We start from the raw sequence: 56,866 nt of genomic DNA on the forward strand, positions 1-56,866 counted from the left end.
CCCTCCGCCACACCGGCCGCGACTACCACCGGCCCCTACGAGCCCTCGGCCTCACCTGACGAACCCAGACAGATCCCGATCATGCAATGACCCTGGGTGCAGGCCTTGCTCCCGGCACTTCGTAAGGCGGGCACCGCCGATGATCCCGCGCGGATCATCAACATCGGCAGCATCGCCGCCATCCACGTCGCCGAGTCGCCCAACTACTCGTACGCCAGCAGCAAAGCGGCACTCCATCAGCTCACCAGGGTTCTTGCCAGGGAGTTGGGCCCACAGCACATCACGGTGAACGCGGTGGCACCGGGAGTGTTCCCGTCGCAGATGATGGCGACCACTCTCGATGCCGTCGGCGACACGATCGCGGCGGCGGCCCCTCTGCGCCGGCTCGGCCGCGACGACGACATGGCGGGTGCCGCCGTGTTTCTCGCCAGCCGGGCCGGGTCCTACCTCACGGGCGCCATCATCCCGGTGGACGGCGGCACCGCAACGACCGCGACGGGTATCCATTAGGCCCCGGGACGGGCTTACGGTGAGGAGATGACCGTGATGGATCTACGCACCGAGATCCGGGAGTTTCTCAGCTCACGTCGCGCCCGCATCGCACCCGAGCAGGCGGGCCTGCCCGCTTACGGCGGCAACCGCCGGGTCAAGGGTCTGCGCCGCGAGGAGGTAGCGCTCCTCGCGGGGGTGTCCGTCGACTACTACGTGCGCATGGAGCGCGGCAGCCTCGCCGGTGCCTCCGACGGCGTGCTCGACGCGTTGGTCTCTGCCTTGCAACTCGACGAAGCCGAGCGCGACCACCTGTTCCACCTCGCGCGCCAGTCCAGGGGGCCCCGCAGCCCACGCCGGCGCAGGCCCGCCGTGACGGTGCGCTCGACACTGCAGCAGGTCCTCGACGCCATCTCCGATGCGCCGGCCTGGATCGGTAACGGCCGTTATGACGTGCTCGCCATGAATCAACTCGCTCGCGCGCTGTATTCACCGGTGCTGGACGACCCGCGACGGCCCGCGAACACAGCGCGGTTCGTCTATCTGAACCCCGAGGCGGCCAGAGAACTCTTTGTCGACTACGACCAGGTTGCCCGTGACGCGGCCGCGAAGCTGCGCATGGCAGCCGGCCGCAATCCGCACGACGAGGAACTGATCGCCCTGGTCGGCGAACTGTCAACGTGCAGTGAACTGTTCCGGCAGCGGTGGGCATCTCAGGACGTGCGGCTGCACCGGTCCGGCCGCAAGCGGGTGCACCACCCGATCGTGGGCCGGCTCGACTTGGACGTCGAGTCCATGGAACTGCCCGCCGAACCCGGCCTGCACCTCAACGTCTACACCGCACCCGCGGGCACACCGACCGCCGACAACTTGGCGCTCCTGGCGTCGTGGGCGGCCACCCAACAGGCACTGGCGACCGAGCTCGAACCACACAACGGATAGTCCAACCCCTTCAGCCGTACCAGGGTCCGTCTCCCCGACCGGCGCGGATGAGACCGCCGCCGCGGCATGGGAAGACCGCATCTCGGAAGTGCCTTGTCGATCGCGCCTGATGTGGTCCTGGAAAAACCCCGTCATCGCAGGTCGCAAGGCACTTCTTCGTTTCTGGGTGAACCATCCACCAACAACAAGGACTGGAAGGCGCCGTGGGCCCTCTACGGCCTGGTTCGACCGAGCGAAGTGACGAAGGCCGTCCAGGCGGGCGCGGAGAAGGTGACGGCGGGGCCGGCCGGGTCCTTGCTGTCACGGACGGGGATGCGGGCGGGGAGGGCGGAGTCGTTCACTTCGAGGCAGGAACCGCCGCTGCCGCCGCTGTACGTGGACTTACGCCACGCCGCGTACGAGGCGGGGTCGGTGACTTCCAGGCAGGAGTCGCTGCTGCCGCCGCTGTAGCTGGACTTGTGCCAGGCGGGCAGCACCGAGGCGTCAGGGATGATGTTCGCGCTGCGCTTCATGCTCGTAATCCTCCGCGACGGACTGGACTAGGTCCAGGGACATACGGTGCGACAACGCGTCGCCCAAAGCATGATCGTAGATCTCCTGGCACTCACGCACCACGGATGGAAACTCCAGGAGCCGCCCACTGTTCACGCCTTCCGCGTACGCGATTGGCGGCAGGTCCTCGAACCACATGAGTGAGAGAAAGCCTGCCAGCAGGGCGTGGGCGCCTGCCGTGAAGGGGAGTACATGCAACCGGATACGGCGGTCCTTCCCCAACCCCACGATGTGCCGGAGCTGTTCGCACATCACTGCCGGGCCGCCGATGTAGCGGCGCAGTACGGCCTCGTCCAGGAGCGCGCAGACCTCCGGAGAGCGGAAGTTGTCGAGGATGCTGGCCCGCGCGAGGCGTGTGACGAGGAGCTTGTCACGTTGTTCGTCGCTCTTCGGCGGGTAGCCGGAGCTGAGAATCTCGCGAGCGTACGCCTCCGTTTGCAGGATTCCTGGCACCAACTTGGGGGCGTACTCCTTGATCACCGTCGCCTTGCCCTCGAACTCCAGCGCTTCCTTGAAGTGTTCCGCCACCTTCCTGCCATCCAGCGTCGGCAGGAACCGTACGAAGAACCCGCCCGTCTCCAGCACCTGATCCAGCCGACGCGCGTCATCCACGTCCGGCCGTCTGCGTCCCGCCTCGATGTGGGCGATGTGCGTGCGTGACATCACCGCCCGCTGGCTCAGCTCTTCCTGGGTGAGGCCCGCCGCCTCGCGGAGCCGCCGCAGCTCCTCGCCGTACTTCACCCGAGACTGCGGATTGTCCTCGATCGCCATCCGTGCAACTCCCGTACGTGCAGGTTTGCTTGTCACGCTCCGCTATCTGTCGAGCGTACCCACGGTGACGCCACTCTGTGTCCTGATCAACACAGACAGTGAAAGGCGGCAGCAGTGGCAGCGACGGACGAGAAAGTCCCCGGCCCGTACATCACCCTCCGGGTCTCGCGGGACAGCGGACGGACCTGGGGCCCGCGAGTGACGTACGAGCCCGCCCGTGAGGCCCCGCCGATCGAGTCGCCGACGCGCTACCCGCTGTGCCAGTGCCCCAAGTGCGGCCCGCTTGCTTGAGTTGGACCAGCGACACCGACGGCGGCACCTCGTCGCCGTCGAGGGTCGCCGGCAGCGTTGCCGTGGGCCTCAGTCCCCGGGGTTCTTGAGTACCGGGAAGCGCCTCGGCGCCACGAACAGCAGGACCAGGAAGGCGAGTCCGGCCGCGCAGGCCGCGCCGAAGTAGACGGCGTGGACGGCCTCCGCGACCGCTCGGCGCACGTGTTCGCCGGAGGCGCCCGAGTCGAGCGCCTTGGTCACCGAGTCCAGGTCGCCCGCGCCGCCGAGCCGGGCGGCCAGTACCCCGTTGGCGACCGCGCCGAAGAGGGCGGCGCCGATCGTCTGGCCGGTCTGGCGGCAGAAGAGTACGGACGCGGTGGCCGTGCCGCGCTCGGACCAGCCGACGGTCGACTGGACGCCGACGAGCAGCGGGAGTTGGAAGAGACCGAGCGCGCCGCCGAGCAGGAACATCAGGAGCGTGGGCTGCCAGGCCTCGCCGGGGTACGGGAGGAAGGGGAAGGCGAACAGGATCAGCGTGGCCGTGCCGATGCCGAGCATCGCCGTGTGGCGGAAGCCGATGCGGCGGTAGACGTGCTGGCTGAGGGCCGCCGAGACCGGCCAGCTCAACGTCCATACGGAGAGCACGAATCCGGCGGTGATCGGGGCGAGGCCGAGCACCGACTGCGCGTACGTCGGGAGGAAGACCGTCGGGGCGACCATCAGGAGGCCCAGCGCGCCGAGTGCCAGGTTCACGGCGGCGATGGTGCGGCGGCGCCAGACCCAGCCGGGGATGATCGGTTCGGCGGCCCGGCGTTCGATGAGGACGAGTGCGGCGATCAGGGCAAGTCCCGTACCGAACAAGGCCATTGAGGGCGGCGAGAGCCACGGCCAGGCCACCCCGCCCTGCACCAGGGCCGTCAGGAGTACGCCGCCGCAGGCGAAGACCGTGAGTGCGCCGGCCCAGTCGATGCGGGGGCGCTCGGCGGTCTTCCGTTCGCGCTGGGGCTCGTGGAGGTGGCGGATCAGCAGCCAGAGGGCGACCGCGCCGAGCGGCAGGTTGATGAGGAAGATCCAGCGCCAGTCGGCGTAGGCGGCGAGCACTCCGCCGAGTGCCGGGCCCGCGACCGCCGAGGTGGCCCAGACCGTGGACAGCTTGGCCTGGATCTTGGGGCGTTGTTCGAGCGGGTAGAGGTCGGCGGCGAGGGTCTGGACCGTGCCCTGGAGGGCGCCGCCGCCGAGGCCCTGGACGATCCGGAACGCGATCAGCGCGGCCATGTTCCAGGCCAGCGCGCAGAGCAGGGAGCCGAGGAGGAAGAGGATCGAGCCGGCGATCAGCACCGGCTTGCGGCCGAAGGTGTCGGAGAGCTTGCCGTAGACGGGCAGGGTGACCGTCACGGCGAGCAGATAGCCGGAGAACAGCCACGAGAAGACGGAGAAGCCGCCCAGGTCGCCGACGATCTGCGGGACGGCCGTCGACACGATCGTGGAGTCGAGCGCGGCCAGGCCCATGCAGAGCATGAGGGAGGCGACGACGGCCCGTCGGCCGCGGGCCCCGGCCCGCGCCGAGGCGGGCTCGTCCTCCTTCACGGCGGGTATCTCGGTGTCTTCCCCCTGGCCCACTGGATTCCTTCCCCCTGCATCTATCTGCCGGAGGCCACTCTCCCACTTGACCCTCACGCCGCGGGAGGGTGCAAGCTGACCGGGCTGGTGGGTGGAGGTGTCCCTGAGAGGGGCTCCACCGAGAGGTGGAGATCCCCTAGGGGGCTCTCCGTACTACGGCCCGGGGAGGGTTCGTACTGCCGGAGGAGGAGAGCGGCCGAATCGCTCCTTAACCTGGCTTTATGCCGCTGGGGGGCGGTGTACCGCACCTGCCGGGGTGGGGTTTTCCCCAGCAGAAGACTGCGCTGGGCACCAGCGCGGTGGACCACCCGCCGCCGCCAGACTTGTCGCTGTAACCGCACGGCGTGAACGAACACCGCAACCGTGCGACGAACGACCTTCACAAGAACCGCAGATCTCGTCGTCCTCAAGGGCGTCCGACTTAGGAGACATACCGTGACATCGGCTGTAACCATTCCCAGGCACGACAGCACTGGAGGACGTACGGCCGTCGCGGCACGGGCGCGGCAGGTCGTGAAGGCGTACGGGTCCGGTGAGACCCGCGTCGTCGCCCTTGACCAGGTCGACGTGGACATTTCGCGGGGCCAGTTCACCGCGATCATGGGCCCCTCGGGCTCCGGCAAGTCCACGCTGATGCACTGCCTCGCCGGGCTCGACACCGTCTCCTCCGGGCAGATCTACCTGGACGAGACCGAGATCACCGGCCTCAAGGACAAGAAGCTCACACAGCTCCGCCGGGACCGTATCGGCTTCATCTTCCAGGCGTACAACCTGCTGCCGACGCTGAGCGCGCTGGAGAACATCACGCTGCCGATGGACATCGCCGGCCGCAAGCCGGACAAGGGCTGGCTCGCCCAGGTCGTGGAGACCGTCGGGCTCAAGGACCGGCTCAAGCACCGGCCCAACCAGCTCTCCGGTGGCCAGCAGCAGCGCGTCGCCGTGGCCCGCGCCCTGGCCGCCCGGCCCGAGATCATCTTCGGTGACGAGCCGACCGGAAACCTCGACTCCCGCGCGGGCGCCGAGGTACTGGGCTTCCTGCGCCGCTCGGTCGACGAGCTGGGCCAGACCATCGTGATGGTCACGCACGACCCGGTGGCCGCCTCGTACGCGGACCGTGTGCTGTATCTCGCCGACGGCCGGATCGTCGACGAGATGTTCAAGCCCACCGCGGACGCCGTCCTGGACCGCATGAAGGACTTCGACGCCCGGGGGCGCACGTCATGACCGTCTTCAAGACCTCGATGCGCAACTTCTTCGCGCACAAGGGACGGATGGCCCTTTCGGCCGTCGCCGTCCTCCTGTCGGTGGCCTTCGTGTGCGGCACGCTCGTCTTCACCGACACGATGAACACGACCTTCGACAAGCTCTTCGCGACGACCTCGGCCGACGTCACGGTCACCCCCAAGGCGGCCAAGGCCGACGACACCCCGCAGAACGGCAAGCCGGAGTCGCTGCCCGCGTCCGCGGTTGCCCGTGCGGAGAAGGCGCAGGGCGCCAAGTCGGCCGAGGGCGCGGTCAGTTCGATGAACGTGACCGTCGTCAACAGCAAGAACAAGAACATGGGGTCCAGCACCGGCGCCCCGACGATCGCGGGCAACTGGACGAAGAACGACCTGCGTTCGATGGAGATCACCTCCGGACACGCCCCGCGCGGGCCCACCGAGGTGATGGTCGACGCCGACACCGCCGACAAGCACCACCTCAAGATGGGTGACGAGCTGCGCACCATCGCCGTCACCGGTGACTTCAAGGCGAAGATCGTCGGCATAGCCACCTTCAAGGTGACCAACCCCGGTGCCGCCGTCGTCTACTTCGACACCGCCACCGCCCAGCGCGAACTGCTCGGCGCCACCGGCCGGTTCACACAGATCAACGTCTCGGCGGCGCAGGGCGTCACCGACGCGCAGCTGAAGCAGAACGTCTCCACCACGCTCGCCGGGGCCGAGGCGGCCACCGGGGCGTACAAGGTCCAGACGCAGAAGGAGTTCTCGGACGAGAGCCGCGAGGGCGTCGGCGAGTTCATGAACGTCATCAAGTACGCCATGCTCGGCTTCGCCGGGATCGCCTTCCTGGTCGGCATCTTCCTGATCATCAACACCTTCTCGATGCTGGTCGCCCAGCGCACCCGTGAGATCGGCCTGATGCGGGCGATCGGCTCGTCCCGCAAGCAGGTCAACCGGTCCGTGCTGGTCGAGGCGCTGCTGCTCGGTGTCATCGGCTCGATCCTGGGTGTCGCCGCGGGTGTCGGTATCGCGGTCGGCCTGATGAAGCTCATGTCGATGGCGGGCATGAACCTCTCCACCGCCGACCTGACGGTGAAGGCGACGACCCCGGTCATCGGCCTGGTCCTCGGCGTCGTCGTCACGGTCCTCGCCGCCTATCTGCCCGCCCGCCGCGCGGGCAAGGTCTCCCCGATGGCCGCGCTGCGCGACGCCGGTACGCCGGCCGACGGCAAGGCCGGCTGGATCCGGGGGATCATCGGCCTCGTCCTCACGGGGTCCGGCGCCGCCGCGCTCTTCACGGCGGCCGGCGCGGACAAGGCGAGCGACGGCTCGATGATGCTCGGCGCCGGTGTGGTGCTCTCGCTGATCGGGTTCGTCATCATCGGCCCGCTGCTCGCCGGCGTCGTGGTCCGGGCCATCAGCGCGGTCCTGCTGCGCGGCTTCGGCCCCGTGGGACGGCTGGCCGAGCGGAACGCGCTGCGCAACCCGCGCCGCACCGGCGCCACCGGCGCGGCCCTGATGATCGGCCTCGCGCTGGTCGCCTGCCTCTCCGTGGTCGGCTCCTCGATGGTGGCCTCCGCGACCGACGAGCTCGACAAGTCGGTCGGCACGGACTTCATCATCCAGGGCAACCAGCGGATCGTGCCGCAGGCCGAGAAGGCCATCGAGTCGACGCCGGGCATGGCGCACGTCACCAGCTACAAGGAGGTCGACGCCAAGCTGACCTCGCCCGACGGCAAGACCGAGGACAGCGAGATGACGGCCGCGGACCCGACGTACGCGAGCGACCTGCGCCGCGAGACGACCGCCGGTGAGCTGTCGGCGGCCTACGGCAACAACGCGATGTCGCTCGGCTCCGAATACGCCAAGAAGCACGGCGTGAAGGTCGGCGACACGATGACCGTCGCCTTCAAGGGCGGCAGGACCGCCGAGCTGAAGGTCGCGGCGATCACGAACGACGACGTGGCCATCGACAAGGGCGCGCGGTACATGAGCATCGCCACGATGGAGAAGTACGTCCCGGCCGACAAGATCCCGCCGAACGACATCATGTTCGCCACGGCCAAGGAGGGCCAGGAGAAGACGGCGTACACGGCCCTGAAGAAGGCCATGGACCCGTACCCGCAGTACCAGGTCCGTGACCAGACCGACTACAAGCAGGAGCTCAAGGACCAGATCGGCCAGCTCCTGAACATGGTCTACGGCCTGCTGGCCCTCGCGATCATCGTGGCGGTCCTGGGCGTCGTGAACACCCTGGCGCTGTCGGTGGTGGAGCGGACCCGCGAGATCGGCCTGATGCGTGCCATCGGCCTCTCCCGCCGCCAGCTCCGCCGCATGATCCGGCTGGAGTCGGTCGTCATCGCCCTCTTCGGAGCGCTGCTCGGCCTCGGACTGGGCATGGGCTGGGGCGCCACCGCCCAGAAGCTCCTCGCCCTGGAGGGCCTGAAGGTCCTTGAGATCCCCTGGCCGACGATCATCGGCGTCTTCATCGGGTCGGCCTTCGTGGGACTGTTCGCCGCGCTTGTGCCCGCGTTCCGGGCGGGCCGGATGAACGTGCTGAACGCGATCGCTACGGAGTAGCCGCGGCAGTGGTGGCCGCCGTCACTGCGGCCACCACCACCGCCTCAGAGCCACCGTGGACGGGGGTCACGGGGGAAGAGAGCCCGGCACCGGCAAGTCTCCGGACTTGCGGGTGCCGGGTTGTGGCGTTTCCTCGCCCCCGCCGCCCCTACCCGTCCCGTCCCGTTCCTGGGGGCTGCCGCCCCCAGACCCCCGCTGATCGGCCTGAACGGCCTCGTCCTCAAACGCCGGACGGGCTGAATACATTGCGGCCCGGGCCGCAATGTATTCAGCCCCTCCGGCGTTTGAGGAGCGGGGGTTCGGGGGCTGGCCCCCGAGTAGTGACGGGAATGGGTAGGGGCGGCGGGGGCGGAGAAACCCCGTTATCCACAGGCGCGGGCACGGGTCACCCCAGCGTCGTACCCTGGACACCCCCGGCCCGTCAGACGTGTCGGGCGGTTCGCGTTGCTCCCTCGGATCCTCGGATGGAAACCTCTTCATGAGCCTGCACGGTCTGCTCGACGCCGTCGTCAAGGACGCCGCACTCACCGAAGCGGTGAAGGCCGCCGGCGACGGCAACCGTATGCACGTCGACCTGGTGGGCCCACCCGCGGCCCGCCCGTTCGCCGTGGCCGCGCTGGCCCGCGAGGCGGGCCGCACGGTGCTGGCCGTCACGGCCACGGGCCGGGAGGCCGAGGACCTGGCGGCGGCGCTGCGGACACTGCTCCCGGCCGACGGGGTCGCGGAGTACCCGTCCTGGGAGACGCTGCCGCACGAGCGGCTCTCCCCGCGCAGCGACACCGTGGGACGCAGGCTCGCGGTCCTCCGCAGGCTCGCGCACCCGCGCCCGGACGACCCGGAGACCGGCCCGGTCTCCGTCGTGGTCGCTCCCGTCAGATCGGTCCTCCAGCCGCAGGTCAAGGGCCTGGGCGACCTGGAGCCGGTGGCCCTGCGGACCGGCGAGAGCGCCGACCTCGGTGACGTCGTGGCGGCCCTGTCGGCAGCGGCGTACGCACGGGTCGAGCTGGTCGAGAAGCGCGGTGAGTTCGCCGTACGCGGCGGGATCCTGGACGTCTTCCCGCCCACCGAGGAGCACCCGCTGCGCGTGGAGTTCTGGGGCGACGACGTCGAGGAGATCCGTTACTTCAAGGTCGCCGACCAGCGGTCCCTGGAGGTCGCCGCGCACGGGCTGTGGGCGCCGCCCTGCCGCGAGCTGCTGCTCACGGACGACGTACGGGAGAGGGCGGCCCGCCTCGCCGAGGCCCACCCCGAGCTGGGCGAACTGCTCGGCAAGATCGCCGAGGGCATCGCGGTCGAGGGCATGGAGTCCCTCGCGCCCGTCCTCGTCGACGACATGGAACTGCTCATCGACGTCCTGCCCAAGGGCTCCATGGCCGTCGTCTGCGACCCGGAGCGGGTGCGCACGCGAGCCTCGGACCTCGTGGCGACCTCGCAGGAGTTCCTCCAGGCGTCCTGGGCGGCGACCGCGGGCGGCGGCGAGGCCCCGATCGACGTGGACGCGGCGTCCCTGTGGGGCATCGCGGACGTACGGGACCGGGCCCGCGAGCTGGACATGATGTGGTGGTCGGTGTCGCCGTTCGCGGCCGACGAGACGTTCACGTCCGCCGACGACGCGGCGGGGGACGCGGACACGCTGAAGCTCGGCATGCACGCCCCGGAGACGTACCGCGGCGACACCGCGAAGGCGCTGGCCGACACCAAGGGCTGGCTCGCGGACGGCTGGCGCACGGTGTTCGTCACCGAGGCCCACGGCCCGGCGGCCCGTACGGCCGAGGTGCTCGGCGGCGAGGGCATCGCGGCCCGCCTGGAGTCGGACCTCGCCGGGCTCGTCCCCTCCATCGTCCAGGTGGCCTGCGGTTCGATCGACTACGGATTCGTCGACCCGGCGCTGAAGCTCGCCGTGCTCACGGAGACCGACATCTCCGGCCAGAAGGCCGCCGGCAAGGACGGCGCCCGGATGCCGGCCCGCCGCCGCAAGACGATCGACCCGCTCACCCTCGAAACCGGCGACTACATCGTCCACGAGCAGCACGGCGTCGGCCGCTACATCGAGATGGTCCAGCGGACGGTCCAGGGCGCGACCCGCGAGTACCTGGTCGTCGAGTACGCGCCCGCCAAGCGCGGCCAGCCCGGCGACCGCCTCTACATCCCCACCGACCAGCTGGAACAGATCACCAAGTACGTGGGCGGCGAGGCCCCGACCCTCCACCGCCTCGGCGGCGCCGACTGGACGAAGACCAAGGCGCGCGCGAAGAAGGCGGTCAAGGAGATCGCCGCCGACCTCATCAAGCTGTACTCCGCCCGGATGGCGGCCCCCGGGCACGCCTTCGGCGGCGACACACCGTGGCAGCGCGAGCTGGAGGACGCCTTCCCGTACGTCGAGACGCCCGACCAGCTCACCACCATCGCCGAGGTCAAGGAGGACATGGAGAAGACGGTCCCGATGGACCGCCTGGTCTGTGGCGACGTGGGCTACGGCAAGACGGAGATCGCGGTCCGCGCGGCCTTCAAGGCGGTCCAGGACGGCAAGCAGGTCGCCGTCCTCGTACCGACGACGTTGCTGGTGCAGCAGCACTTCGGGACGTTCGGCGAGCGCTACTCGCAATTCCCGGTGAACGTACGGGCGTTGAGCCGCTTCCAGACGGACGCGGAGGCGAAGGCGACCCTTGAGGGCCTGCGCGAGGGTTCGGTCGACGTCGTCATCGGCACGCACCGGCTCTTCTCCGCGGAGACCAAGTTCAAGGACCTGGGGCTCGTCATCGTCGACGAGGAGCAGCGGTTCGGCGTCGAGCACAAGGAGCAGCTGAAGAAGCTGCGCGCGAACGTGGACGTACTGACGATGTCCGCGACCCCGATCCCGCGCACCCTGGAGATGGCGGTGACGGGCATCAGGGAGATGTCGACGATCACCACACCCCCGGAGGAGCGTCACCCGGTCCTGACCTTCGTCGGCCCGTACGAGGAGAAGCAGATCGGCGCGGCCGTCCGTCGCGAACTGCTCCGCGAGGGCCAGGTCTTCTACATCCACAACCGCGTCGAGTCCATCGACCGGGCGGCGTCGCGACTGCGCGAGATCATCCCGGAGGCGCGCATCGCGACGGCCCACGGCCAGATGTCGGAGACCGCCCTGGAGCAGGTCGTCGTCGACTTCTGGGAGAAGAAGTTCGACGTCCTCGTCTCCACGACGATCGTCGAGTCGGGCATCGACATCTCGAACGCGAACACGCTGATCGTGGAGCGCGGCGACAACTTCGGCCTCTCCCAACTGCACCAGCTCCGCGGCCGGGTGGGCCGTGGCCGCGAGCGCGGTTACGCGTACTTCCTCTACCCGCCGGAGAAGCCCCTCACGGAGACCGCCCACGAGCGCCTCGCCACCATCGCCCAGCACACCGAGATGGGCGCGGGCATGTACGTGGCGATGAAGGACCTGGAGATCCGCGGAGCCGGAAACCTGCTGGGCGGCGAGCAGTCGGGCCACATCGCGGGCGTCGGCTTCGACCTGTACGTACGCATGGTCGGCGAGGCCGTCGCGGACTACCGCGCCTCTCTGGAGGGCGGCGTCGTGGAGGAACCGGCGCTGGAGGTCAAGATCGAGCTCCCGGTCGACGCGCACGTCCCGCACGACTACGCCCCCGGCGAGCGGCTGCGCCTCCAGGCGTACCGCGCGATCGCCTCGGTCAACTCCGAGGAGGACGTCAAGGCCGTACGCGACGAACTCGTCGACCGCTACGGCAAGTTGCCCGAGCCGGTGGAGAACCTGCTGCTGGTGGCCGGTCTGCGGATGCTCGCGCGCGCGTGCGGTGTCGGCGAGATCGTCCTCCAGGGCAACAACATCCGCTTCGCCCCGGCGGAGTTGAGGGAGTCCCAGGAACTGCGCCTCAAGCGCCTCTATCCGGGGACCGTGATCAAGCCTGCCGCACACCAGCTGCTGGTACCCCGCCCGAAGACGGCGAAGGTCGGCGGCAAGCCGCTGGTCGGGCGGGAGTTGCTGGGGTGGACCGGGGAGTTCCTGGCTTCGATTCTGGGGTCGTGACACCCAAGTCGCTCTCCTGAAAGGCGGATCAGGAAAAGGCGGATCAGGAACTGCCCTGGAACAGCAGGCCGCTCAGGAGGCGGAAGACCTCCTCCGGGTCCTGGTCGCCCACCGGGCCGTCCAGGTTGTGGCTGAGCAGCAGTGTGGCGAAGCCGTGGGCCAGGGACCAGGCGGCCACACCGGCGAGGCGGGCGTCGGCGCCGCGGCCATCGGGCGGGACGGCCGAGACAGCGTCGCGCAGGCGCTCGCCCGCCAGGGCACGGGCCGTCGTCAGCTCCAGGTCGTTCCCGCGCAGCAGCTCCGGCGTGAACATCACCTGGAAGTGGGCCGGGTGTTCGCGGGCGAAGCGCACGTAGCGCACGCCCGCGTCCTTCAGGTTCGCGGCCTCCGTGAGCGTGGCCGCCAGCAGTCCGTAGCCCTCCGCCGCGACCGCCGTCAGCAGGCCCGTACGGTCTTTGAAGTGGTGGGCCGGCGCCGCGTGCGAGACACCCGCGCGGCGGGCCAGGTCCCGCAGGCTCAGCGCGGAGGGGCCCTCGGCGGAGATGACGTCGAGCGCGGCTGTCACGATCGCGCGGCGCAGGTCCCCGTGGTGGTAGGCGCGGCGTCCGCCGGACTTGGTGGCTGACGGTTCGGACGGTCCGGAGTGGCTGGTGGGCCCGGTGGACGGCGTGCGGGGGCTCTTCGTCATGGTCAGCAGCGTACGCCGAATCTAGGCATTGACAAGTTTGGTGTGGTCGGGCAATCTAGACAGTGTCAAGTTGTCGGACGGTCGGGGGCGACCGAAAAAGGCGAAGGGGGATACGTCATGCCTGTGGACGCGGGTGAGGCGGTGCTGGGCGGCGATGGGGTCGAGCTCGGCAGGGTGCGGCAGCTGTGGCATCTGATCGAGCCTCTGCACGCCGTGCTCTATTACGCGCCGGAGGTCTTCGAGGAGGCGGCCGCGCTCGGCTTCGACGTCGGGGAGCGCTGGCCGAGCTACTTCCCGTTGCGCGCGGCCCCGTTGGGCGCCGTCGGGAGCGAGCGTGTCGCCTCCGCCTTCTACAGCTTCAGCCCCCGCATGGTCGCCGAACACATGGATCACGCGTGGAGGAACGCCAGTCCTGGGAAGGTGCTGGCGGCGAGGGCGCGGGGCATCGACCGGGCGTACCGCGCGATATTCGGCGACCGCGTCGACAGTCCCGAGCTTGCCGAAGCCGCCGCGCTCGCCCGCCGCGCGGCCGAGTCGGTCAACACCGCCGGCCGCCCCTTGGCCGCCGCCAACGCCGAGTTGCCCTGGCCAAAAGCCCCGCATCAGCAGTTGTGGCATGCCGCGACGATCCTGCGTGAGCACCGCGGTGACGGACACCTGGCCGCGCTGCTCGTCGCGGGGCTGGACCCCGTCGAGTCGCTCGTGTCGTTCGCGGCGATAGGCGCCGCGTCCGTGGAGCGCTTCGAGAGCCGGGGGTGGAGTCCGGGGGAGTGGGCCGCGGCACGTGAACGGCTCGTGGCGCGGGGGCTGTTGAGCGAGGACGGCACCGCGCCGGACGCCGGCCGCGCCCTCCGGCAGAGGGTGGAGCGGCACACCGACGAGCTGGCCGCCGCACCCTGGCGGGCGCTGGGTCCGGACGACACCGGTCGACTCGCCGATCTGCTGGGGGAGTTCTGGGTCGCGGTCCTCGGGTCGGGGCTGCTTCCGTCGGAGACGACGTTGGGGATCGGGAAGGTGTGAGGCATCGAGGAGGTGGGGGATTCCCAACTGCCGGTCACCACCGGTGTCGCGCCGGTCGTGCACCACTTGCCCGTTGAAGTCAGACGAAGTCCGTTCGCTGCCTGTTATTGCGCCACCCTTTCGCCAGTACGGTGAGGCCCAGGGAAACCGCCCGCTCGGGGCGGACAGGGGCAAGCAAGGGGAGGGAGCGCCGTGACGCTCTGGACCAGGGTCGCCGGAGCCGCGGTACTGCTGTTCGCCGCGACCGGCTGCACCATCGCGGAGACATCGGGTTCGGCCGGCCCCGAGGACTCGGCGGGCGCGAGCGCCGGCGGAGCCGCCCTCACCGCCGTCGACGGACTGACCGTCAAGGGGCGGGCACCCATGACGGGATACGACCGCGACAAGTTCGGCAGCCCCTGGGCCGACACCGACTCGAACGGCTGCGACACCCGCGACGACGTACTCAAACGAGACCTGAAGGAGGTGAAGTACAGCGACGGCGACTGCCAGGTGAGCTCCGGGAAACTCGACCCCGACCCGTACACCGACAAGGACGTCACCTTTGTACGAGGGGGCCGCAGCGAGGTCGACATAGACCATCTCGTCGCGCTGTCGGACGCCTGGCAGAAGGGCGCCCAGAAGTGGGACGCGAGCAAGCGGATAGCGCTGGCCAACGACCCGCTGAACCTCCTCGCCGTCGACGCCGGCCGCAACCGCAGCAAGGGCGACGGGGACACGGCGACCTGGCTCCCGCCCCACAAGGCCTACCGCTGCACGTATGTGGCCCGGCAGGTGGCCGTGAAGAAGAAGTACGAGCTGTGGGTCACCGCCGCCGAGAGGGACGCCATGAAGCGGGTGCTGTCCGGCTGCCCCGGGCAGAAACTCCCCTCCGGGGGGACCTCGACGCAGGCGCCGAATAGGTTCCACGCGGGTTGAGCGGGTTGAGCGGGTTGAGCGGGTTGAGCGGGTTGAGCGGGTTGAGCGGGTTGAGCGGGGTGGCGCGAGGGGTGGGGCCGGATCCGCGCAGGCGCGGGTAAATCCGTTCCGCACCGGCCGAGTCGACGCCTACCGTGTCCCGCATGGAGCTGAAGGTGTCGAGCCTCGCCGAGCGGCCCGAGATGCACGACCAGGTGACGGGAATGGCGGACACGTGGCCCGAGTTCCTGCGCAACGACCCCGTCGGCAACGCGCACTACGGCCGCATCGCCACCGAGCTGCCGGAGTACGTGCTGTTCGCCGAGGACGAGCGCGGAGAGGTGGTCGCCCACGCCTACAGCGTGCCGTTCGCCCTCGCGGACCAGGACCGCGGCGAGCTGCCGGCGCGGGGCTGGGACGAGGTTCTGGTGTGGGCGTTCTCCGACCGGCGCCACGGCATCGCACCGGACACGGTGAGCGCGATCTCGATCGTCGTCGCCCCGCACGCCCAGGGCACGGGCCTGTCGGCCCGCATGCTCTCCGCGATGCGTGACAACGCCCGGGCCCAGGGCTTCGACGAGGTCGTCGCCCCGGTACGCCCGAGCGCGAAGCATCTGGAACCGCGTACGGAGATGGCGGAGTACGCCTTCCGGACGCGCGGCGACGGGCTGCCGCACGACCCGTGGCTGCGGGTCCACGTCCGGGCGGGCGCGCGCATCGAGGCGGTGGCGCCCGCGTCGATGACCGTGGCGGCGTCGCTCGACGAGTGGCGGGCGTGGACGGGGCTGCCCTTCGACGAGGAGGGCCAGGTCGAGGTGCCCGGCGCGCTGGTGCCGGTCCACTGCGAGCCGGGCCGCGGGTACGCGGTGTACGTCGAGCCCAACGTGTGGGTGCGGCACGCTCTTTGAGGGGCGTCCGGTGTGTCCGGTGGTCCGGTGCGTCTGGTTGGGGCGCGTCTGGCGCGTCCGGTTGGGGCGCAACCGGTGGGCCGGCGCGGCCGGGGGTGTCCTGCGGGTCCGTCGAGACGCGCGCCTGTGTCGTGTGCCTGCACGGGCGTGCCTTGAGGGCGCGCCCCTGAAGGCACGCCCCCTCGGCTTCCGTCCGCTCCGTCGGCCCCCTCGGCGTCCGACGGCCCGGGCGGTGTTCCGTCAGCCGCCCATCTCGGCCAGGTCGATGACCTTGCCCGCGGGCTTCTCGGCCGGGACCGGGGTGTCGAAGTCGCCGAAGGTGACGGTGCCCGGGTCCTCGGCGGACTTGCTGACGACCTTCAGCAGGTAGGGCTTGCCCTCGGTGGCGACGTACAGCGTGTAGGTGTCCTTGCCGTCCTTCTCGTGCAGGACGATCGCCGGGGTGCCGTCGACCGTGGTCGTCCTGCCGCGGGTGGCGTCGGAGCCGACGTCCTTGAAGTCCGCGAGCACGGTGTCGAGGTCGCAGAAGCTCGCGATGTCCTTGGCGTCCGAACCGGTCGCGGACATCTTGGTCCACTTGCCGGCCAGCATGGCCACCACTCCGTCGGTCTCCTCCTCGGACGCGCCGTCGCTCTGGGCGCGCAGGAACTTCTCGTCGTACTTCATGTAGAGGGTGTCGTCGGTCTTGACGAGGCCGGCCTTGCCCTGGCCGTTCGCGCTCATCGTGCCCGCGCACTCGCCCTTCCTGTCGAGGGCCATGTCCAGGCCGACGCGGCTGCCGTCGTCGTCCTTGATGTCGCCCTTCATGCGCAGCGACGAGGCGTTCGAGGTGGCCTTCACGGCCTGGTCGGCGATCTCGCCGCCGGTCTGCCCGGCGAACGGGCCCTTCGGCTTGCTGTCCGCCTTCTCCTCCCCGGGCAGACAGCCGGTGAGCGAGGCGGCGGCCGCGGCGGCGAGGCAGAGAGCGGCAAGTGCGGTGCGACGCATGACAGTTCCTTGACGTGTCGAGGTGAAGAGAAGAGGAGAGGCGCGCGAAGGCGCGAAGGCGCAAGGGCGCGAAGAGCGGTGGAGGACAAGGCACGCGGGCGCACCTTCGGCGGACGCGGGCGCGGGCCGGGCAGCGGGGACGGCGGCGAGTGGCGTCAGCGCTTGACGTCAGCCGGTCTTCTTCCAGTCCTTGCAGCCCGTGGTCTTGAAGTACGCGTCGCCGGCGGCGACGGTCACGACGGCCGTGCCGGACACGTTGTTGTTCGCGAGGATCGACTCCATGCCGTGCGAGGCGTCCTTGGACCGCTCCCAGTAGCAGAGGTCGTCGGTGTTGCCGGTGGACCTGTACGTGCCGGGAGCGATGTCGGCGCCGACTCTGTACATCCCGCCGTTGCCCTTGACCAGCGCGGCCGGTGTGCCGGTGGCCTTCGCGTCGACGGCCTCCCAGTCCTTGCAGCCGCTGGACTTGAAGAGCTTGTCGCCCGCCGGGATCGTCACGTAGCTGGTGCCGCTGACGTTGTCGTTGGCGAGGATCGAGTCCATCTCGCCCGAGGCGTCCTTGGAGCGTTCCCAGTAGCAGAGGTCGTCCGTGTTGCCCGTGGTCCGGTAGGTGCCGGGCTTGACGTCGGTGCCGACCTCGAAGTCGCCGTCGCCCTGGAACGCCACCTTCTTCTCGGCCTTGTCCGCCTTGGCGTCCTTCTTCGTGCCCCCGTCCCCCTCGGCGTCGGACTTCGTGCCGGACTCCCGGTCCGCGGTGGCCGCGGAGTCCTTGCCGTTGCCGCCGGAACCGCTGTCCCCGTCGTCACCCGCGTTCGCCGACACCGCGCCGATGACGACGACACCCACGACAACCCCCAGCGCGATCTTGCCCTTGGCGCCCATGACAGTCCCCTCCCCAGAGGTGACGGCCGCCGCTTTCGGCGGCCGTTCATCCGATGGGTCAATCACAGCAGAGCCTGTGAACCGAGTCAACACGATTCACAAGGATGAGTGAGTACACGGCCGTGAATCGGTGATTGCCTCGTACGTCGGTATGCTCGACGCCACACACCAGGACGAGGGGAGCCGGGCGGGTGCAGGACAACGCGACAGAGGTCACCGCTGCCGGAATCGCCAGGCTCGCCGGAGTCGGCCGGGCCGCCGTCAGCAACTGGCGCCGCCGCCACGCCGACTTCCCCAAACCCGTCGGCGGCACCGAGACCAGCCCCTCCTTCGCGCTCACCGAGGTCGAGACCTGGCTGCGCACCCAGGGCAAGCTCGCCGAAGTGCCCCTGCGTGAGCGCGTATGGCAGCAGCTCGCCGGTCATCCGGAGGGCCCGGTCACCGCCCTAGTCCACGTCGGCTGCGCGCTCCTGCTCGTCAACGACCGCCCCACGGTCTGGCTGGAGCTGAGCGCCGGCTCCGACGCGCGCCTCGCCGAACTGCTGCCCGCGACTCTCGACCAGGTCCTCACCCCGCGCTTCGGCCTGGTCCGCAAACGGGCCGTGGACACGCCGACCGCGGCCCAACTGCGCCCGTCCGCACCCCTGTTGCGCGGCGCCGCCGACCTCGCGGCCGAGCTGGGCACCCGGAAGGCGTACGAGTTCCTGCTCGGGAGGCACCTCGACGCCAACCCGCGCCAGTACACGCTCACACCGACCGGCCTGGCCGCCCTGATGACCGACCTCGCGGGCCCCGCCGGGACCGTCCTCGACCCGGCGTGCGGCACCGGCGCCCTGCTGCGCGCGGTGGCCGCCGCGCAGGGCGCGTTGGGCATCGAGGACCAGCACCTGTACGGCCAGGACAGCGCCCCCGAACTGGCCGCCCTCACCGCACTGCGCCTCGCCCTCCACGCGGAGGCCACCGTGACGACCGTGCGCACCGCCGTCGCCGACAGCCTCCGCGGCGACGCGTACGGCACCCTCAGGGCCGACGCCGTCCTCTGCCATCCGCCGTTCAACGAGCGCAACTGGGGCCACGACGAACTCGCCTACGACCCCCGCTGGGAGTACGGCTTCCCGGCCCGCACCGAGTCCGAACTGGCCTGGGTCCAGCACGCGTTGGCCCGCCTCAGGGAAGGCGGCATCGCCGTTCTCCTGATGCCCCCGGCCGCCGCGTCCCGCCGCTCCGGCCGCCGCATCCGTGCCGACCTGCTGCGCCGCGGCGCCCTGCGCGCGGTGATCGCCCTGCCGCCGGGCGCGGCACCCCCGTACAACCTCCCGCTGCACCTGTGGGTGCTGCGCAGGCCCGCCCTCACGGCGCAGCCCGCGCAGCCCGAGGTGCTGCTCGCCGACACCGGTGTGTTCACGGCCGACGGCCGCGGCGGCCTCGACTGGCAGTCCGTGCGCACCGCGGTCCTCGACGCCTGGCGCCCCTTCGACCGCACCGGTACCGCGCCCGAACAGCCGGGCCTCAGCCGTTCGGTGCCGGTCATCGAACTTCTCGACGACGACGTGGACCTCGCCCCGGCCCGCCATCTGCCGCCCCCCGCGGCCGGTGGCGGCGCCGAGCAACTGGCCGACGTACGCGACCGCCTGGGCGAGACCCTCCGCCTCACCGGCGACCTCACCCCGCCCGCGGCCGACCCGCGCCCGCCCACCCGCTGGCCGCTCACCACGATCGGCGAACTCGCGCGCGGGGGCGCACTCCAGCTGCGTACGGGCGGAAACGGCGGCCACGCGCGCGTGCCCGTTCTCACCGACCACGACGTCCTCGCCGGAACAGCGCCCTCCGGAACGTTGCCCGAGAGCGACGAGGAACCCGTCCTCACCGAGCCGGGAGACGTCGTCGTCCCCGTGCTCGGCGGCGGCGCCATCGCGCGCGTGGTCGACGCGGCGACCGCGGGCGCCGCCCTCGGCCGCAACCTCGCGCTGCTGCGGCCCGACCCGGCCGCCATCGACCCGTGGTTCCTCGCCGGCTTCCTGCGCGGCACCGCCAACAACCGCCAGGCCAGCAGCTACGCGTCCACCGCGACCCGGCTCGACGTACGCCGCCTCCAGGTGCCCCGGCTGCCACTGGACCAGCAGCGCACGTACGGCGAACGGTTCCGGGCGCTCGCCGAGTTCGAGGAGGCGCTACGGCTGGCCGGCCGCCTCGGCGAACAACTGGTGCGCGGCATGTACGACGGCCTGACGGACGGCACGGTCGAGCCCGGCTGAGACGGCTGGGACGTACGGAGCGATCAGCACGACAACGGTTCGGTACAACCCGGGACCAGTTGTCCTTGTCGGCCTATACGCTCGGACTTCCAACTCGTAGGTTCGTCCTCCGTACGACCTCCGTCCGTTGTCCGTCCGACCTTCGTCCGTCCCCATCAGGTCTCCAGGAGCAACCATGCAAGGCCACGGCCAGGCGCAGCCGGTGAAGCCGCCACCCTCGACCGGGTTGCTGGTCTTCCTGCGCGTGTTCTTCGTGGTGATCTCGGTGTGCAGCTTCGGCCTGCTCGGCTGGACGATGATGCTGCGCCTGGCACTCGTGACCCGGAAGTCGCTGGACTGGGGTCTGTTCGTGGCCACGCTCGCGGCCGAGATCCTCGGCTTCGTCCTGATCGGCACCGAGCCCGGCAAGGAGATCCACACCGTCGGCGGCTGGCTGGGCCTCGCCCTGCTCTTCGGTTCGCTCGTGGTCGTGATCTCGTACTACCTCGCGGCGGACATCAAGCACTTCCACCAGCTGAGCTACGCGCCGACGGGCTACGCACAGCACCAGCAGCCCCCGGCGCCCGTGTACGGCTACCCGCAGCAGCAGTCGCCGTACACCGCCTCGACGGGCCCGCACACCCCGGTGCCCCCGACGACGCCGACACCCCAGCCCGGCACACCGGTCCCGACCCCGCCGCCCCAGCCGCAGCGTCCCGCGCCCGCCCGGATCGACCAGGTGCGCGCCGAGCTCGACGAGCTGAGTGACTATCTCCGCAAGCACGAGGACGGCAGGTGACCGTGGCGTCGGGACGTGTGATCACCGGCCGCTACGAACTGTCCACGCTCATCGGACAGGGCGGCATGGGCCAGGTGTGGACGGCGTACGACCAGCGCCTGGACCGGCGCGTCGCCGTCAAACTGCTGCGCCCCGACAAGGTCGCGGGCGCCGAGGCCGACGAACTGCGCCGCCGCTTCGTGCGCGAGTGCCGCGTCACCGCCCAGGTCGACCACCCCGGCCTGGTCACCGTCCACGACGCGGGCAGCGAGGGCGAGGAGCTGTTCCTCGTCATGCAGTACGTCGACGGCGCCGACCTCTCCGACCACCTCGCCGAACACGACCCCTACCCCTGGCAGTGGGCCGTCTCGGTCGCCGCCCAGCTGTGCGCCGTGCTGTCCGCGGTGCACGCCGTGCCGATCGTCCACCGCGACCTCAAACCGCGGAACGTGATGGTCAAGCAGGACGGCACGGTCACCGTCCTCGACCTCGGCGTCGCGTCCGTCATGGACACGGACACCACCCGCCTCACCCACACCGGCTCACCCATCGGCTCGCCCGCCTACATGGCCCCCGAGCAGGCGATGGGCGGCGCCGTCGGGCCGTACACAGACCTGTACGCGCTCGGGGTGCTGATGCACGAACTCCTCAGCGGGGACGTGCCGTTCTCGGGCTCCACCGCCCTCGGCGTGCTCCACCGCCACCTCTACGAACCGCCCCTGCCGGTCCGCCGCCTGCGCCCCGAGGTCCCGGAGGCGCTCGAAGCCCTCGTCCTGCGGCTGCTCTCCAAGGACCCGCAGCACCGCCCGGACTCCGCCCAGGAGACGTACGAGCAACTGCTGCCGCTGCTTCCCGCGCGCGGGATCCCGTCCGGCGGCCCGCTCGACCCCACGCGCCCCTTCCTGCGCCCGCACGCCCCCTGGCCGGACCGCGCCCGGACCCCCGCGGCCCAGCCACAGGCCACCCCGGCCGCCGAGAAGCCCGACGTCGCGGGAGCCGTCGACGAGGTCAAGCGCCTCCTCGGCGAGGGCCGCATCACGCAGGCCGTCGACATCCTCGGCGGCATCCTCCCGGCCGCCGCCGCCCAGCACGGCGAGCACTCACCCGTCGTCCGCACCCTGCGCAAGCAGTACGCGGCCACGCTGCTGGACGACGGCCAGTACCGCCGCGCCCTGCCCGAACTGCGCCTCCTCGCCGACGAACGCGCCGCCGAGGCGGGCCAGGCCGACCCGCAGTCCCTGCGCTTTCGCTACGAGGCCGCCCAGTGCCTGGAACAGCTCGGCGAACCGGCCGCCGCGCTCGCCGAGTACCGCGCGCTGCTCCCGTACTACGAGAACCAGTACGTCGCCCAGGACGCCGAGCTCTCCTTCGAGGTCCGCCGCCGCATCGGCCACTTGCTGCTCGCCCTCGGCGACCGCGCCGCCGCCCACGACACACTGGCCCGCCTCCAGTACGACGTCGACCGGCTGCGGGGCCCCGGCCATCCGCTGGTCGCGGAGATCAGCCGGACCCTGCAGTGGCTGGGCCAGGTCCGCGGCTGACCACCTGCCCGCGACCACCGGCCGAGGCCACTGTGCGGCGTGTGGATGGAGACGGCCCGCGGACGGTGCCCGAAGTCCTGGCGAATCGTTGGGTCGAATGGGTGGCCGAGAGCCGGTCCCCTGCCTACCATCGATCACCGCAAGACTTTGTGCACTGCCGCACAAGCTCCCACCAGGAGGTCTCCTTGCACCGCCGCCGTCGCACCGCGTTCCTCCTTTCCGCCGCGCTCGTCACCGCGGCCCCCCTCCTCACCGCCTGCGGCAACGACGCGCATCCCGGTGCCGCGGCCGTCGTCGGCGGCGACCGCATCACCGTCTCCCAGCTGGAGAACCGGGTGAACGAGGTACGGTCCGCGCAGCAGGCGGCCACCACGGGCGAAGCGCAGTACGAACAGGCCATCGCCAAGTCCGGCGGCCTCACCCGCGACACCCTGCACGGCATGGTCCTCGACCGCGTCCTCCACCAAGCCGCACAGGACGCGGGCGTGACCGTCACCCGCAAGGAGGTCCAGCGCTTCCGCGGCGAACTGGAGAAGCAGGCGGGCGACGCGAAGGCGCTGGAAGTGGCCTGGCTCCAGCAGTACGGGGTCGCGCCCGAGCGGCTCGACGACAACCTCCGCGTCCAGATCGAGGCCCAGAAGCTCGCCGCCGCACTCGGCACGGACACCAGCCAGCCCGCCTTCTGGGAGGCGCTGTCCAAGGCCTCCAAGAAGATGGACGTCGACCTGAACCCGCGCTACGGCGACTGGGACGTGGAGAAGAGCAGCCGCGTCGACGCCAAGCTGCCCTGGCTGCGCGAGGTCACCGCGGCGGGAAACAAGGAGACGGCGTAACCGGTCCGGCCATGCCGTAACCGGTCCCGCCATGTCGTGACCGGTCCGGCCCCGTCGTGACCCTGCGCTGTTCACGGCATGTGAGCTTGCCCTGTTCACAGCACGTGACCTTGATGTCAGTGGCGTGGGTTACGTTCGGTGTGTGAACGCATCCAGCCCGGGGCGCATCGTCCTGCTCACCACCAGCCACCGAGTCGCGCCCGGCCTCCTGTCCTGGCCTGCCTGGCAGGCGCTGCACGGCGCCGACCGCGTCCTGTGCGCGGACGGCACGCACCCCCAGCTGCCGTATCTGCGCGAGGCGGGCATCCAGGTCGACGAGACCGCGCCGACCGCCGAGGACCTGGTCGACAGCTGCGCCGGCGGGCACACGGTCGTCGTCGTGGCCACCGGCGAGGGCGAACCGCGCCTGACCGACGGCCTGGCGCGGCTGGCCGGTTCCGGGCGCGTCCAGATGCCCGACCTCGAACTGCTCCCCGCGTCGTACGACCTCCCGGGCGCCCGCCTCCTCGACCTCGTCCAGGTCATGGACCGCATCCGCGCCGAGTGCCCATGGTCGTCCCAGCAGACCCACAAGGGCCTGGCGAAATACGGCATCGAGGAGGCGTACGAACTCGTCGAGGCCATCGAGGAGGGCGACCGCGACGAACTGCGCGAGGAGCTCGGCGATGTCCTGCTCCAGGTCGTCTTCCACGCCCGGATCGCCGAGGAAGGCGGCCCGGAGGACGATGACGAGCCCTTCTCCATCGACGACGTGGCGGGCGGCATCGTCACCAAGCTCATCCACCGCCACCCGCACGTCTTCGGCGACGAGACCGCCTCGACCCCCGAGGAGGTCAAGGAGCACTGGCTGCGCACCAAGGCCGTCGAGAAGCAGCGGACATCCGTGACCGAAGGCGTCCCACTCGGCCAGCCCGGCCTCGCACTCGCCGCCAAGCTGGCATCCCGCGCCCGCACGGCGGGACTTGAGGTGCCCCTGCCCCAGGGCGAGGGCGTCGGCTACGAACTACTGGCGCTGGCGGTCCACGCCGAGACGAACGGCGTGGACCCGGAGGCGGCACTCAGAGCGGCGGCGCGGGCCTACCGGGACGCGATACGGGCGAGTGAGGGCTAGGAGCGAGCCGGTCGGGCTCCCGTGCTGAGGTTCTCAGTCCGGCGCGCGCGCCGACGGGTTGTGCCAGTGCGGACGGGGCCGGTGGAGAAGCCATTCGCCCGGGCCGAGCGGGCGGGCCCGATCCCGGTCGGTGGGCGGCAGGTCGTCGCAGAAGACGCGCTCGGGGTCCGCGCCGAGAACGGGGAGGACCTCGGTGGTCTCGTCGACCAGCCCGGGCGGACCGGCCAGATAGACGTCGTGGCGGGCCCAGTTGGCCCGATTGCCCAGAGCCGTCAGCAGCCGACCGGTGGCCTGGGCTCTCGGACGGCCGGGCGCGGGCGTGATGACGGTGACGTCGAGATGCGGCAGCCGCGTGCACAACTCCCCGAGCGCGGCCCGGTCGTAGAGGTACGCCGTGTCCCGGGCGACCACGAACAGCCGTGCCTCGTCGTACGAGCCCGGCTCCCACGCCAGTTGCTCCAGCAGCGCCTTCACCGGAGCCCAGCCGGTACCCGCGGCGATGAACGTGACGGGCCGCTCCACCGGCGTACGCAGGGTCAGCCGCCCACCGGGCGCACCGAGCCGCAGGACGTCGCCCTCGCGGGTGCGGCGGACGAGCTCGGTGGACAGGACGCCGTCCTCGACGAGACTGACGTGTAAGTCGACGGTGTCGTCGGAACGCGGCGCGTTGGCGAGGGAGTAGGGGCGCCAGACGCCCGGGATCCGGGGGCTGTTGACGCTCACGTACTGGCCGGGCAGGTGGGGGAGGGGGCGGCAGGGGCGCAGCTTCAGCACGGCGAGGTCGTCCCCGTGCCTGGTACGGCCGAGCACCTCGGCGTCCCACCAGGGCGGCTCCCCCCGGCTCTCCGCCTCCCACGCGCCGTCAATCATGGCGTCCGCGATCACGGCGTACGCCTCGTCCCAGGCCTTCTCCACCTCCGTGTTCCACGCGGCCCCCGACACGGTGGCGAACGCGGCGATCAGGCTCGTGCCCACCGCCGCGTAGTGCTCCGGCCGCGCCAGATACTTCCGGTGGTCCCGCCCCAGCTCCCACAGGTACTCGTGCATCCCCGGTTCCCCCAGCCGCCCCACGACGAGCGTCAGCGCGGCGAACAGACGGTCCCGCTGACGTTCCATGTCCTGAGGGAAGTCCAGCGGGAACAGGGCGCGGACATCGGGGTGGTGCCAGAAGAGGTGCGAGTAGAAGTACTTGGCCGCGAATTCGGCTCGTCTTTCGACGACCGCGAAACTGGTCCGGAGGAGATCGGGGTCCACGGGCGCGAATGTATGGAGTCTCCGGCTCGTGGGGGCAAGGAGCAGGTGATTCAAGGACGTTCTAGGACAACCGGCGCAAGCCGCGGAGCGGAGCCCGGCTCGGAGAGCGGCCGCGTCGGGCCGCGACGATACCGGGCCCGCTTTCACCACCCCTCCCGATACGGTCGAGGGGTGACGGAAACACCTGCTCAGCCACCCGCGGGGGAGCCTGCCCCGGAACTCTTCACCTGGGAGTTCGCGACCGACCCCTACCCGGCGTACGCCTGGCTCAGGGAGCACGCCCCCGTGCATCGGACGAAACTCCCCAGCGGGGTCGAGGCCTGGCTGGTGACCCGGTACGCGGATGCCAAGCAGGCCCTCGCTGACGGCCGGCTCAGCAAGAACCCCGCCCATCACGACGAGCCCGCGCACGCGAAGGGGAAGACCGGCATCCCCGGCGAGCGCAAGGCCGAGCTGATGACGCACCTCCTCAACATCGACCCACCGGACCACACCAGGCTCCGGCGGCTGGTCAGCAAGGCGTTCACTCCTCGGCGGGTGGCCGAATTCGCGCCCCGCGTGCAGGAGTTGACCGACCGGCTCATCGACGGGTTCGTGGAGAAGGGAGAGGCCGACCTCATTCACGAGTTCGCGTTCCCGCTCCCCATCTACGCCATCTGCGATCTGCTGGGCGTCCCGCGCGAGGACCAGGACGACTTCCGGGACTGGGCCGGGATGATGATCCGGCACGGGGGAGGGCCGCGCGGGGGTGTCGCCCGGTCCGTGAAGAAGATGCGCGGCTATCTCGCCGAGCTCATCCACCGCAAGCGCGAGGAGCTGACGGAGCTGGCCGCCCCGGGCGAGGATCTCCTCTCCGGTCTCATCCGGGCCTCCGACCACGGCGAGCACCTCACCGAGAACGAGGCCGCCGCCATGGCCTTCATCCTCCTGTTCGCCGGGTTCGAGACGACCGTGAACCTGATCGGCAACGGCACGTACGCCCTGCTCACCCACCCCGAGCAGCGGCAGCGGCTCCAGGACTCCCTCGCGGCGGGCCGTACGGACCTTCTCGCGACCGGTGTCGAGGAACTGCTCCGCTACGACGGGCCGGTGGAGCTGGCCACCTGGCGGTTCGCCACCGAGCCGCTGAGCATCGGCGGGCAGGACATCGCCGCCGGCGACCCCGTACTCGTCGTGCTCGCCGCCGCAGACCGCGACCCCGCCCGGTTCGCCGAGCCCGACACCCTCGACCTCTCCCGCCGCGACAACCAGCACCTCGGTTACGGCCACGGCATCCACTACTGCCTCGGCGCACCACTGGCCCGGCTGGAGGGCCAGACCGCGCTGGCCACGCTTCTCACCCGGCTCCCCGACCTGCAACTCGTGGGCGATTCCGCCGATTTGCGGTGGCGTGGGGGTCTCATCATGAGGGGATTGCGCACGCTTCCGGTGGAGTTCGCCCCTTCGGTGAAGGTGCGTACGGACTAGCGGCTGACTAGCAGACGGGGTCGACGGAACATGAGACTCCGTCAACTTTGTGATCTTCACGTGATCTGCGCTGCATCGACTTGTGACAAGAGTTCGACTGCCTATACGTTCACCCATCAATGCGACCGGTCCCGCCTGTCGCAGAAGTCACAAGCGCAGTCATCGGCTGTGCGCTGTGCGCAGTCCTTGCTGTCACGCGAAAGGCAACCGCATGCTCTCCGGGAACGGTCGTCACCGTCGCCCCCGTCAGGCTCCGGCTCTCCTCGTCGCGGCGGGCGTGACCGGGTCGGCCATCGCGATTCCTCTGCTCGGCGCGACCGGCGCGAGCGCCGCCAGCGGTACCACCTGGGACGCGGTCGCGGAGTGCGAGAGCGGCGGCTCCTGGAGCGCGAACTCCGGCAACGGGTACTACGGCGGCCTCCAGATGACCCAGGAGACCTGGGAGGACAACGGCGGCCTCGACTACGCGCCGAGCGCCGACCAGGCCAGCCGCTCGCAGCAGATAGCCGTCGCCGAGAAGATCCTCGCGAAGCAGGGCACGAGCGCCTGGGCGACCTGCGGACTCGTCGCGGGCCTGACGCAGAACTCCGACTCGGCCGACGCCGACACGGGAGTCGCGGAGGAATCCTCCACTCCGTTGTCCGGCTTGGGTATGGGGGACAGCGGCAACGGGACGAACTCCGACACGTCTGGTTCATCTGATTCATCCGGTTCGTCCGACTCGCCCAAGTCGTCCACCGGCAGTGGCGACAGCGCGGACTCACAGGATTCCGACAGCTCCTCCGCGGACGCCACCGCGAAGAGTGATGACCCGGACAAGTCGTCCCAGAGCGGCGAGCCTTCGGCCGAGGCGAGCGAGAGCGCCGGCGCGGAAGACAGCGGCTCCGGCCGTCACCGCGGCGGCAGCGCCGACGAAGGCGCCACCGACTCCCGTGCGGACGACTCCGTCGGACGGCATGCCTCGCGCAGCGACAGCGAGTCGCGCGTCGCCGCCGAGGGCTCGTACGCCGTCCGTTCCGGAGACAGTCTCTGGGGGATCGCCGACTCCCTTGGCGTCAAGGGCGGATGGCGGGCGCTCTACGCCGAGAACAAGGAAGCCGTCGGCGACGACCCGGACTTCATCATCCCCGGTCAGAGCCTCGACGTGGAAGGCCTGCAGACGGCGGACAAGTAGCGGTCCGCGCGGTGTGCCATGTGGTCATCAAGGCGTCGAATCGGGCTAAAAACAGCGGCAGTTCGCGCTGAATGTCCGATTTGGCGAAAGTGAGACATGGATCTCAAGACCTTGATCGTCTTTGAAATTCGGCGGATCGCGTGTCTACGGTCGTGACCGCTCGCCACTGGTGAGCCCCGACGGTCGCAACGCCGAATCCTGCCAACGGCCGTACGGGAACAGTCGTCGCGTCAAGCGCCGTAGGCAGGAGCGGGGGACCCAAGGTAAGTGCCGGACCCGGTCGTCGAGGCCAGGTACGGCTTGGGGTTAAGCCGCGTGACAGCAGTGTCACGTGGCCGGGCAACTCACTCGGCCCGAACCCGACAGCTCACCTCGCAGGCGTCGGTGAGGGGATCACTTCATGCTGTTTTCCGGCAAGGGCAAGCACCGCCGCCCGTCCAAGGCCACCCGTATCGCCACGCTCGCCGGTGTCACCACCGCGGCCGTCGCCGTCCCGCTGATGGGCGCCACGGGAGCCTCCGCCGCCACCGCTTCCGAGTGGGACGCCGTCGCCCAGTGCGAGTCCGGCGGCAACTGGTCGATCAACACCGGCAACGGCTACTACGGCGGCCTGCAGTTCTCGGCCTCCACCTGGGCCGCGTACGGCGGCTCGGCGTACGCCTCCACGGCCAACCAGGCCTCCAAGTCCCAGCAGATAGCCGTCGCTGAGAAGGTCCTCGCGGGCCAGGGCAAGGGCGCCTGGCCGAGCTGTGGCGTGGGCCTGTCCGGCGCCTCGACCGGTGGCGCCCCGGCTCCCTCGGGCTCCGGCTCCTCGAACTCGGGCAACTCCGGCCAGAGCACCTCGCAGTCTCAGCAGCAGCAGAGCACCAAGTCCTCCGAGGAGCGCGCCTCGCGTTCCCAGGAGCGCTCGACCGCGAAGAAGACCGTCGAGACCCCGACCGGCAAGAAGGTCGAGAAGGGCGACGGCGAGTACAAGGTCGTCAAGGGTGACACCCTCAGCGAGATCGCCGAGAAGGAGAACGTCAAGGGCGGCTGGCAGAAGCTGTACAAGCTGAACGACGACATCGTCGACGACGCCGACTTCATCTTCCCGGGCCAGCAGCTGCACCTCAGCTGACCCCCGTCGGCCGCGACCCCCACTTCGATCGCCCGGACGACATGTCCAGGCCGAGGCCCTGGCCGCTCAGCCTCGGCCGGATCTCCGGTCCATATTCGAATCGCGGCTGAACCACAGCGCCCTCACATCCGTGTCCCCCATAGTGGAGGCCTCGTGAGGGCACCCCCCCGTCCCCCACGGGCTCCCCGCTCCGGTGCGTGTTCCCCCGTACGCACCGGGGCGGGGCTTTTTTCGTTCCCGCGCTCCCCTTGTACTTCCCGCGCGCCTCCCTCTCGCTTTGTTCCGTTCGGAAACAATTTACTCTCGGTTCTGTCCATGAGGCGGTCGAGGGCTGGCCGAACCGCGGCAGCCGGTTAGGCTCATGCTGCGGGGCCACCACAGGTCGCGCCCAACCGGGCCTTCGGCCCGGAACAGCTTGCGTCACATCCCAGAAGGAGATGCTCGTGCCGTCCATCGACGTCGTCGTAGCCCGGGAAATCCTCGACTCGCGAGGCAACCCCACCGTCGAGGTCGAGGTCGGCCTCGACGACGGCAGCACGGGTCGTGCCGCCGTTCCGTCCGGCGCCTCCACCGGTGCCTTCGAGGCTGTTGAGCTCCGTGACGGAGACCCCAACCGTTACCTCGGCAAGGGTGTCGAGAAGGCCGTCCTCGCCGTCATCGAGCAGCTCGGCCCGGAGCTCGTCGGCTACGACGCCACCGAGCAGCGCCTCATCGACCAGGCGATGATCGACCTGGACGCCACCGACAACAAGGGCTCGCTCGGCGCCAACGCCATCCTCGGCGTCTCGCTCGCCGTCGCCCACGCCGCGTCCGAGGCGTCCGACCTCCCCCTCTTCCGCTACCTGGGCGGACCGAACGCGCACCTGCTGCCGGTCCCGATGATGAACATCCTCAACGGTGGGTCGCACGCCGACTCCAACGTCGACATCCAGGAGTTCATGATCGCCCCGATCGGCGCGGAGTCCTTCTCCGAGGCCGTGCGCTGGGGCGCCGAGGTCTACCACACCCTCAAGAAGGTCCTGAAGAGCCGCGGCCTGTCCACCGGCCTCGGCGACGAGGGCGGCTTCGCCCCGAACCTCGGCTCCAACCGCGAGGCCCTGGACCTGATCCTCGACGCGATCAAGGAGGCCGGTTACGTTCCCGGCCAGCAGGTCGCCCTCGCGCTCGACGTCGCCGCCTCCGAGTTCTACAAGGACGGCAAGTACCTCTTCGAGGGCAAGGAGCGCTCCGCCGCCGAGATGACGGAGTACTACGAGGAGCTCGTCGCGGCCTACCCGCTCGTCTCCATCGAGGACCCGCTGTACGAGGACGACTGGGCCGGCTGGAACGTCATCACCGAGAAGCTCGGCGACAAGGTCCAGATCGTCGGCGACGACCTCTTCGTCACCAACCCCGAGCGCCTCGCCCGCGGCATCGAGGAGGGCTCCGCCAACGCCCTGCTCGTCAAGGTCAACCAGATCGGCTCGCTGACCGAGACGCTGGACGCCGTCGAGATGGCCCAGCGCAACGGCTTCAAGTGCATGATGTCCCACCGCTCCGGCGAGACCGAGGACGTCACGATCGCCGACCTCGCCGTCGCGGTGAACTGCGGCCAGATCAAGACCGGCGCCCCGGCCCGCTCGGACCGCGTCGCCAAGTACAACCAGCTGCTGCGCATCGAGGAGATCCTCGACGACGCGGCGGTGTACGCGGGCCGTTCGGCCTTCCCGCGCTTCAAGGGCTGAGCACGGCCCTTCGGCCGGGGTGACAGCCCCGTCGTACGTACGTCCCCGTACTCGGTCCCGTACCGTGTGCGGGGACGTACGTACGTGACGGGCTCGATGTACGCGATGCACTCGACGGGCTCGATGTGCTCGACGGGTTTGTACCGGGGAGGCGGGACAGATGGCCGTGAAGGACCGCGACCGGTTCTCCACCTCGACCAGGCTGCGGCTGCTCGGTGAGCAGACCGCCGCCCGTGTCTACCGCTCGCAGACCAAGCGGCAGGCCCGCCGCTCACGGCTGACCGGCCGGGCGGCACTCCTCGCCCTCGTCCTGTGCACGCTCGTGGTGGCCCTCGCCTATCCCATAAGGCAGTACGTCTCCCAGCGCGCCGAGGTCGCCGATCTCCAGCGCGAGCGGAAGCAGGCCCGCCAACGGGTCGAGCAGCTGCGCGACCTCAAGGCGCGGTGGCAGGACGACGCGTACGCCGAGCAGCGCATCCGGGAGCGGCTGCACTACGTGATGCCGGGCGAGACCGGCTACATCGTGATCGACCCCGACGCGGCGAAGAAGACGCGTACGGATCAGACGGCGGCCGACCGGGCCTGGTACGCCAACGTCTGGGACGGCGTCGACAAGGCGGACGCCGCCGACAGGTGAGCCGCCCAGCGATCCCCTCAGTGACCTGAACCGAACTGACCAGAGAGACTTACGCACAGGCATGCAAACGCCCCCGCCGCCCACCCCGCGCACCGAGCCCACCGACGCGGACGTCGAGGCCTTCAAGCAGCAGCTCGGGCGGCCGCCGCGCGGGCTGCGCGCGATCGCGCACCGCTGTCCGTGCGGGCAGCCGGACGTCGTCGAGACGGCCCCCCGGCTGCCGGACGGGACTCCCTTCCCGACGACGTACTACCTGACGTGTCCCCGGGCGGCCTCCGCCATCGGGACGCTGGAGGCGAACGGCGTCATGAAGGAGATGACCGACCGGCTCGCCACGGATCCGGAGTTGGCGGCCGCGTACCGGGCGGCGCACGAGGACTACATCGCCCGGCGCGACTCCATCGAGGTGCTCGCGGGCTTTCCGAGCGCGGGCGGTATGCCGGACCGGGTGAAGTGCCTCCACGTCCTGGTCGCCCACTCCCTGGCCGCCGGGCCGGGAGTGAACCCCCTGGGGGACGAGGCGCTCGCGCTGCTGCCGGAGTGGTGGCGCAAGGGGGCGTGCGTGGTGGCCACCGAGGCGTGATTCCGCACCCGCTATCGGCCTGAACGGCCTCGTCCTCAAACTCCCCCACTCTCGGCTTCGCTCGAGCGGGGGACCCCCACGACGGGCTGAATGTGTCGGCCCGGGCCGCGAAGTCTTCAGCCCCTCCGGCGTTTGAGGAGCGGGGGTTCGGGGGCGGAGCCCCTGAGTAAGGGACGGGATTGGGTAGGGGCGGCGGGGGCGAGAAAATGCTCGGGCGCCCCCGGAGCCACGATCGCAACAGGAGACCACCACTCATGACTCGCGTCGCCGCCATCGACTGCGGTACCAACTCGATCCGCCTCCTCGTCGCGGACGCGGACCCGGCGACGGGCGAACTCGTCGACCTGGACCGGCGGATGACGATCGTCCGGCTGGGCCAGGGCGTCGACCGGACGGGCCGCCTCGCCCCGGACGCACTGGAGCGCACCTTCGCGGCCTGCCGCGAGTACGCGGCGATCGTGAAGGAACACGGCGCGGAGCGACTCCGCTTCGTGGCGACCTCCGCCTCCCGCGACGCCGAGAACCGCGACGAGTTCGTACGAGGAGTCCTCGACATCCTGGGCGTCGAGCCCGAGGTCATCTCCGGCGACCAGGAGGCGGAGTTCTCGTTCACGGGCGCCACCAAGGAGCTGAGGGGCCGCGAAGACCTGGCCAAGCCCTACCTCGTCGTGGACATCGGCGGCGGCTCCACAGAGTTCGTCGTGGGCGAGGACCACGTCCGCGCCGCCCGCTCGGTCGACATCGGCTGCGTACGGATGACGGAACGGCACCTCGTACGCGACGGCGTGGTCAGCGACCCGCCGGCCCCGGAGCAGATCGAGGCGATCCGCGCCGACATCGAGGCGGCCCTCGACCTCGCCGAGGAGTCCGTGCCGCTGAGCGAGGCCCGTACGCTCGTCGGGCTCGCCGGATCCGTGACCACCGTCTCGGCGATCGCCCAGGACCTCCCGGAGTACGACTCCGAGGCCATCCACCACTCCCGGGTCTCCTACGACCGCGTCCGAGAGATCACCGAGCGGCTGCTGTCCGCCACCCACGCGGAGCGTGCCGCGATCCCCTCGATGCACCCGGGCCGGGTCGACGTCATCGGCGCCGGCGCCCTCGTACTGCTCTCGATCATGGAGCGGACCGGCGCGGACGAGGTGGTCGTGAGCGAACACGACATCCTCGACGGCATCGCTTTCCATACGGCACTCAAGTCGTGATGATGCGGTAAGCGGCGATCCTCGGTGGAGCCGGGCGGCTCAAGGCGCGCGGGTCCGTGAGGACCCGCGCGCCTCACAGGTTGCGGTAGATGTCGCGGCGGTTGCCCACCTTGACGACGAGGATGACGAGTTCACCGTCTTCCACCTGGTAGGCGACCCGGTAGTTGCCGACCCGGAGCCGGTAGAGCCCCGATGTGCCGGTGAGTTTCTTGACGTCGGCACCCTCACGGTACGGATCGTCGCCGAGTGCGGTCAGCGCGGTCAGGATGCGCATGGCGTCGAGCCGAGCGATGTCCCTCAGCTGCCGCTGCGCCGCCGTGGTGAACCGGAACGCGTACTTCACGCGGCGCCTTCACCGCGCTCGGTGAACAGATCTGCCAGCAGCTCGGCCATGGTCACGGTGGGGCCGTTCTCGGCCAGGACCGCTTCGGCCTCTCGGGCCAACATGACGTCGGCCGCCTCTTCCAGGGCTTCGAAATCCGCGATCGGTACCACGGCCGCCACCGGAGTGCCGTTGCGAGTGATTACCGTCGGGGTGCCTTCCTCGGCCAGGTTGATGCGGTCCGCGAGATGGGCGCGGGCTTCCCGTATGGTCACGGTGTCCTCGGTCATGACGTCAGTGTACGCACATATGTGTACACGCGGCCAGGGTCGGGCTGGATTGCCCCTCGGGTGAGCAGGTCGGAGGACGTATGAGCGGCTCGGGCGGCCTCTGGAGGGGGTTGGAAACAGCCTTGGGAACGCCTCGTCGGAAAAGTTCGTGAACTTCTTCACAAGAGAATCGTGCCTGCTGGGCGAGGTTTTCGTCCCTACGAGTCTCGCGGGAGCCCCGAGCGGCTCCGGAACATGATCAACAGGGTGTTCCGCGAGTGCTGCGATCGTATGAAAAAGGGGGCTGGTTCGGAGGGGTCGAACGGCCGGAGCGGCAGCTCACGCGGCATTGACAACGGCCCGCACCAGGCGCTGGTTCCCCTGTCCGACCATGACCTCGCTCACGTGGGCCGCGCAGTGTAGCAGAGGGTGTAAAGAAGCTTGTGAAGGGGCGCACGAGCGACCCCCCTGGGGCAGGTGGATACTCGGTGGCATGAGCACCACGGAGCGTCCCAGGATCCTCGTAGTAGGCGGTGGGTACGTAGGCCTGTACGCAGCTCGGCGCATTCTCAAGAAGATGCGCTATGGCGAGGCGACCGTCACGGTCGTCGACCCCCGGTCGTACATGACCTACCAGCCCTTCCTCCCCGAAGCAGCCGCCGGCAGCATTTCGCCTCGGCACGTCGTCGTCCCGCTGCGACGCGTGCTGCCCAAGGCGGAAGTTCTGACCGGCCGGGTCACGACCATCGACCAGGACCGCAAGGTCGCCACGATCGCCCCCCTCGTGGGTGAGGCGTACGAGCTGCCTTTCGACTACCTCGTCATCGCGATGGGCGCGGTCTCGCGCACCTTCCCGATCCCCGGCCTCGCCGAGCAGGGCATCGGTATGAAGGGCATCGAGGAGGCCATCGGCCTGCGCAACCACGTGCTCGAGCAGCTGGACAAGGCCGACTCCACGACCGACGAGGACGTGCGGCGCAAGGCGCTCACCTTCGTCTTCGTCGGCGGTGGCTTCGCCGGTGCGGAGACCATCGGTGAGGTCGAGGACATGGCCCGGGACGCGGCCAAGTACTACAACAACGTGTCGCGCGAGGACATGCGGTTCATCCTCGTCGACGCCGCGGACAAGATCCTTCCCGAGGTCGGCCCGAAGCTCGGCCAGTACGGCAAGGAGCACCTCGAAGGACGTGGGGTCGAGGTCTACCTCTCCACCTCCATGGACTCCTGCGTCGACGGCCACGTGGCGCTGAAGAACGGCCTCGAGGTCGACTCCAACACCATCGTGTGGACGGCCGGCGTCAAGCCCAACCCGGTGCTCTCCCGGTTCGGTCTGCCGCTCGGTCCCCGTGGTCACGTGGACACGCAGACCACGCTCCAGGTGCAGGGCACGGACCACGTCTGGGCCGCCGGCGACAACGCCCAGGTGCCGGACCTCGTCGGCCGCAAGGCCGGCAACGAGAACGCCTGGTGCCCGCCGAACGCGCAGCACGCGCTGCGGCAGGCCCGCGTCCTCGGTGACAACGTGATCTCCGGTATGCGGGGCTTCCCGCAGAAGGAGTACAGCCACGCCAACAAGGGTGCGGTCGCCGGGCTCGGCCTGCACAAGGGCGTCGCGATGATCGTCATGGGCAAGATGAAGATCAAGCTCAAGGGCCGTCTCGCCTGGTACATGCACCGGGGTTACCACGGGCTGGCCATGCCGACGTGGAACCGTAAGATCCGCGTCTTCGCCGACTGGACTCTCGCGATGTTCCTCAAGCGTGAGGTCGTGTCGCTCGGGGCCATGGAGACTCCGCGTGAGGAGTTCTACGAGGCCGCGAAGCCGGCGCCGGCGGCTGCCGCGAAGGCCGAGCCGGTGTCCGCGGCTTCGGCCGCCAAGACCGAGGAGAAGGCCAAGGCCTCCTGACCTCCGGTCACCCGCTTCACCCCGAAGGGGGTCTCCCGCCATCCGTGGTGCGGGAGGCCCCCTTCGGGGTTTTTCGCCCCCGCCGCCCCTGCCCAGTACCACCCCTTACTCAGGGGCTCCGCCCCCGAACCCCCGCTCCTCAAACGCCGGAGGGGCTGACTACCAGCATGTTCGGCTCCGCGGTTTGCGTGTTGCCTGCATGTATTTTGCCCAGATGTAACGCTTTGGCGGGACTGCGCATCGGGCCCGTTGGTGTTTACGTGGTGTTGGAGTCTGTGGGATCCGTCATCACGGAGGTGTGCGTCATGCAGGACGCGGCGCTGCGGCTGAAGGCGCTGATGGAGCAGTTGCTGGGAGCCCCGCTCCCGGTGCGCATTCGCGCCTGGGACGGCTCGGAGGCGGGACCGCCCGAGAGCCCCGTACTCGTCGTACGGAACCGCCGGGCCCTGCGCCGACTGCTCTGGAAGCCCGGCGAACTGGGCATGGCCCGTGCCTGGGTCGCCGGGGACCTGACGGTGGACGGTGATCTGTACGCCGTCCTGGACGTCATGGCCGAGCTGGTGTGGGAGCGCGGCGAGGACGCCCGGACCCTGCGCGAGGCCCTGCGCGATCCCGAGGTGCGGGCCGCCGTGCGGGGGCTCGTGCGGATGGCGGGCCCGCCACTGCCCCCCGCCCCGCCCCGCGAGGAGGTGCGCAGGCACTCCCACCTGCACACCAAGCGCACCGACAGACGGGCGATCAGCCACCACTACGACGTCGGGAACGACTTCTACGAGATCGTCCTCGGGCCGTCCATGGTCTACTCGTGCGCCTACTGGGAATCCCCGGACGGCACATTGGAGGACGCGCAGCGCGACAAACTCGGGCTCGTCGCCCGCAAGCTCGATCTGAAGCCGGGCATGCGGCTGCTCGACGTCGGCTGCGGCTGGGGTTCGATGGCCATCCACGCCGCCCGCGAGCACGGCGTGAGCGTCGTCGGCGTCACCCTCTCCCAGGAACAGGCCGCGTACGCCCGCAAGCGCGTCGCGGAGGAGGGGCTCACCGACCGGATCGAGATCCGCGTCCAGGACTACCGCGACGTCACCGACGGTCCGTACGACGCGATCTCCTCCATCGGTATGGCGGAACACGTCGGCAGCGACCGCTATCTGGAGTACGCGCGGGATCTGTTCGCCCTCCTCGAACCGGGCGGACGGCTCCTCAACCACCAGATCGGTCGTCGGCCGTGGGACAACGAATCTGCCTATGAGATCGACGAGTTCATCGACGCGTACGTCTTCCCGGACGGCGAGCTCGCTCCGATCGGCGGGACCGTGAGCGGGCTGGAGGCGGCCGGGTTCGAGGTCCGTGACGTCGAGTCCCTCCGCGAGCACTACGCGCTCACGCTGCGCCGCTGGGTCGCCAACCTGGAGGCCAACTGGCCGAACGCGGTCCGGCTCACCAGCCCCGGCCGGGCCCGGGTCTGGCGGCTCTACATGGCCGCCTCCGCCCTCGCCTTCGAGCGCAACCGCATCGGCGTGAACCAGGTGCTGGCGGTGAGGACCCCGGACACCGGCACCTCGGGGATGCCGCTGCGCGCCCGCTCCTGGCGGTAGGACGTACGTGAGTGGGGCCCCGGACGACGCTCGTCCGGGGCCCCACTCCTGTGCGCACCGCCAGTGACTACTCGCTCTTGATCGCCATCAGCGGGTTCAGTTTCGCCGCGCTGCGCGCCGGCCACATCGCCGCGAGGACGCCGACCAGGCCCGCGATGCAGAGGAAGAGGGCGATCCGGCCGAACGGGATCTCCATGGTGTACGTCTTCACCGTGCCGGCGATGCTGTCGCCCGCCACCCAGCCCATGAAGAGGCCGAGACCGATGCCGAGCACCGCACCGAACAGGGAGATGAGGATCGCCTCCAGGCGCACCATCTGCTTGACCTTCGCGCGGTCGAGACCGATGGCCCGCATCATGCCGATCTCGTGCTTCCGCTCGAAGACCGACATGGCCAGGGTGTTGATGACACCGAGGACCGCGATCAGGATGGCCATCGCCAGGAGGCCGTAGAGCATGTTCAGGATCAGGTTGATCGCGCCGGCGATCTCGTTGCTGATCGCGTCCTTGTCCTGGATCTTGATGGCGGGGTTGTCGCCCAGGGCCTTGACGAGGGCGTCCTCGGCCCGGTCGGAGACGCCGCCCTTCATCTTCACCATGACCTGCTGATCGGTGATCTTCGACAGGTGCGGGTCGACCACGGCGAGCGGCGCGAACAGACCGTTGATCATCTCGTTCTGCTCGTAGACGCCGGCGACCTTCAGCGGGGCCGTCTTGCCGTCGTCGAACTTCACCGGGACGGTGTCGCCCGTCTTCAGGCCCTTGTCGTCCGCGGTCTCCTTGTCGACCAGCGTGGAGGTGCCGGTCAGGTTCGCGAGGGAGCCGCTGGTGAAGTCGAGGCTCGTCAGCTTGCCGAAGGCCTTCTCGTCGACGCCGGTGACCTTGATGAACGAGCCGTCGAACTCACCGTAGGCGGGGCGCAACGGGCTGCTCGCCTCGACGTCGGGGAGCTTGTCCAGCTTCTCGCCGACCTCGGGGGCCAGCGGCTGGTAGTTCGCCATGGAGACGGTGTAGTCGGCCTTCAGGGAGCCCGCGGCCATCTTGTTGATGGCGCTGCTCATGGAGGTCGCGACCACCGTCATCGCCGTGATGAGGGTCAGGCCGATCATCAGGGCCGCGGCGGTGGAGGCCGTGCGGCGCGGGTTGCGCACCGCGTTGAGCCGGGACAGCTTGCCCGTGACGCCGAACGGCTTCAGGAGCGGGGCCGACGCGGCGATGAACGGGCGCGACAGGAGCGGCGTGAGGACGATGACACCGACGAGGATCACTCCGGCGCCGCCGGCCTTCACGTAGTTGTCGTCCATGAACAGCATGACCGTGCCGAGGGCGACGATGATCGAGCCGATGGTGTTGCGGACGACGAGACCGCGCGTGGTCGGCGTCGCGTGGACGCTGTTCATCGCGGCGACCGGCGGGATCTTCGCGGCGCGGCGGCCCGGCAGCCAGGCGGCCAGCATGGTCACGACCACGCCGATGACCAGCGCGACGACGATCGTGGTCGGGGCGATGACGATCGGCCCGTCGGGCAGGGAGGCGCCCGCGGAGTTCATCAGGGACTCCAGGCCCACGGCCACACCGACGCCGAGCGCGAAGCCCGTCACCGCGGCCACCAGGCCCACGAGGAACGCCTCGATGAGCACGGAGCGCGTCACCTGGCGGCGCGAGGCGCCGATGGCGCGCATCAGGGCCAGCTCCTTGGTGCGCTGGGCGACCAGCATGGTGAAGGTGTTGGCGATGATGAAGATTCCGACGAACAGGGCGATTCCCGCGAAGATGAGCAGGACCTGGCTCATCGACTTGGTCTGCTCCTCGATCATCGCCTCCTGGTCGGCGGAGAGCTGGGCACCGGAGAGGGCGACCGTCTCCTTCGGCAGGATCTTCTCGACCGAGCTCTTCAGCGCCGTCTCGGAGGTGCCGGCGGCGGCCTTCACGTCGATCTCGTCGTACTGGCTCTTGCCGAGGACCTTCATGGCGGTGTCGTTGTCGAACAACACCAGGCTGCCGCCCGCGAGGACGCTGCCGTCCTCGGTGTCGAAGACGCCGCTGATCCTCGCCTGCCTCACCGGGCCGTCGGTGGAGTAGCGGACCGTGTCACCGACCTTGTAGCCGGTGCGCCCGGCGGTCCTGGAGTCGAGCGCGATGTCACCGGCGGACTTGGGTGCCGCGCCCGTGGTGAAGTCGTAGCGGGGGTCCTTGCCGTCCTTGCCGGGGTAGTAGTTGGCACCGGAGGTGCCCCAGTCGCCGCCGACGAGCTTGCCGTCCTTGTCGGCGAGCGCGGTGAAGTCCATGACGCCGCCGATCGCCGAGTCGGCGCCGGGCAGGTTCTGGGTCTTCTTCAGGAGGGCGTCGGTCAGCCGCGGCGGCTTCTTGGCCTCGCCGTCGTCACCGGACTCGTAGGAACCGCCTTCGGGCTGTATGGCGACCGAGACGTGGTCGAAGCTCTTCGCCGACTTGTTCTTGTAGGCGTTGCCGAAGGTGTCGGTGAAGACCAGGGTGCCGGAGACGAAGGCGACGCCGAGCATGACGGCGAGCACGGTCATCAACAGCCTGGCCTTGTGCGCGAGGACGTTGCGCAGGGCGGTACGGAACATGGGTTTCTGTCCTGGTGGAGGAGGCGGGACGAGACACGGCGGGGTGCGAAGGCGCGTTGTCGGCTAGCTCGTACGGCCCTTGGCGTCGAAGTCCTTCATCCGGTCGAGGACGCCGTCGGCGGTCGGCGAGAGCATCTCGTCGACGACCCGCCCGTCGGCCAGGAAGATCACGCGGTCCGCGTACGCCGCGGCCACCGGGTCGTGGGTGACCATGACGACGGTCTGCCCCATCTCCCGTACGGAGTTGCGGAGGAAGCCCAGCACCTCGGCACCCGATCGCGAGTCCAGGTTTCCGGTCGGCTCGTCGCCGAAGATGATGTCCGGGCGGGAGGCCAGCGCGCGGGCCACGGCGACGCGCTGCTGCTGGCCGCCGGAGAGCTCGGAGGGGCGGTGGGAGAGGCGGTCGGCCAGGCCCACCATCCGGATCACGGTGTTGAGCCACTCCTTGTCCGGCTTGCGGCCCGCGATGTCCATCGGAAGGGTGATGTTCTCCAGGGCCGTGAGGGTCGGCAGGAGGTTGAAGGCCTGGAAGATGAAGCCGATCTTGTCCCGGCGCAACTTGGTGAGCTGCTTGTCCTTGAGGGAGCCGAGTTCGGTGTCGCCGATGCGGACCGAGCCGGAGGAGAAGCTGTCCAGGCCGGCCACGCAGTGCATCAGTGTGGACTTGCCGGAGCCGGAGGGGCCCATGATCGCGGTGAACTCGGCCTGCCGGAAGTCGACGGAGACCCTGCCCAGGGCGACCACCTGGGTCTCCCCCTGTCCATAGACCTTGGACAGTTCCGAGGCGCGGGCGGCCACCGTGGTGGCACGGTCGGCGAGGGGCATGGTGGTCACTGGAGGGTGCTCCTTGTCGGTACGACGACGAGTGAGGACGACCGTTCCATCGTCTGCGTCGATCGGCGCCGTGTAGTCACCCGCTGTTCCGGTTCCGAAGACAGCCTTGGGTCGCACCCGGAGTGCCCATGTCATACCTGGGGATGACGTCCGCCCCTGAGAGGGAATCGGCGACGGTTCGTCAGATTCCGCTCGTTCGGGCGGTGAAATCACGTCATTCCCCATACGCCGCCAAGCTTCGTCCGAACGGCATTTGGCATGTGCTGATGGCGCGTACCGTGGGCTGATGCACCCTCAGACGTCAATAAAATAAGACAACATCGGGCTGCCCTTCCGCTGTTCGGGGGATCTGTCCCGATAGGCTCGGAGCACTCGACGCGGAGCCCATGGCCTGCCCGGATGGTGGAATGCAGACACGGCGAGCTTAAACCTCGCTGCCCCTCGCGGGCGTACCGGTTCAAGTCCGGTTCCGGGCACCTCCGACACTTCCGCCGTTCCCGGCGTATCCCGGCGTATCCCAATGAAGGGTGCATCCTTCATTGAAGACTTCACCCCACAACCGTTGACAGCGGGTTCCGCCCGTCGGAGACTCAGCGTAGCAATTTGGTGAATTATATTTCACTGGGCGAACAGCGTGGATGTCGTCCACTTGAGTAGTCGGAGCGCGAAGGGGCGTGTCGATGCGTACCACCGTCGGGATCATCGGGGCCGGACCGGCCGGGCTGCTGCTGGCGCGGCTGCTGCACAACGCGGGGATCGACTCCGTCGTGCTGGAGAGCCGGGACCGGGCCTATGTGGAGCAGCGGCAGCGGGCCGGGATCCTGGAGCAGGGGACCGTGGACGTGCTGCGGGCCGCGGGCGCCGGTGAGCGCATGGACCGTGAGGGGCTGCGGCACGACGGCATCGAGCTGCGGTTCGACCGGCGGCGGCACCGGGTCGACTTCCCCGCTCTGACCGGTGGGCGGTCCGTGATGGTCTACGCCCAGACCGAGGTGTGCAAGGACCTCATCGCGCTTCAGCTCAAGGAGGGCGGGCCGCTGCTCTTCGAGGCGGAGGCCCTCGCCGTGGAGGGGGCGGACGGCGATGCCCCGCGGGTGCGCTTTCGGCACGAGGGCCGCGAGGACGTGCTGGAGTGCTCGTACGTGGTCGGGTGCGACGGGTTCTGGGGGGTCGCACGCAAGGCGATTCCCGCCGAGCTCACCCGGGTCTTCGAGCGGACGTACCCGTTCGGGTGGCTCGGGATCCTCGCCGATGTGCCTCCCTCGCACGACGAGCTCGTCTACGCCCGGCACGACCGCGGCTTCGCCCTGCTGTCCATGCGGTCGCCCGTCGTCTCGCGGCTCTACCTCCAGGTGCCCGAGGGCACGGACGCGCAGGAGTGGGCCGACGAGGAGATCTGGGACGAGCTGGAGCGGCGGTTCGAGACGGGGGACGGGTGGCGGCTGGAGCGGGGGCCCATCACGCAGAAGTCCGTCACACCCATGCGCAGCCATGTGCACGAGCCGATGCGGCACGGGCGGCTCTTCCTGGCCGGTGACGCCGCCCACATCGTGCCTCCGACCGGCGCCAAGGGGCTGAACCTCGCGGTCGGTGACGTCGTCACCTTCGCGCGGGCCCTGGCGTACGAGAAGGAGACCGGGTCGGCCGAGCGGCTCGACGCGTACTCCGAGACCTGTCTGCGGCGGGTGTGGCAGGCCGAGCGGTTCTCGTACGAGATGACGACGCTGCTGCACCGGCCGGCCGACGCGACGCCGTTCGAGGACCGGATCCAGCTGGCCCGCCTGGAGCGGATCGCGGGCTCACGCTCCGCCGAGCAGGACCTCGCCGAGGGATACACGGGCTTCCCGCTGGAGTGAGACGCCCCGGAAGAGGGAACCGGAACAGGGTGTACCGGCGTTGTAACGGTGCGGGGAATGCCGGGTCTCGACCTGGTGTTCCCGGTCACAAGAGGGGAAAGATCCTCCCCAGGCACTAGAGGCTTTCTTTTGCCTACCCATTACTCTTGAGCCAAGGCCGCGCAGGGTGGCCATGGAGGAGTGAAATGAGGAGCAGTAACCCGGTCTTCTCGCGACGGGGGTTCAGCCGCGACAACGGCCACGCGGGCTTCAACACCGCGCCGCAGGCCGGGGGCCCCGCTGTCGGAACGCAGGGGAACCCGTACGCGGGCACCCCGCACGCCCCGCAGGGCGGCAACCCGTACGCGCAGAATCCTTACGCCCCGCAGGACCTCCAGCACGGGGCGCCGCCGCAGGCCCCGCCCGCCGCCGGCCGCATGACGATGGACGACGTCGTCACGCGTACGGCCATGACGCTCGGCACGGTCACCGTCGGTGCCGTGCTCGCCTGGGCGCTGCTGCCGGTCACGTCGACCAGCTTCGGCCTGGCCATCGGCTCCGCGCTCATCGCGATGGTCTTCGCGCTGATCCAGGCCTTCAAGCGCAAGGCCTCGCCCCCGCTGATCCTGGCGTACGCCGCCTTCGAGGGTGTTTTCCTCGGCGTGATCAGTGAGATGTTCAACAGCCGGTGGAGTGGCGCGCCCTTCCAGGCCGTGCTCGGCACCATGGCGGTGTCCGGCGCCACCCTGCTGATCTACAAGGCGGGCTGGATCCGCGTCACCGCCCGGTACGCGCGCATCGGCATGGCCATCGCCATCGCCTTCGTGCTCGTCATGGCGGTCAACCTGCTGCTGGTCGTCTTCGGGGTCGCCGATGACGGCGGGCTGCGGAGCATGGGCCCGCTGGGCGCGATCGTCGGCATTCTCGCGATCGTCCTCGGCGCGTTCTTCCTGACGCTCGACTTCAAGCAGATCGAGGACGGCATCGCCTACGGCGCCCCTCGCGAGGAGTCCTGGCTGGCCGCCTTCGGCCTCACCATGAGCCTCGTGTGGATCTACCTGGAGATGCTGCGGCTGGTCGCGATCTTCAGCGGCAACGACTAGCACGCCGTGTGATCACAGCAGGAAGGGCCCGCGAACCTCGGTTCGCGGGCCCTTCCGTGTTTCTCGGGTGCAGGAGCAGAGCGAAACCGCTCAGAGCAGTTTGCGCGCGGCCCTCCTCAGGTCGTACTCGTGAATGATCGCCTTGGCGTGGCCGTACGCGAGGTCGTGCTCGGCGCGGAGCCAGCTGACCTTCTCCTCGAAGCGGAAGAGGGCGGGGCCTTCGTCGACGGTGCGCAGCCAGTCGGAGATCTCACGACCGGTGCAGTGGGGGATGCGGGCGAGCAGATTGCGATGGGTCTCCTCGGAGAAGACTTGGGACATCGGCGCCTCCGGACGCATGGGATGTAAGCCGGTCCTTCAAGTCACCGTGCCTGAGCGTTGGCCTGTTGGCAACAGTCCAGATGAGGCGCGTAGGGTCGGCGCGTGCTTGATACGACGCCTTTGACGCGGGCCGTGGAACATTTCGCCGACCGGTTGCGGGCCGCTCCGCAGAGCCGGTTGCAACGGGGGGCCGCCGCGGAAGCGCTGGGGCTGGCCAGGGAGTTGGCACTGCGTGCCCAGCGGTTGGAGGACCCCTTGCGGGAGCCTCTGGAGATGCCTGACGCGGGGATGTTCGCCGCGGCCGATCAGATCACTCTGGCTGGGAACGACTTGGCGGTTGTGCTGACCACGGGGGACGAGGTCGTGGACGCTGTGCGGGTTGTCGAGGAGGCGCAGAAGAGGGCGGGGGTCTGAGGTGCGATGGCGACTGCGGTTGCGTCGTGGCTGGTTGCGCAGTTCCCCGCGCCCCTAGAGGGGCGCTCCTGCTGGGGTGTGTTTCACAGGGAAGCTATGACCCGGTCCGCCAGGACGTAGACGTTCTCGTCGGCGCACTCGAAGGTCAGGGCGTAGGCGCCTGAGACTCCGGAGCCGCCGAGGAGGACCGGGGGGTGGCCCGTGCGGAGGGAGTCGGCGAGGCGTTCGGCGGTTTCGCGGTGGCCCGGGGTCATGCAGAGGGTGGTGCCGTCGGCGAAGACGTAGACGTCGAGGGTGCCGAGCGGACCGGGGCGGATGTCGGCGAGTTCCGTGCGGGACTCGGCCAGTTCCTCCAGGCAGGACACCGTGCGTTCGTGGTCGTTCACGACCGGTGACTGGACCGGTACGAAGTCCGGGTGCGAGGGGTGACGGCGGCGGGCCGCGGCCAGTTCGGGGGAGTCCCCGGCGAACTCGTCGGCGTCGGCGGCCGGCTCGGTCACCGGCTCCAGGTGCTCAAGACCCGCGAAGTCCGACTGCCGCGGCAGGAACAGATCACTGTCCGGCAGGCCGAGCAGGGTGGGCGAGTCCGAGGCGTCACGCGCCTCCTGGGCGGCCCAGAACGCCCGGGCCTCGGCGAGCTCCCGCTCCCGCTCCTCGGCGAGCGCCTCGGCCACGGCGGCACGTATCTCGTCCGTGTCCGTGGTCGAGCGCGCGGACGGCACGAGGCCGCGGACGGCTGTGGCCCGGCTCTCGGCGAGCTGGGTGTGCAGGGCCGCGACCTGTCGGCGCAGCGCCAGCAGAGTGCGCAGAACGGCGACGCCCACGGCCGTGGTGGTGGCTGTGGCGAGCAGCAGAGCAAGAGACGTGGTGCTCACTGACGTACTCCCGGTTCAAAGTCGACCCCCGACTTCCTACATCAGCTTGAAGGGCGGACTAACCAGCTGTCAGTGCGTAACGTCACGAAAGGGACAGGACTTTAGGCCCGATGTTTGGTTGCGTAACGGCTCTGACCTGCGTAAATCCCTCTCCAGAGGGAGATAGGTCACATCCTGGGGGAGATTGGATCACAAATCGGCCCGTAGCCCCGGTGGTTGCGGGGTTCCGGGCCGATTCGGTCACGCTGCGTTCAACTGCGGTCACAGGCGCGGTGCTTCGGTTCGGGCTCCGACACCTGTGGTGGCTCCCGTGTGGTTTCTGCTACTAGCTCAGGCGCTCGATGACCATCGCCATGCCCTGGCCGCCGCCGACGCACATCGTCTCCAGGCCGAACTGCTTGTCGTGGAACTGGAGGGAGTTGATGAGCGTGCCGGTGATGCGGGCGCCGGTCATGCCGAAGGGGTGGCCGACCGCGATCGCGCCGCCGTTCACGTTCAGCTTCTCCAGCGGGATGTTCAGGTCGCGGTAGGAGGGGATCACCTGGGCGGCGAACGCCTCGTTGATCTCGAAGAGGTCGATGTCGTCGACGGTCAGGCCGGCGCGGCCCAGGGCCTGCTTCGACGCCTCGACCGGGCCGAGGCCCATGATCTCGGGGGAGAGGCCGGTGACGCCGGTCGAGACGACGCGGGCGAGGGGGGTCAGGCCGAGCTCGCGGGCCTTGGTGTCGCTCATGATGACGACCGCGGCGGCGCCGTCGTTCAGCGGGCAGCAGTTGCCCGCCGTGACGAGTCCGTCCGGGCGGAAGACCGGCTTGAGGCCCTGGACGCCTTCGAGGGTGACGCCGGCGCGGGGGCCGTCGTCCTTGGAGACGACCGTGCCGTCCGGGGTCGTGACCGGGGTGATCTCGCGCTCCCAGAAGCCGTTCTTGATGGCTTCCTCGGCGAGGTTCTGCGAGCGGACGCCGAACTCGTCCATGTCCTGGCGGGTGACGCCCTTGATGCGGGCGAGGTTCTCCGCGGTCTGGCCCATCGCGATGTACGGGTCGGGGACGATGCCGTCCTCGCGGGGGTCGTGCCAGCTCGCGCCCTCGCTGGCGGCGACCTCCGCGGTGCGGGCCTGCGCGTCCGCGAAGAGGGGGTTCTGCGTGTCCGGGAGGCTGTCGGAGTTGCCCTTCGTGAAGCGGGACACCATCTCCACGCCCGCCGAGATGAAGACGTCGCCCTCGCCCGCCTTGATGGCGTGCAGGGCCATGCGGGTCGTCTGGAGCGAGGAGGAACAGTAACGGGTGATCGTGCAGCCGGGGAGGTGGTCCATCCCCATCTGTACGGCGACGATGCGGCCGAGGTTGCTGCCCTGCTCGCCGCCGGGGAGGCCGCAGCCGAGCATCAGGTCCTCGATGTCCTTGGGGTCCAGCTCGGGGACCTTGGCGAGGGCCGCCTGGATGATCGTGGCGGTGAGGTCGTCCGGGCGCAGGTCCTTGAGGGAGCCCTTGAAGGCGCGGCCGATGGGGGAGCGGGCGGTCGAGACGATTACGGCTTCCGGCATGACGGCTCCATTGGCGTAACGGGGGTGTAGGCGGACCTGTCTGGGAAGTTACCCGTACGTATGGGCGAGGTCACGGGTGTGGGTGTGTGACTCGGGCCGCATTTGTCTAAGCGCTTGCTTTTCTCGCCCCCGCCGCCCCTTCCCGTCCCGTCCCTGGGGGCTGCGCCCCCAGACCCCCGCATCGCGCTGACGCGCTCGTCCTCAAACGCCGGACGGGCTGAAATCAGCCCCTCCGGCGTTTGAGGAGCGGGGGTTCGGGGGCCGGCCCCCGAAAGGCACGGGAACCCCGGTCAGGCGGACGGTTCCCGGGTCGTCGTCGGGGACGGGTCCGTCGCCGGGACGCGGTGGCGGCGGCGGCGCTTGAGGAGGGCCCAGGGGGCACGCGGCCCCGTGGGCATCGCCGCGGTGACCTCCGTACCCGCCTCGGACGCGGCCTCCGCGGCCGCCCGGGCCACCGGCAGGAACCCCTCCCGACGGGAGACGTCCGGACGATCCTCCTCCGCCGGCCACAGGCCCAGAGTCGCGCACACCGTGGGCAGCACCGCCATCGCGGCCGTCGCGTACCCCTCGGCGGAGGGGTGGTAGTTGTCGGGCCCGAACAGCTCCCGCGGATTCGCCGCGAACTCAGGACCCAGCAGGTCGCCCAGCGACACCGTCCGCCCGCCCTGCTCCACCGTCCCGATGGTCTGGGCGGCCGCGAGCTGCCGCGAGGCCCGCCGTGCCAGCCACCGCAGCGGCTGCTGGACCGGCTCGATGGTGCCCAGGTCGGGGCACGTGCCCACGACCACCTCGGCACCCGCCGTACGCAGCCGGCGTACCGCCGCCGAGAGGTGGCGGACCGAGCGTGTCGCCGGCATCCGGTGTGTCACGTCGTTCGCGCCGACCATGATCACGCATACGTCGGGGATCCCTTCCGGCGCCCCGAGAACCACCGCGACCTGGCGGTCGAGGTCGTCGGACTGGGCGCCGGGCAGCGCCACGTTCCGCAGCCGCACCGGCCGCTCCGCCACCGCCGCGAGCCCGGAGGCGAGCAGCGCCCCCGGCGTCTGACGGGCCCGGTGCACCCCCTGCCCCGCCGCCGTGGAGTCACCCAGCATCGTCAGGCGCAGCGGTTCCTCGGAGCCGGCGTACACATACCCGTACAGCCCGTCCGCGCTCGGCGGATGGGGGCTGTGGCCGTTCCCCACCTGGCGCTTCGCCAGCTGGACCTCGGCCAGCACCACCCCGACCGTCGCCGCGCCCAGCAGACCGATCCCGCCGCCGCCGTACGCGGCGCCCGCGGCGATCCGGCGTGCCACCCTCGCTCTCGACAAGCTCGTCATGCGTAGCCGCCACCTCCTCTTTGCCGTACACCCACTCCTTGCCCCGTACGGACCGTCGGCCAATCTCAACGCGACGTGAACGCCCAGGAGGGGGCATAGTCTGACGGCCACCCCGACCACTTCTTTTCAGCTCCGGAGACAACGGTGCAATTCCACGACTCGATGATCAGTCTCGTCGGCAACACCCCGCTGGTGAGGCTCAACAGCGTGACCGCCGGCATCCAGGCGACCGTCCTCGCGAAGGTCGAGTACTTCAACCCCGGCGGTTCCGTGAAGGACCGCATCGCCCTGCGCATGATCGAGGCCGCCGAGAAGAGCGGCGCGCTGCAGCCGGGCGGCACGATCGTCGAGCCGACCAGTGGAAACACCGGTGTGGGCCTTGCCATCGTGGCCCAGCAGAAGGGCTACAAGTGCATCTTCGTGTGCCCCGACAAGGTGAGCACCGACAAGATCAACGTGCTGCGGGCGTACGGCGCCGACGTCGTCGTCTGCCCCACCGCGGTCGACCCCGAGCACCCCGACTCGTACTACAACGTCTCGGACCGGCTGGTGCGGGAGACCCCGGGTGCCTGGAAGCCCGACCAGTACTCCAACCCCGACAATCCCCGCTCGCACTATCACTCCACCGGCCCCGAGCTGTGGGAGCAGACGGAGGGGCGGATCACCCACTTCGTGGCGGGCGTGGGCACCGGCGGCACCATCTCCGGGACCGGGCGGTACCTCAAGGACGTCAGTGACGGGAAGGTCCAGGTCGTCGGCGCCGACCCCGAGGGGTCCGTGTACTCCGGCGGGTCCGGGCGGCCGTACCTCGTGGAGGGCGTCGGCGAGGACTTCTGGCCGACCGCGTACGACCGCACCGTCGCCGACGAGATCGTCGCCGTGTCCGACAAGGACTCCTTCCAGATGACCCGGCGGCTCGCCAAGGAGGAGGGGCTGCTGGTCGGCGGCTCGTGCGGCATGGCCGTCGTGGCCGCACTGCACGTCGCCGAGCGGCTCGGTCCGGACGACGTCGTGGTCGTGCTGCTGCCCGACAGCGGGCGCGGCTATCTCAGCAAGATCTTCAACGACGAGTGGATGGCCGACTACGGGTTCCTGGAGGACGAGGGGCCCAGCGCCCGTGTCGCCGACGTCCTGAGCGACAAGGTGCACGGGGCCATCCCGTCCCTCGTCCACATGCACCCGGACGAGACGGTCGGCGAGGCCATCGAGGTGCTGCGCGAGTACGGCGTCTCGCAGATGCCGATCGTCAAGCCCGGCGCCGGTCACCCGGACGTCATGGCGGCGGAGGTCGTCGGGTCCGTCGTCGAACGCGAGCTGCTCGACGCGCTGTTCACCCAGCGGGCCTCGCTCTCCGACCCGCTGGAGAAGCACATGTCGGCGCCGCTCCCCCAGGTCGGCTCCGGTGAACCCGTGGGCGACCTGATGACCGTGCTCGGTCGCGCCGACGCGGCGATCGTCCTGGTCGAGGGCAAGCCCACCGGTGTCGTCAGCAGGCAGGACCTGTTGTCCTTCCTGGCCAAGGGTGGACACCAGTAGGAACGTCCGGTGAACCGCGCGCCCCGGAGGGGGACTTCCGGGTGTGAGCGATCACGGCGGAACTTCGTGGAAGTGGTACGAGCGCGTCACGTCCGCGCAGCACACGCTTAACACGCGTCCGGCACATTGGTGGATGTCGGCAAGGGCGGGAGCGGCTCCCCGCCCCGGCCGGCACCGAAACGGCGCCAAGGACCTCCGGAGCGGCTCCCGGACCTCCATGGTCGCCACGGACGCGAAGCCCGGCCCTGACCCGGCCCGCGTCCCTCGCGGGGACCGCCGTCGTCCCGCCCCCCGGTATCGGGGGTGCGGCGGTCCCCGCGCAAGCTCGCGAAGGGCCCGGTACCTCTACAGGTACCGGGCCCTTCGGCGTTCCCCGTGCTCCCTGAGCTCTGTGTGTCGTGCGTGTCGTGCGCGTCCTGTCTTTTCCGTCAGTCCTCCCACTCGCTGTCCTGGGAGGACTTGCGGCGGCCGAAGAAGTTCGGTGAGTTGCGTGCGGCCTGGACCACGTTGACCCCCACGATGCCCGCCCAGGCGGTGAGCAGGCCGGGCAGGCCCCCGATACCGCCGCCGATCGCGGACAGGGGGATCGCGAGGACCAGCGAGACGATGCCGAAGCCGAAGCGTTCGCCGAAGGAGTCCGAGGATCCCTGCGGGGAGCGCGAGCCCCGGGCCACCACCATCTGCTGTTCCGCGAGCTGACGACGCACCCGGCGGTCGACCGCGCCGTCCAGGCGCTGCTCGACCTTCTCCAGGAACGAGTCGACCAGCGCGGACTCGTACTCTTCGCCCAGTTCCTTGCGTGCGTGCAAGGTGGCGTCGAGTTCCTTCTTGAGTTCGGCGTCGCGGGCTTCCATACCGGTCATAATCCAACGGTAGAGAGCCGGAGCCGGGTTGGCACGGGGGTTAGCCCCCCTGTCGCCGTTGGGTTGTTCCCCACGAGGTGGGGCCGCCGACGACGGGTCCCGCCGGGCCGGGCCCTAGTTCGTGAGGCCCTTCTCCTTCGCGTAGGCGTTCGCCACGTCCTCCGGGTCCTTCTTGTCCTTGTCGACCTTGCGGTTCAGCTCGGTCAGGTCCTCGGTCGTGAGTACGTTGCCCAGCTCGGCGAGGGCCTTGCGGACCGTCGAGTCGGCCTTGCGGTCGGCTATGAGGGGGACGATGTGCTGGCCGGGGATGAGGTTCTTGGGGTCGGTGAGGACGACCCACTTGTTGGCCACGATGTCGGTGTCGGTGGTGAAGAGGTTCGCCACGTCCACGTCGCCCTTCTTCAGGGCGCCCTTCACCAACGGGCCGGAGGAGTCGAGGGACTTGAACTCCTTGAACTCCACCCCGTACACGTCCTTCAGGCCCACCGAGCCGACCTCGCGCTTCTTGACCTCGGGCGCGGCGCCGATGACGAGCTTGCCGTTCTGCTTCTTCAGGTCGGCGAGGGAGGACAGGCCGTACTTGTCGGCCGTCTCCTGCGTGACGACGAACGCGTCGGAGTCCTCGGCCATGCCGTACGGCAGCACCTGGAGCCCGGCGGGCAGCGCGATCGCGAGGGCGTTCTGCATCTCGCCCTCCTCCGTGGCCTTCGCCTTGGGGGAGAGGTAGTGCAGGAGGGCGCCCTGGTACTCGGGGAGCAGGTCGATGTCGCCGCCCTTGAGGGCGGGGATGAGGATCTCGCGGGTGCCGAGGTTCGGGCGGACCTTCGTCTTCACACCGGCGGCCTCCAGTACGGCCGCGTAGAGGAAGCCGAGCACCTGGTTCTCGGTGAAGTTGGCGGTGCCGATGGTGACACCGTCCTTGCTGGACCCGCCCCCACCACCGGCGCTGCCCCCGCCGTCGAGCGAGGTGATCCCGCTGCTGCACGCGGCGAGAGCGGGAACGGACGCGGCGGCGAAGAGCCCGCCGAGGAGAGTACGTCGATTCATGGAGGAAGCTCCTGAGGGGGAGTTGCAGAGATCGGGGGCGCCCCTTCAGGGGCGCGGGGCTGTGACAGTGCGCGGCTCCGCCTACGCGGGGCGATGACGGAACAGCACCCGCTGCACCCCGCTCAGGCCCAGGTCGAGCACAACGGCGACCAGGGCGACGAGCACCGCCCCGCCCAGCACCTGCACGAGGTCCCGCTGGGCGAGCCCGTCGAACACGTACCGGCCCAGCCCGCCGAATGAGACGTACGCCGCGATCGTGGCCGTGGCCACCACCTGGATCAGCGCCAGTCGCAGGCCCGTCATGATCAGCGGGAGCGCGAGGGGCAGTTCGACCTGGAGGAGGACCTGGTGCCAGCGCATGCCCTGGCCGCGTGCCGCGTCCTTCACGTCCGGGTCGACGGCGGTCATGCCCGCGTACGTGTTGGTCACGATCGACGGGACGGCGAGGGCGACCAGGGCCACGTACACCGGCCACATCGACAGGCCGCTCGCCAGGAAGACGAGTACGACCAGGCCGACGGTGGGCAGCGCGCGGCCGAAGGACGCGAGGTTGATCGCGAGGAACGCGCCCCTGCCCGTGTGGCCGATCAGCAGGCCCACGGGGAGGGCGATCGCGGCGGCCACGAGGGTGGCGAGGAGGGAGTACTGGAGGTGCTCGGCGAGGCGGTGGCCGATGCCGTCGGGGCCGGTCCACTGCTCGTCGCTGACCAGCCAGCCGCCGAGGTCCTTGAAGAGTTCGTACATGTCAGGCTCGCCGCCTCGTCCACGGGGTGAGTACGTACTGGACGGCCACCAGCATCGCGTCCGCGACCAGGGCCAGCAGGAGCGTCAGGACGACGCCGACGATGACCGGGGTCGGGAAGTTGCGCTGGAAACCGTCCGTGAAGAGCTGGCCGAGGCCGCCGTCGCCGATGTACGTGGCCACGGAGACCAGCGAGATCGACATGACCGTGGCGATACGGACGCCCGCCATGATCACGGGGAGTGCGAGGGGGAGCTCGACCGTGAGGAGGGCGCGCAGGGGGCGCGTGCCCATCGCCTTCGCGGCCTCCTTCGTCTTCGCGGGGACCGAGTCGAGGCCCTCGACCGTGTTCCGCAGGAGGACGACGAGGGTGTAGATCGTCAGGCCGACGACCGTGGTGGTGCGGGTCAGGCCGGAGACCGGGAGGAGCAGCACGAAGACCGCGATCGACGGGATCGTGAAGAGGATGTTCGAGAGGCCCAGGAGCACGCCGCGCAGGGGGCGTATCCGGTGGGCGACCACGGCCAGCGGGAGGGATATCAGCAGGCCGAAGAAGACCGCCGACAGGGCCGCCTGGAGGTGCGAGAACGTCAGGGTGGTGAGGTCGTCGGTGTGGTCGCCTATCCACGACCAGTCGATGGTCATCAGGCCACCCGGGCTTCCGCGTGCGCCTGGCCGGCGTGCTGGTGGATCTCGTCGCGCGAGGTCACACCGGTGAGGGCGCCGTCGGCGTCGACGCGGGCCACCAGAGCGGACGGGGAGGCGATGGACTCGTTCAGGGCGGCGAGCAGGGAGTCGGTGTCGCGCAGCGGGCGTACGGGGAGTTCGGTGTCCCCGGTGTTCTTGGAGCGCCAGTGCAGGGGCCTGCGGGCGCCGTCGAGGACCAGTTCCCAGGCGCCGCCCTCGGGGGCCGGTGCCTGGGGTATGCCCTTGAGCGGCGTCAGGGACAGGAGCTTCAGGCCGCGCTCGGCACCCAGGAAGTCCGCGACGAAGTCGTCCGCCGGGCGGGCCAGCAGTTCGGAGGGGGTCGAGCACTGGACGAGGTGGCCGCCGGTGCGGAAGATCGCGATCTGGTCGCCGAGCCGTACCGCCTCGTCGATGTCGTGCGTGACGAAGACGATCGTCTTGCTCAACTCCTTCTGGAGCCGCAGCAGTTCGTCCTGGAGCTGGGTGCGCACGACCGGGTCGACCGCGCCGAAGGGCTCGTCCATCAGGAGCACCGGCGGGTCGGCGGCGAGCGCGCGGGCCACGCCGACGCGCTGCTGCTGGCCGCCGGAGAGCTGGTGCGGGTAGCGCTTCCCGGACTCGGCGGTCAGGCCGACGGTCTCCAGGAGTTCCGCGGCCCGGGCCCGGGCCTTGCGGCGTCCCCAGCCGAGGAGCAGCGGCACGGTCGCGATGTTGTCGAGGACCGTGCGGTGCGGGAAGAGCCCCGACTGCTGGATTACGTAACCGATGGAACGGCGCAGGTCGGCGGCGTCCTGGTCCAGCACGTCACGGCCGCCGACCCGGATGGTCCCGGAGGTCGGGTCGACCATTCGGTTGATCATTCGCAGGGTGGTCGTCTTGCCGCAACCGGAAGATCCCACGAGGACGGTCACGCCGCCTTCTGGCATCTCCAGGGAGAGGTCGTGGACCGCTGTGGTGCCGTTCGGGAAGCGCTTGTGGACCGCGTCGAACTGGATCATGAGGTGTCCCTTGCCCGGCTGCATATCGTCATGCAGAGTTCTCTGTATCTGAATAGGTTGTCAACGGTTCGGTGTTAATCGCCGGTTACTTATGGCCGTCAGGCAAGATCCAACGTCCGGATTGAGGGGAGTTCGCGCTCTATGTCGTCTCGGGATGTGGACGCACCGGTTGCGGTGACCACCGGCCTCGTGGTGCTGGACGGTTGCAGCACCGGCGTCGACGACGTCGTACGGCTCGCCGACGGGACCGCACGGCCGGTCGCGGGTACCGAGGCGATGAAACGCGTCGAGGAATCCTGGGACGCCGCCCGGCGGATCGCCGCGACCGGGCGGGTGTACGGCCGCTCCACCGGGGTCGGCGCCAACCGGAACGAGGACGTGCCGACCGAGGCGGCGGCCGAGCACGGACTGCGCCTGCTGCGCAGCCACGCCGGCGCCATCGGCGAGGAACTGCCCGCCCGGCAGGTCAGGGCGATGCTCGCGGTCCGCGCGAACCAGCTCCTGGCGGGCGGCGCGGGCCTGCGGCCCACCGTCGTCACGGCGCTGTGCGAGGCGCTGGAGGCCGGGGCGTACCCCGTCGTGAACGAGTTCGGCTCGGTGGGGACCGGGGACATCGCGGCGCTGGCGCAGCTGGGGTTGGCGCTGGCCGGGGAGCACCCCTGGCGGGGCGCGGACGCGTCGACCGGTGTGCGCGCGGTCGTGGGCGCCGGTGCCTCGGGGAGCGTCGGCGGAGGCGTGCTCGGCGGCGCCATCGCGGGCTCGGCCACGGGCGCGGTCGCCGGTTCGCCGGAGTCCGTGGGTGCGCCCGAGCCCCAGCCGCTCGACAACAACGACGCCCTCGCGCTGATCAGCAGCAACGCCCTCACCCTCGGCCAGGCGGCCCTCGCGCTGCACGAACTGCGCGGGCTCATCGGGGCCACGCAGGTCGTCGCCGCGCTGTCGCTGGTCGCGGTGGACGGCTCGTACGAGGCGTACGCGGCACCCGTGCACGCCGCGCGTCCGCACCGCGGTTCGAGTGAAGTGGCCCGCCGCATGCGGCAGTTGATCGGCGCGGCCGACCACCCGACGCCGCCGCTCGGCCGGATCCAGGACCCGTACGGATTCCGGTGCCTGCCGCAGATCCATGGGCCCGCGCACGACGCGGCCGACGCACTGGAGGAGGTCCTCGCCGTCGAGATCAACGCGGCCGCCGAGAACCCGCTGATCTGTGCCGAGGACATGGCCGCCTACCACCACGGCGGCTTCTACCAGGCCCAACTCGCCCTCGCGCTCGACCACTTCAGGCTCTCCCTCACCCAGGTGGCCCGGCTGTCGACCTCCCGCCTGTCGACCCTCAACGAACCCGGCTACACCCGGCTGCGGCCCTTCCTCGCCGACCACGAGGCCGCCTCCTCCGGCGTGATGATCCTGGAGTACGCCGCCGGGGCCGCCCTCGGTGATCTGCGGGCCTTCTCCGCGCCCGCCTCGCTCGGCCACGCTGTACTCTCCCGGGGCGTCGAGGAGCAGGCCAGCTTCGCCTCGCTCGCCGCCCGTCAGACACTGCGCGCGTGCGACGCGTACCGGCTCGTGGTGGGCTGTGAACTCGTCGCCGCGGTACGGGCGTTGCGCCAGCGCGAGCTGCGGCCCGATCCGGAGCTGCCGGTGGCGCGGGCGCTGGAACTCGCCGAGTCGGTGCTCGACGCGGACCCGACCGACCGGCCGCTGACGGACGACGTGACGGCGGCGGCCGCGCTGCTCGACCGGTTCACGGACATCTGGAGGGGGAGCACGGCATGAGCGTGGACGGGAACATGAGCGTGAATATGGGCATGGACAGTGACATGGACACGAGCATGGAACCGGGCCTGGCCGTCGAGGCGGGCGCGGGCGACGGGAGCGCGGGCGTGACGGACGGTCCGGCCGGGCGTCTGCAGACGCTCTTCGAGGGCCACCGGCTCACCCCCACACAGCGGCGCATCGCGCACAGCATGGTGCGGCGGGCCGCCGACGTGCCGTTCCTGTCGAGCGTGGAGCTCGCGGAGCTGGCCGGGGTCAGCCAGCCGTCCGTCACCCGGTTCGCCGTGGCCCTCGGCTTCGACGGCTATCCGGCGCTCCGCAAGCACCTGCGCGAGGTCACGCCCGCCGAACCCGCGGCGGACACCGGCTCGTACAACGAGTACCAGCAGGCCGTCGAGGCCGAGATCGAGAACCTGCGCCATCTCGCCTCCGTGCTCGCGGACCCGCGTCCCGTGGAGCGCGCCGGGCGGCTGCTCGCCGCCTCACGGCCGCTGCCGGTGCTCGGACTGCGGGCGGCCGCGTCCCAGGCGTACGGCTTCGCGTACTTCGCCGCCAAGGTCCATCCGGACGTACGGCTGCTGCACGAGGGCGGCACCATGGTCCACGACCGGATCGACTCCGCCGTACGGGCCGGGGCCACGACCCTGCTCTGCTTCGCCCTGCCCCGGCACCCGCGGGAGGTCGTGGACACGCTGGCCTACGCGAAAGAGGCCGGGCTGACCGTCGTCACCGTGGCGGACTCGGCGTTCGCGCCGGTCGCCAAGG

The 56,866-nt window shown here is 70.0% G+C and carries 47 protein-coding genes, 1 tRNA gene, 1 pseudogene and 1 riboswitch (1 of these 50 cut by a window edge); of the genes and pseudogenes, 29 read left to right on the forward strand and 20 right to left on the reverse strand.

Annotated features, from left to right (window positions below; genetic code table 11):
* Positions 1–96: 96 nt before the first annotated feature.
* Both ACH4YP_RS05140 and ACH4YP_RS05145 read left to right on the forward strand, forming a co-directional pair.
* Positions 97–510, forward strand: a pseudogene (locus tag ACH4YP_RS05140) (SDR family oxidoreductase); the annotation flags it as partial.
* A gap of 36 nt (positions 511–546) precedes the next feature.
* Positions 547–1,431, forward strand: coding sequence for a helix-turn-helix transcriptional regulator (locus ACH4YP_RS05145; protein ID WP_398489484.1), 885 nt, complete (start codon positions 547–549; stop codon positions 1,429–1,431).
* A gap of 212 nt (positions 1,432–1,643) precedes the next feature.
* Here ACH4YP_RS05145 and ACH4YP_RS05150 read toward each other — a convergent pair whose 3' ends face one another.
* The 3 genes from ACH4YP_RS05150 to ACH4YP_RS05160 form a co-directional block, all read right to left on the reverse strand.
* Positions 1,644–1,943, reverse strand: coding sequence for a DUF397 domain-containing protein (locus ACH4YP_RS05150; protein ID WP_361061495.1), 300 nt, complete (start codon positions 1,941–1,943; stop codon positions 1,644–1,646).
* Positions 1,915–2,754, reverse strand: a complete 840-nt coding sequence (locus ACH4YP_RS05155; protein ID WP_361061493.1) for a helix-turn-helix transcriptional regulator — start codon at positions 2,752–2,754, stop codon at positions 1,915–1,917. The genes ACH4YP_RS05150 and ACH4YP_RS05155 overlap by 29 nt, the downstream gene beginning before the upstream one ends.
* Positions 2,755–3,114: 360 nt before the next feature.
* Positions 3,115–4,620 (reverse strand): MFS transporter, encoded by a 1,506-nt coding sequence (locus ACH4YP_RS05160; protein ID WP_398489999.1) that lies wholly within the window; start codon positions 4,618–4,620, stop codon positions 3,115–3,117.
* Between the two features lie 459 nt (positions 4,621–5,079).
* On the opposite strand from ACH4YP_RS05160, the gene ACH4YP_RS05165 reads away from it, so the two are divergent.
* The 3 genes from ACH4YP_RS05165 (at position 5,080) to mfd (ending at position 12,480) form a co-directional block, all read left to right on the forward strand.
* Positions 5,080–5,868, forward strand: coding sequence for an ABC transporter ATP-binding protein (locus ACH4YP_RS05165; RefSeq protein ID WP_398489486.1), 789 nt, complete (start codon positions 5,080–5,082; stop codon positions 5,866–5,868).
* Positions 5,865–8,447, forward strand: a complete 2,583-nt coding sequence (locus tag ACH4YP_RS05170) for an ABC transporter permease (protein ID WP_398489488.1) — start codon at positions 5,865–5,867, stop codon at positions 8,445–8,447. The genes ACH4YP_RS05165 and ACH4YP_RS05170 overlap by 4 nt, the downstream gene beginning before the upstream one ends.
* A gap of 478 nt (positions 8,448–8,925) precedes the next feature.
* Positions 8,926–12,480, forward strand: a complete 3,555-nt coding sequence (mfd, locus tag ACH4YP_RS05175) for a transcription-repair coupling factor (protein ID WP_398489490.1) — start codon at positions 8,926–8,928, stop codon at positions 12,478–12,480.
* Between the two features lie 43 nt (positions 12,481–12,523).
* Here the strand turns inward: mfd and ACH4YP_RS05180 are convergent, their stop codons facing one another.
* Complete coding sequence (locus ACH4YP_RS05180) at positions 12,524–13,168, reverse strand: TetR/AcrR family transcriptional regulator (RefSeq protein ID WP_398489491.1); 645 nt, start codon at positions 13,166–13,168, stop codon at positions 12,524–12,526.
* A gap of 117 nt (positions 13,169–13,285) precedes the next feature.
* Here ACH4YP_RS05180 and ACH4YP_RS05185 point away from each other — a divergent pair, with 117 nt between their 5' ends.
* The 3 genes from ACH4YP_RS05185 to ACH4YP_RS05195 all read left to right on the forward strand — a co-directional run bounded on the left by ACH4YP_RS05185 (position 13,286) and on the right by ACH4YP_RS05195 (position 15,993).
* Positions 13,286–14,188 carry a hypothetical protein gene (locus ACH4YP_RS05185; protein ID WP_398489492.1) on the forward strand — a complete coding sequence of 301 codons (903 nt, stop codon included), beginning with the start codon at positions 13,286–13,288 and terminating at the stop codon, positions 14,186–14,188.
* 192 nt (positions 14,189–14,380) lie between these two features.
* Positions 14,381–15,106 carry an HNH endonuclease family protein gene (locus tag ACH4YP_RS05190; RefSeq protein WP_361060954.1) on the forward strand — a complete coding sequence of 242 codons (726 nt, stop codon included), beginning with the start codon at positions 14,381–14,383 and terminating at the stop codon, positions 15,104–15,106.
* Positions 15,107–15,249: 143 nt separating this feature from the next.
* Entirely contained in the window at positions 15,250–15,993 is a 744-nt protein-coding gene (locus tag ACH4YP_RS05195) for a GNAT family N-acetyltransferase (RefSeq protein ID WP_361060956.1), read from the forward strand.
* A gap of 240 nt (positions 15,994–16,233) precedes the next feature.
* On the opposite strand, the gene ACH4YP_RS05200 is transcribed toward ACH4YP_RS05195, so the two are convergent.
* Positions 16,234–16,980, reverse strand: coding sequence for a hypothetical protein (locus ACH4YP_RS05200; protein ID WP_398489493.1), 747 nt, complete (start codon positions 16,978–16,980; stop codon positions 16,234–16,236).
* Positions 16,981–17,148: 168 nt separating this feature from the next.
* Positions 17,149–17,862, reverse strand: coding sequence for a hypothetical protein (locus ACH4YP_RS05205; protein WP_398489494.1), 714 nt, complete (start codon positions 17,860–17,862; stop codon positions 17,149–17,151).
* A 191-nt stretch (positions 17,863–18,053) separates the two neighbouring features.
* Between ACH4YP_RS05205 and ACH4YP_RS05210 the strand changes: the two genes are divergently transcribed.
* The 5 genes from ACH4YP_RS05210 to ACH4YP_RS05230 all read left to right on the forward strand — a co-directional run bounded on the left by ACH4YP_RS05210 (position 18,054) and on the right by ACH4YP_RS05230 (position 24,359).
* Positions 18,054–20,117, forward strand: coding sequence for an N-6 DNA methylase (locus tag ACH4YP_RS05210; protein ID WP_398489495.1), 2,064 nt, complete (start codon positions 18,054–18,056; stop codon positions 20,115–20,117).
* A gap of 175 nt (positions 20,118–20,292) precedes the next feature.
* Positions 20,293–20,895, forward strand: coding sequence for a hypothetical protein (locus tag ACH4YP_RS05215; RefSeq protein ID WP_361060964.1), 603 nt, complete (start codon positions 20,293–20,295; stop codon positions 20,893–20,895).
* Positions 20,896–20,933: 38 nt separating this feature from the next.
* Complete coding sequence (locus ACH4YP_RS05220) at positions 20,934–22,415, forward strand: protein kinase (protein WP_361061028.1); 1,482 nt, start codon at positions 20,934–20,936, stop codon at positions 22,413–22,415.
* A 185-nt stretch (positions 22,416–22,600) separates the two neighbouring features.
* The gene (locus ACH4YP_RS05225) at positions 22,601–23,248 is read left to right on the forward strand and encodes a SurA N-terminal domain-containing protein (RefSeq protein WP_361060966.1); all 648 of its coding nucleotides are present in this window, start codon (positions 22,601–22,603) and stop codon (positions 23,246–23,248) included.
* A 124-nt stretch (positions 23,249–23,372) separates the two neighbouring features.
* Positions 23,373–24,359, forward strand: a complete 987-nt coding sequence (locus ACH4YP_RS05230) for a nucleoside triphosphate pyrophosphohydrolase (RefSeq protein ID WP_398489496.1) — start codon at positions 23,373–23,375, stop codon at positions 24,357–24,359.
* Positions 24,360–24,392: 33 nt separating this feature from the next.
* Here the strand turns inward: ACH4YP_RS05230 and ACH4YP_RS05235 are convergent, their stop codons facing one another.
* The gene (locus ACH4YP_RS05235; protein WP_398489497.1) at positions 24,393–25,613 is read right to left on the reverse strand and encodes a globin domain-containing protein; all 1,221 of its coding nucleotides are present in this window, start codon (positions 25,611–25,613) and stop codon (positions 24,393–24,395) included.
* A 171-nt stretch (positions 25,614–25,784) separates the two neighbouring features.
* Between ACH4YP_RS05235 and ACH4YP_RS05240 the strand changes: the two genes are divergently transcribed.
* The 7 genes from ACH4YP_RS05240 (at position 25,785) to ACH4YP_RS05270 (ending at position 33,520) form a co-directional block, all read left to right on the forward strand.
* Positions 25,785–27,080, forward strand: coding sequence for a cytochrome P450 (locus tag ACH4YP_RS05240; protein ID WP_398489498.1), 1,296 nt, complete (start codon positions 25,785–25,787; stop codon positions 27,078–27,080).
* Positions 27,081–27,291: 211 nt separating this feature from the next.
* The gene (locus ACH4YP_RS05245) at positions 27,292–28,254 is read left to right on the forward strand and encodes a transglycosylase family protein (RefSeq protein WP_398489499.1); all 963 of its coding nucleotides are present in this window, start codon (positions 27,292–27,294) and stop codon (positions 28,252–28,254) included.
* Between the two features lie 225 nt (positions 28,255–28,479).
* Positions 28,480–28,650, forward strand: a riboswitch (cyclic di-AMP (ydaO/yuaA leader).
* Positions 28,651–28,654: 4 nt separating this feature from the next.
* Positions 28,655–29,371 carry a transglycosylase family protein gene (locus ACH4YP_RS05250; RefSeq protein WP_361060975.1) on the forward strand — a complete coding sequence of 239 codons (717 nt, stop codon included), beginning with the start codon at positions 28,655–28,657 and terminating at the stop codon, positions 29,369–29,371.
* A 443-nt stretch (positions 29,372–29,814) separates the two neighbouring features.
* Positions 29,815–31,095, forward strand: a complete 1,281-nt coding sequence (gene eno, locus ACH4YP_RS05255) for a phosphopyruvate hydratase (protein WP_192583040.1) — start codon at positions 29,815–29,817, stop codon at positions 31,093–31,095.
* 160 nt (positions 31,096–31,255) lie between these two features.
* Complete coding sequence (locus ACH4YP_RS05260) at positions 31,256–31,732, forward strand: septum formation initiator family protein (protein ID WP_398489500.1); 477 nt, start codon at positions 31,256–31,258, stop codon at positions 31,730–31,732.
* Positions 31,733–31,793: 61 nt separating this feature from the next.
* Positions 31,794–32,315 (forward strand): DUF501 domain-containing protein, encoded by a 522-nt coding sequence (locus tag ACH4YP_RS05265; RefSeq protein ID WP_361060978.1) that lies wholly within the window; start codon positions 31,794–31,796, stop codon positions 32,313–32,315.
* A 254-nt stretch (positions 32,316–32,569) separates the two neighbouring features.
* Entirely contained in the window at positions 32,570–33,520 is a 951-nt protein-coding gene (locus tag ACH4YP_RS05270; RefSeq protein ID WP_361060980.1) for a Ppx/GppA phosphatase family protein, read from the forward strand.
* A 73-nt stretch (positions 33,521–33,593) separates the two neighbouring features.
* Here ACH4YP_RS05270 and ACH4YP_RS05275 read toward each other — a convergent pair whose 3' ends face one another.
* Positions 33,594–33,863, reverse strand: coding sequence for a type II toxin-antitoxin system RelE/ParE family toxin (locus tag ACH4YP_RS05275; protein WP_361060982.1), 270 nt, complete (start codon positions 33,861–33,863; stop codon positions 33,594–33,596).
* The gene (locus tag ACH4YP_RS05280) at positions 33,860–34,132 is read right to left on the reverse strand and encodes a type II toxin-antitoxin system Phd/YefM family antitoxin (RefSeq protein ID WP_351362702.1); all 273 of its coding nucleotides are present in this window, start codon (positions 34,130–34,132) and stop codon (positions 33,860–33,862) included. Before ACH4YP_RS05280 ends, ACH4YP_RS05275 begins: the two co-directional genes overlap by 4 nt.
* 472 nt (positions 34,133–34,604) lie before the next feature.
* On the opposite strand from ACH4YP_RS05280, the gene ACH4YP_RS05285 reads away from it, so the two are divergent.
* Both ACH4YP_RS05285 and ACH4YP_RS05290 read left to right on the forward strand, forming a co-directional pair.
* On the forward strand, positions 34,605–36,017 hold the full coding sequence (locus ACH4YP_RS05285; protein WP_398489501.1) for an NAD(P)/FAD-dependent oxidoreductase: 1,413 nt from the start codon (positions 34,605–34,607) through the stop codon (positions 36,015–36,017).
* A 305-nt stretch (positions 36,018–36,322) separates the two neighbouring features.
* A complete protein-coding gene (locus ACH4YP_RS05290) occupies positions 36,323–37,612 on the forward strand; it encodes a class I SAM-dependent methyltransferase (protein WP_361060986.1) in 1,290 nt (429 codons plus the stop codon).
* Positions 37,613–37,679: 67 nt separating this feature from the next.
* On the opposite strand, the gene ACH4YP_RS05295 is transcribed toward ACH4YP_RS05290, so the two are convergent.
* Positions 37,680–40,202: an FtsX-like permease family protein gene (locus ACH4YP_RS05295; protein WP_361060988.1), complete on the reverse strand. Its 2,523-nt coding sequence runs from the start codon at positions 40,200–40,202 to the stop codon at positions 37,680–37,682.
* Between the two features lie 63 nt (positions 40,203–40,265).
* On the reverse strand, positions 40,266–41,036 hold the full coding sequence (locus ACH4YP_RS05300; protein ID WP_398489503.1) for an ABC transporter ATP-binding protein: 771 nt from the start codon (positions 41,034–41,036) through the stop codon (positions 40,266–40,268).
* 393 nt (positions 41,037–41,429) lie between these two features.
* Between ACH4YP_RS05300 and ACH4YP_RS05305 the strand changes: the two genes are divergently transcribed.
* The 3 genes from ACH4YP_RS05305 to ACH4YP_RS05315 all read left to right on the forward strand — a co-directional run bounded on the left by ACH4YP_RS05305 (position 41,430) and on the right by ACH4YP_RS05315 (position 43,974).
* Positions 41,430–41,512: transfer RNA gene (locus ACH4YP_RS05305), tRNA-Leu, on the forward strand.
* A gap of 204 nt (positions 41,513–41,716) precedes the next feature.
* Positions 41,717–42,892, forward strand: coding sequence for a 4-hydroxybenzoate 3-monooxygenase (locus tag ACH4YP_RS05310; RefSeq protein ID WP_398489504.1), 1,176 nt, complete (start codon positions 41,717–41,719; stop codon positions 42,890–42,892).
* A 185-nt stretch (positions 42,893–43,077) separates the two neighbouring features.
* The gene (locus tag ACH4YP_RS05315; RefSeq protein ID WP_361060993.1) at positions 43,078–43,974 is read left to right on the forward strand and encodes a Bax inhibitor-1/YccA family protein; all 897 of its coding nucleotides are present in this window, start codon (positions 43,078–43,080) and stop codon (positions 43,972–43,974) included.
* A gap of 90 nt (positions 43,975–44,064) precedes the next feature.
* Here ACH4YP_RS05315 and ACH4YP_RS05320 read toward each other — a convergent pair whose 3' ends face one another.
* Positions 44,065–44,295, reverse strand: a complete 231-nt coding sequence (locus ACH4YP_RS05320; RefSeq protein ID WP_103550712.1) for a DUF4287 domain-containing protein — start codon at positions 44,293–44,295, stop codon at positions 44,065–44,067.
* Positions 44,296–44,427: 132 nt separating this feature from the next.
* On the opposite strand from ACH4YP_RS05320, the gene ACH4YP_RS05325 reads away from it, so the two are divergent.
* The gene (locus ACH4YP_RS05325) at positions 44,428–44,709 is read left to right on the forward strand and encodes a hypothetical protein (RefSeq protein WP_361060996.1); all 282 of its coding nucleotides are present in this window, start codon (positions 44,428–44,430) and stop codon (positions 44,707–44,709) included.
* 83 nt (positions 44,710–44,792) lie between these two features.
* Here ACH4YP_RS05325 and ACH4YP_RS05330 read toward each other — a convergent pair whose 3' ends face one another.
* From ACH4YP_RS05330 to ACH4YP_RS05340, 3 genes are all read right to left on the reverse strand, one after another.
* Positions 44,793–45,584, reverse strand: coding sequence for a hypothetical protein (locus tag ACH4YP_RS05330; RefSeq protein WP_361060998.1), 792 nt, complete (start codon positions 45,582–45,584; stop codon positions 44,793–44,795).
* Positions 45,585–45,909: 325 nt separating this feature from the next.
* On the reverse strand, positions 45,910–47,130 hold the full coding sequence (locus tag ACH4YP_RS05335) for an acetyl-CoA C-acetyltransferase (RefSeq protein ID WP_398489505.1): 1,221 nt from the start codon (positions 47,128–47,130) through the stop codon (positions 45,910–45,912).
* A gap of 290 nt (positions 47,131–47,420) precedes the next feature.
* Positions 47,421–48,452: an SGNH/GDSL hydrolase family protein gene (locus tag ACH4YP_RS05340; protein ID WP_361061002.1), complete on the reverse strand. Its 1,032-nt coding sequence runs from the start codon at positions 48,450–48,452 to the stop codon at positions 47,421–47,423.
* Between the two features lie 144 nt (positions 48,453–48,596).
* Here ACH4YP_RS05340 and ACH4YP_RS05345 point away from each other — a divergent pair, with 144 nt between their 5' ends.
* Entirely contained in the window at positions 48,597–49,988 is a 1,392-nt protein-coding gene (locus tag ACH4YP_RS05345) for a cystathionine beta-synthase (protein WP_361061004.1), read from the forward strand.
* A gap of 428 nt (positions 49,989–50,416) precedes the next feature.
* Here the strand turns inward: ACH4YP_RS05345 and ACH4YP_RS05350 are convergent, their stop codons facing one another.
* The 5 genes from ACH4YP_RS05350 to ACH4YP_RS05370 all read right to left on the reverse strand — a co-directional run bounded on the left by ACH4YP_RS05350 (position 50,417) and on the right by ACH4YP_RS05370 (position 54,325).
* Positions 50,417–50,842, reverse strand: a complete 426-nt coding sequence (locus ACH4YP_RS05350) for a hypothetical protein (protein WP_361061030.1) — start codon at positions 50,840–50,842, stop codon at positions 50,417–50,419.
* A 123-nt stretch (positions 50,843–50,965) separates the two neighbouring features.
* Positions 50,966–51,898 carry an ABC transporter substrate-binding protein gene (locus tag ACH4YP_RS05355; protein ID WP_361061006.1) on the reverse strand — a complete coding sequence of 311 codons (933 nt, stop codon included), beginning with the start codon at positions 51,896–51,898 and terminating at the stop codon, positions 50,966–50,968.
* 81 nt (positions 51,899–51,979) lie between these two features.
* On the reverse strand, positions 51,980–52,642 hold the full coding sequence (locus ACH4YP_RS05360) for an ABC transporter permease (RefSeq protein ID WP_398489506.1): 663 nt from the start codon (positions 52,640–52,642) through the stop codon (positions 51,980–51,982).
* Between the two features lies 1 nt (position 52,643).
* Complete coding sequence (locus ACH4YP_RS05365) at positions 52,644–53,285, reverse strand: ABC transporter permease (protein WP_361061010.1); 642 nt, start codon at positions 53,283–53,285, stop codon at positions 52,644–52,646.
* Positions 53,285–54,325 (reverse strand): ABC transporter ATP-binding protein, encoded by a 1,041-nt coding sequence (locus tag ACH4YP_RS05370; RefSeq protein WP_398489507.1) that lies wholly within the window; start codon positions 54,323–54,325, stop codon positions 53,285–53,287. Before ACH4YP_RS05370 ends, ACH4YP_RS05365 begins: the two co-directional genes overlap by 1 nt.
* 141 nt (positions 54,326–54,466) lie before the next feature.
* Between ACH4YP_RS05370 and ACH4YP_RS05375 the strand changes: the two genes are divergently transcribed.
* Positions 54,467–56,101, forward strand: coding sequence for an aromatic amino acid ammonia-lyase (locus ACH4YP_RS05375; protein ID WP_361061014.1), 1,635 nt, complete (start codon positions 54,467–54,469; stop codon positions 56,099–56,101).
* Positions 56,102–56,157: 56 nt separating this feature from the next.
* A protein-coding gene (locus tag ACH4YP_RS05380) for a MurR/RpiR family transcriptional regulator (RefSeq protein ID WP_398490001.1) crosses the window boundary here: on the forward strand, positions 56,158–56,866 show its 5' portion. 179 nt of this gene lie beyond the right edge of the window; only the first 709 of its 888 coding nucleotides appear in the window; the start codon lies at positions 56,158–56,160; its stop codon lies off the right edge, out of view.

The sequence above is a fragment of the Streptomyces sp. NPDC020747 genome, from assembly GCF_044334695.1.
In the GTDB taxonomy this organism is placed as follows: Bacteria; Actinomycetota; Actinomycetes; order Streptomycetales; family Streptomycetaceae; genus Streptomyces.

What these genes read in the sequence shown, in the direction of transcription:
- ACH4YP_RS05375 (WP_361061014.1), top strand. Translation starts at nt 54,467, where the DNA reads ATGTCGTCTCGGGATGTGGACGCACCGGTTGCGGTGACCACCGGCCTC.
- ACH4YP_RS05150 (WP_361061495.1), bottom strand. Translation starts at nt 1,943, where the DNA reads ATGAAGCGCAGCGCGAACATCATCCCTGACGCCTCGGTGCTGCCCGCC.
- ACH4YP_RS05320 (WP_103550712.1), bottom strand. Translation starts at nt 44,295, where the DNA reads ATGTCCCAAGTCTTCTCCGAGGAGACCCATCGCAATCTGCTCGCCCGC.
- ACH4YP_RS05215 (WP_361060964.1), top strand. Translation starts at nt 20,293, where the DNA reads ATGCAAGGCCACGGCCAGGCGCAGCCGGTGAAGCCGCCACCCTCGACC.
- ACH4YP_RS05250 (WP_361060975.1), top strand. Translation starts at nt 28,655, where the DNA reads ATGCTGTTTTCCGGCAAGGGCAAGCACCGCCGCCCGTCCAAGGCCACC.
- ACH4YP_RS05280 (WP_351362702.1), bottom strand. Translation starts at nt 34,132, where the DNA reads ATGACCGAGGACACCGTGACCATACGGGAAGCCCGCGCCCATCTCGCG.
- ACH4YP_RS05365 (WP_361061010.1), bottom strand. Translation starts at nt 53,285, where the DNA reads ATGACCATCGACTGGTCGTGGATAGGCGACCACACCGACGACCTCACC.
- ACH4YP_RS05245 (WP_398489499.1), top strand. Translation starts at nt 27,292, where the DNA reads ATGCTCTCCGGGAACGGTCGTCACCGTCGCCCCCGTCAGGCTCCGGCT.
- ACH4YP_RS05335 (WP_398489505.1), bottom strand. Translation starts at nt 47,130, where the DNA reads ATGCCGGAAGCCGTAATCGTCTCGACCGCCCGCTCCCCCATCGGCCGC.
- ACH4YP_RS05360 (WP_398489506.1), bottom strand. Translation starts at nt 52,642, where the DNA reads ATGTACGAACTCTTCAAGGACCTCGGCGGCTGGCTGGTCAGCGACGAG.
- ACH4YP_RS05260 (WP_398489500.1), top strand. Translation starts at nt 31,256, where the DNA reads ATGGCCGTGAAGGACCGCGACCGGTTCTCCACCTCGACCAGGCTGCGG.
- ACH4YP_RS05310 (WP_398489504.1), top strand. Translation starts at nt 41,717, where the DNA reads ATGCGTACCACCGTCGGGATCATCGGGGCCGGACCGGCCGGGCTGCTG.
- ACH4YP_RS05315 (WP_361060993.1), top strand. Translation starts at nt 43,078, where the DNA reads ATGAGGAGCAGTAACCCGGTCTTCTCGCGACGGGGGTTCAGCCGCGAC.
- ACH4YP_RS05185 (WP_398489492.1), top strand. Translation starts at nt 13,286, where the DNA reads ATGCCTGTGGACGCGGGTGAGGCGGTGCTGGGCGGCGATGGGGTCGAG.
- ACH4YP_RS05290 (WP_361060986.1), top strand. Translation starts at nt 36,323, where the DNA reads ATGCAGGACGCGGCGCTGCGGCTGAAGGCGCTGATGGAGCAGTTGCTG.
- ACH4YP_RS05350 (WP_361061030.1), bottom strand. Translation starts at nt 50,842, where the DNA reads ATGGAAGCCCGCGACGCCGAACTCAAGAAGGAACTCGACGCCACCTTG.
- ACH4YP_RS05265 (WP_361060978.1), top strand. Translation starts at nt 31,794, where the DNA reads ATGCAAACGCCCCCGCCGCCCACCCCGCGCACCGAGCCCACCGACGCG.
- ACH4YP_RS05180 (WP_398489491.1), bottom strand. Translation starts at nt 13,168, where the DNA reads ATGACGAAGAGCCCCCGCACGCCGTCCACCGGGCCCACCAGCCACTCC.
- ACH4YP_RS05200 (WP_398489493.1), bottom strand. Translation starts at nt 16,980, where the DNA reads ATGCGTCGCACCGCACTTGCCGCTCTCTGCCTCGCCGCCGCGGCCGCC.
- ACH4YP_RS05370 (WP_398489507.1), bottom strand. Translation starts at nt 54,325, where the DNA reads ATGATCCAGTTCGACGCGGTCCACAAGCGCTTCCCGAACGGCACCACA.
- ACH4YP_RS05355 (WP_361061006.1), bottom strand. Translation starts at nt 51,898, where the DNA reads ATGAATCGACGTACTCTCCTCGGCGGGCTCTTCGCCGCCGCGTCCGTT.
- ACH4YP_RS05205 (WP_398489494.1), bottom strand. Translation starts at nt 17,862, where the DNA reads ATGGGCGCCAAGGGCAAGATCGCGCTGGGGGTTGTCGTGGGTGTCGTC.
- ACH4YP_RS05170 (WP_398489488.1), top strand. Translation starts at nt 5,865, where the DNA reads ATGACCGTCTTCAAGACCTCGATGCGCAACTTCTTCGCGCACAAGGGA.
- ACH4YP_RS05145 (WP_398489484.1), top strand. Translation starts at nt 547, where the DNA reads ATGGATCTACGCACCGAGATCCGGGAGTTTCTCAGCTCACGTCGCGCC.
- ACH4YP_RS05195 (WP_361060956.1), top strand. Translation starts at nt 15,250, where the DNA reads ATGGAGCTGAAGGTGTCGAGCCTCGCCGAGCGGCCCGAGATGCACGAC.
- mfd (WP_398489490.1), top strand. Translation starts at nt 8,926, where the DNA reads ATGAGCCTGCACGGTCTGCTCGACGCCGTCGTCAAGGACGCCGCACTC.
- ACH4YP_RS05285 (WP_398489501.1), top strand. Translation starts at nt 34,605, where the DNA reads ATGAGCACCACGGAGCGTCCCAGGATCCTCGTAGTAGGCGGTGGGTAC.
- ACH4YP_RS05270 (WP_361060980.1), top strand. Translation starts at nt 32,570, where the DNA reads ATGACTCGCGTCGCCGCCATCGACTGCGGTACCAACTCGATCCGCCTC.
- ACH4YP_RS05155 (WP_361061493.1), bottom strand. Translation starts at nt 2,754, where the DNA reads ATGGCGATCGAGGACAATCCGCAGTCTCGGGTGAAGTACGGCGAGGAG.
- ACH4YP_RS05340 (WP_361061002.1), bottom strand. Translation starts at nt 48,452, where the DNA reads ATGACGAGCTTGTCGAGAGCGAGGGTGGCACGCCGGATCGCCGCGGGC.
- ACH4YP_RS05295 (WP_361060988.1), bottom strand. Translation starts at nt 40,202, where the DNA reads ATGTTCCGTACCGCCCTGCGCAACGTCCTCGCGCACAAGGCCAGGCTG.